The sequence below is a fragment of the Flavobacterium frigidimaris genome (assembly GCF_002217275.1).
In the GTDB taxonomy this organism is placed as follows: domain Bacteria; phylum Bacteroidota; class Bacteroidia; order Flavobacteriales; family Flavobacteriaceae; genus Flavobacterium; species Flavobacterium aquidurense.
The window spans coordinates 1-57,671 of record NZ_MUGV01000008.1 but is presented as its reverse complement, the minus strand read 5'-3'; the positions used below and the strand labels follow the sequence as shown (position 1 = coordinate 57,671).

The following is a 57,671-nucleotide window of genomic DNA, read 5'->3' as shown; positions in this document are numbered from 1 at the left end:
TGTTTCCCTTGAATTCATCAAAAGTGGATAACTGAACGAAGTAAAAAGGGAAATCGCCCTGATTGAATTTTGTTCTCCAATCTGTAATCATCAACGGAAATGCTTTTTTGTATTGATTGGCTCTCCAAACATTGGCTTCTCCCTGATACCATAATACGCCTTCGATTGCATACGGAACCAAGGGATTTACCATGGCATTGTACAATAATGACGGATAACTATTTGGTGATAATGATGTTTTTACGATGATAACTTTGAACTTCCATTTTCCGTCCAGCGGAATTGTTTTGCTTCCTACAGTCAGTTTTAAATCGGCTGCATCTCCATAGATTCCGCCGCCGCCGCTGTTATCTACAATTCTTACCGCAATAACATTTTTTCCTTCTTTCAGGACATTTGTCGGAACTTCGTAAACACGTTTAAAATCCCATTGGGTATTTTTACCCACTTCGATTCCGTTTACGTATGTAATATCTTCATCGTCGATTTTAGAAAGGTATAAAGTGGCTTTATTTTTAATGTCTTCTGCCGAAAGTGTAATGGTTTTTCGCATCCATACTATTCCGTCCAGATCGCCTAAAGGCTGGTTTTCCCATAAACCTGGCGTGTTTAATTCGCCCCAATTTGTATCATTGAAGGTTGGTTCTTTAAAAGTTTTTTCGTTTTCTGTACTTACCGGAGTTCCCTGAATTTTTTCGACTCTCTCTTTCATTTGTCTGGCGTACAATTTCGAAATAGAATCGATATTTAATGTTGGAACATCAGCAATCATGGCTTTGAAATCGTCACTTTTTTGAAAAGCTTCACGACTTGTCCAGGTTTCAACATTGGTTCCGCCCCAGGAAGTATTGATGATTCCGATTGGAATTTTTAATTCGGCATACAATTTTTTGGCAAAATAATAGCCAACTGCTGTAAAATTACCAACCGTTTCTTTGCTCGAAACTTCCCATTTTCCGGCTTTTAAATCGTCTTTTGGTTTTCCGCTTAAATCTTGTGCTACTCCAAAATGACGAATCATAGGATAATTGGAATCGGCTATTTCTTTTTCAGCGTTTATGGTTTTTGAAACCTGAAATTCCATATTTGATTGTCCTGAACAAATCCATACTTCACCAACTAAAACATCTTTTATGACAATTTTGTTTTTTCCTGTGATGAGTAATTCAAAAGGACCTCCGGCTTTTTCGGCAGATAGTTTTATCATCCATTTTCCGTTTTTATCGGCAACTATAGTTTTGGTTTGTTTGTTGAAAAGCACTTCAACTTTTTCATTGGGATCTGCCCAACCCCAAACCGGAATTTCTTTATTGCGCTGCAGTACCATCCCTTCCGAAAACAATAATGGCATTTTTACGTTGGCATTTGCTATTATGCTGCATAACAAAAAAAGAAAGATTATATTTTTTTTCATTTTTTTAGATTTAAAAATTAACCGCAAGGTTCGGTAAGAATTACGCAAAGTTCGCAAAGCTTTGCGGTTATTACGCTTGCTTTGCGAACTTTGCGGTTCAATCTGTAGTATCAAATATATGCTATTTATTGCAATCCTTCAATCATGGCGTTCAACGCCTGAGTGTCTGAAACAGTGTTGTCGGCTCTTTTGAAAAGACCAAAACCACCGTCACCAGTATTTCCTTCATCCCAATAGAATGGCAATAAACCATTTGCTTTAGCTTGTTTCACGACAGTTTTTAAATAATAGGCTCTTGATGCCAAATGTAAAGTCAAGGCATCACCCGTAAGCGTTGTACGTCTGATGGCACCAAATTCTCCTAACAAAACCGGAATTCCCTTATCAACAAATTGCGTTTTCATTAATTTGAAATTTTTCTCTAAATCCGCTTCTTCACCCCAATTTGCATTTCGTTCTGTATCTGTTGTTGAGTGGAAACCAGTTCCCCAATAATAGAACATTTTACCCCATGATTCGTCTTTTGTCATACCTGCAAAATTCCATGGTGTATAATAATGTACCTCAACCATCATTTTATTAGCGACTTTATCTGTAGGCAAAGTCAACATCAATTTGTTTGTTTTTTCAATATCTGTCGTTGGGCCCTGAACTACCAATACACGATTGGCATTTTTTCCGCCTGTAGAACGCACGGCATCAATAAAGGTTTGGTGATATGAGTTCAAAACCGCCATTTGCGCTGCATCTTCAACGGCAGGTTCATTGGCGCTGGCAAATAAGACATGCTCATCAAATCCTCTTAAACTTGTTGCAATTTGTTCCCAAAAAGCTTTCTGTTTGGCATTGTTTTCTTCCTTTTTGGCCTCGGTAATATTGTTTTCCAGCCAACCGCCGTCCCAGTGAATATTTACGACAACATACATATCATTGTCTACACAATACTGAACAACTTCTTTAACACGGTTTAGCCAATCTGCTTTTATTTTTGCAGTCGCCGTATTTTCCAGATATTGATTCCATGAACATGGAATTCGGATCGCATTAAAACCTTTTGCTTTCACGGCATCAATTAAAGCTTTGGTAACTTTTGGATTTCCCCAGGCCGTTTCACCGCCCGTTGCTTCCATTGTATTGCCAATATTCCAGCCTAATTTTATTTTGGCTGCCAACTGAACAGCAGTGCTGCTCATTCCGGTTGCGTCGGCAGCAATTGGATTTGTATTATAACTTGGATAAATTCCAGTTTTTCCTGCTTGAGAAACTGGGATTTGTACTGATGCTACTTCACTTGAACTCATGGTTATGACAGCCGTTCTTGCTACAGAAGTAGTATTTTCTGAAGCTGTAACTGTAATTGTAGTTCTGCCCGACACACCTGTAACCGGAGTAAATTTCAACCAGCTTGCCTCTGCTGTAGCAACCGACCAATTAGTGCTGGTTGTTGTCACGATAAATTCTGAAGTACTAGCCGGACTCTGAAAATCAATTTTAGTGACATCAGCAGTAAGTGTTTTTACAAGTGGTGCTGGATCATCTGGCGTAGCTTCTTTATCGGCACTACACGCTAAAATGCTGATCCAGGATAAACACAAAATCGTGTTTAACAGGTAATTCTTTATTAGTCTGCTCATGGTTATTTGGTTTTATAGTTAGTTAAAGTGGTTTTTAGTTGTATTGTAAGCTGAATTAATTGATCGTAATTGCAATCTCTTTTTTGATATCTCTTGAAGAGTTACCCACTTTCAAAGTGTATTTTCCAGCTTCTACAACCCATTTTTTTGAAGCCACGTCATAATACGCTAATTCTTTAACCGGAAGCTGAAGGATTACTGTTTCTGAATTTCCAGCTTTTACCAACACTTTTTTGAAACCTTTTAATTCTTTTGAAGCACGGCTCACTTTTGAATCTGATTTAGACGCATACAATTGCACAACTTCTTTTCCATCTACTTTACCTGTGTTTTTCACATCAATAGCAACAGTGATCATTTCATTTTCAGCATACGAAGTTTTATCAGCTTTAGCATTTTCAAAAGCAAAAGTGGTATACGATAATCCGTATCCAAAAGGATATAACGGCGCTATATTTTTAGTATCAAACCAACGGTAGCCTATTAAAATACCTTCGGCATAATTAACGGTTTTTCCGCCTGGGAAACTTTTTGTTGCATGCGCAGGAGAATCCATAATATTTTTTGGCATTGTCCAGGGTAATTTTCCTGACGGATTTACTTTTCCTAATAGTACATCAGCCAAAGCATTTCCTCCTTCAGAACCATTGAACCAACTCCAAACTAAGGCCGAAGTATTTTTGCTTACTTCATTAATATCAAAAGGTGCTCCGGCAATCATGACAACTATAGTTCTCGGATTTACAGCTTGTACTTTTTTGATTAATTCTTCTTGTCCAAAGGGCAATTTTAAAGTTCGACGATCAGAAGCTTCTGTCTCGTAATCGCGGTTTGAACCTGCAAAAATGATCGCAACATCCGATTTTTTAGCAGCCTCAACAGCTTCGTTAACTTTTGCCGGATCTAATTCGTCTATTGTTACTGGTCCGTTTAATGTAATATCGCCTAGTTTTCCTTTATTTTTTTCATCATAACGCTCTAAATAACCTTCGGCATAATTGATTTTTATTGAAGATGGCAATCTGTTTTTCAAACCTTCAAGAGGTGTAATTTCTCTTTTTGTTTTAACTCCTGCACCAAATCCGCCTAAGGCATTTTTCTTAGTTGCATTGTTTCCAATAACAGCAATCGATTTTACTCCGTCTAATTTTAAAGGCAAAGCATTATTGTCATTTTTCAACAAAACGATTGCTTCTGCTGCAATTTTGTAAGCGTCCTGATAATGCGCTTCGGTTGAAATACTTCCTTTTACACGATTTTTACTATCAGGCCCCATAGCTTTTACCTGAAACAAGGTGCGCAAAATTCTTTTTACGTGAATATCAATTTCTGCTTCAGACACTTCACCTTCTTTTGCCGCAGCAACTAACTTATCAGCAAGGAAAAATTCATTGAAAGGTTTTGGTGTTCCCATCTCAATATCTAAACCGCTTTTTAAAGATTTAGCTGTTGAATGTACCGCTGCCCAATCTGAAACTACAATCCCTTTAAAACCCCACTCATCACGAAGAATTTTATTCAGCATATAATCATTTTCACATAAATATTCTCCTCTGAATTTATTATACGCTCCCATAATTCCGTAAGCATGTCCTTCTTTTACTGCTGCTTCAAAAGCTGGTAAATAAATTTCACGTAGTGTACGTTCGTCAATTTGAACGTCAACAAAATCACGATTTGTTTCCTGATTGTTTGCTGCAAAGTGTTTTACACACGCCATTACATCATTGTCTTGTAAACCAACTACTAAAGGCACTGCAATTTTTTTATTCAAAAACGGATCTTCACTCATATATTCATACGTTCTTCCGCCAAGTGGTGTTCTCACCATATTAATTGCCGGCGAAAGCAACATGTCTTTATCACGTGCACGCATTTCCTGTCCAAGACTATTCCCGAAGGTATACGCCATTTCCGCATCCCAGGTTGCAGCCAATGCACCTCCTGCCGGATAGTAAGTTGCAAAATCGTTTGTTAAGCCAGCCGGAGCCCAATTGTCACGTGAAATTTCTTCACGAACTCCTAAGGGTCCATCGGCCATTTTTAGTTCAGGAATTCCTAAACGTTCTACGGCACCAGTACTAAACATACTGTTTCCATGTAACATTCCGATTTTTTCCTCCAATGTCATTTGAGAAACCAATTTTTCAATCTCTCCATCAAATTCTGAACTTATTTCTTTTCCCTGGTGCTCTTCTGTCTGAACAACATCTGAGTTTACATTTTGCGCGTCTTTTTTACAAGAAGTAAGCAATGCAAAAGCCATAAATACGGGTAGATATATCATTTTGTTTTTCATACTTTGTTAGTTTTTTTGAGGTTTTTTAATCGTTATTGTTTGACGAAATTGAATAAAACAACATCATTTTCGTTCATCTTAAAATCTTTACTGTAGGTTCCTTTTGAATCAATTACAACTTTTTCGATTACAATTGGAGCACCATTATTATGTTCTTTTATTTTATTAACCTGATCAATTGTAAGCTGGGTTGGTTTATTCATTGCGAAATAATCTGCGTAAGCGTCATTCACTTTATAACCCACTTTATAAATCTCTAAATTGTATTTTCCTTTTTGAAGTCCGTTTACTTCAATTTTCACCGTTCCTTTTGGCTGAGACGGTAAATCCTGAACATAATACGTCTGATTCCAAACCTTATCGCCGGGATGTGTATTGGTAAAATCCCAAAACAATAACTGAACATCTCCTTTTGAGTTTTTAGCCGCCCATGAAGAGGTATCCTTATTCTGAAGTTCTGTTTCTCCCAATTTATTCATCAGATAGTACGAGAAATAAGCTGGTTTTTTAATTCCTTGTGTATTCAGCAATCCGAAACCGCCGTGAAAAGGCGTAAATCTTGGTCCGGCTTCTTCAAAAATATCGGTAAAAACCCAATACGACATTGAGTTTGCCGCATTCCCCACTTGTTTTAGTTTTTGAAGAATATAAGCTGCCGAATGATAACTGTCGTGAATAGGATCTGAAGGTGTGTACGAAGAACTCCATTCTGTATAATGCAATTCTAATTTTGGCTTAGCCGAATTCAAAATTTGATTACGGGAATTAATTACATCACCGCTTATACTTGAATCTTCTTTATTTAAAACAGTTCCCGACGTTCCAAATTCATCCAAATAACCTTGCTTTACGCCATAAGTATGTGTTGAAATGAAATCTAAGGGAATATTATTTTTAGCACAAAAATCAATTGTTTCCGGAACCCAGCCTGCACCGGCTGTTGCGGGACCTCCCACTTTATAAGCTGGATTTACGGTTTTGATGCCTCGTGCTGCATATTCATATAATTTGAAATATTCTGCCTGTGTTCCTGTCCAGAAACCTGGTGTTAAATTAGGCTCATTCCAAACTTCAAAATACCATGTTTTTACTTCCTCGGCTCCGTACCTTTCGGTAAAGTGTTGTGTCAGATTGCGGATTAGGTCTTCCCATTTTTTATAGTCTTTTGGCGGCGTTACGTTTCCTTTCCACCAAAAAATTGTCTCTTTTCCACTGGCCAAAGCCGATGGCATAAAACCCAATTCAACAAAAGGTTTCATTTTGATGCTTAAAATAAAATCATACAATGCATCTATATATTGGTAATTGTATTCCGGATTTCCTTTTGCATCTTCTCTGTAAACTGCCATATCATCAGACAATAAACCATGCATTCTGATGTATTTAAAGTCGCATTCTTTTTTGGTCATCGTCAATTGCTGTTGCCAATCGGCGCGCAATCCTTCATTTGCCCGACCCGCACCAATGCATTCTTTGAACATGGTGTTTAATTTTCCGGCCGATTTAGCATAATCAATTTTAATGATTCGATTTTCTGCATTGCTATTTTGTCCAAACAAAACGATATTGTTTAGCAGTAATGAAATAAATAATATTGCTGATTTTATTTTCATCTTATTTTTCTATCCCAACAGGTTTCCAAATCCTGTGAGTTATTTTTATTTTATTCGGTCCAAAATTAATTTTACCTATATGATGATACCTAACAGGTTTTGAAAACCTGTTAGGATATTTATCTATAATTTTTTGAATCGTATTGCTGTTCCGCCAGCACCGCCTAAATGTAATTTCAATACATCCGAAGCTTTTACGGTTTTCTTAGAAATCGCAATTGCAGCCGGATTGTGTGTTTCATCCGTTCCTTCGGCGTCAGCATAAATCTGAGCTTCGTAAGTTGCTTTTGGATCTAAGAATGATAAGGCAACATTTACATCTCTTGCCTTTTCATTTGTGATCGTTCCTAAAAACCAATCCGCACTATTTCTGTCTTTACGGGCTGTTGTAATATATTCTCCAATTTTTCCTTCTAATACTTTGGTATCTTCCCAGTCTGTTGGAACATCTTTTAAGAATTGCAATGCTGGTTTTCCTTCATAATTTTCAGGAAGATCGGCCATCATCTGAATTGGTGCATAAATTGTTACATACAATGCTAATTGTTGCGCTGCTGTTCCGTGTACTCTTTTTCCCGGATAACCTTGTTTTACCTCAACATCAAAGATTCCCGGTGTATAATCCATTGGTCCTGAAAGCAATCTTGTAAACGGAATAATCGTCAAGTGGTTTGGCGGATTTCCTTCGCTCCAGGCGTTGTATTCCTGTCCTCTTGCTGCTTCTCTTGAAACCATGTTTGGAAAAGTTCTGCGTTCTCCGGTATCTTTTATTGATTCGTGATATAAAACGGCTAAATCATATTGCGCTGCTTTCTCCAAAATGTATCTGAAATAGTTCACTCCAAATTGTCCGAAATGATTTTCTTTCATGTTCAATTTAGAACCTACGTGACCAATTTTAACCGAATGCATTCCTAATTTCTTGTACAATGCAAAACCTTCGTCTACTTCTTTTAAGTAATTAATCAGGTTTGAACCCGTTTCATGATACCCCATTAATTCGACATCTTTTGCCTTTCCGTAGGCTACCACTTTTTCTAAGTCGAAGTTGTCAGCACTTTTGGTAAAACTAAACATGTGCATTTTATTCTCATACCAGGCAGGTGTCCATCCTTTATTCCAACCTTCGATTAATAAATGGTGAAATCCTTCTTTGGCTGTAAAATCAATATATTCTTCAGCATGTTTGGTTGTTGCACCCTGAATATCACTTTCCCAGAAAGAATACTTTCCAATGTGCATTCCCCACCAGATTCCGAAGTATTTGTATGGTTTAAAGTAGCTTGTGTTCTTTAATTTGTTTGGATCATTCAGATTTAAAATCAAATAAGAAGTAATCAAATCTCCCGGGTTTTCACCAATTTGAAGCGTTCTCCACGAAGAAGTAAAGCTATCTTTTACACGAACTTTGACACCGTCAGACCAAGGCACTAAATCCGATTTCAATTGTGTTCCGGTTGTGTTGACCAAAGTCATACTGGCAAAATCTACCAAATTGGCTTCATGAAAACTCAATGCCAATCCGCTTTTGCTTTCGATTGTAAGCGGCGTCAAAACAGTATCTAAAGTACTTACCGGTGCATCTTTAAAAAGATATTCATCGCGGTTTTCTCTGTTTGCCGGAATCCACCACGCTTTTCCATCTTCCTTCAAATTGAAAGTCGTTTTTTCATCCATAATGAAAATACTGTCTTTTACATTTTGTTTTGGATACACATATCGAAACGCAATTCCGTCATCGAACGCACGAAACTGAATTTCTAATTTGCGTTTGTTGCCACTCTTTTGCTGTAATTGAACTGAAAGCTGATTGTAATGGTTTCTAATGTTTTTCTTTTCTCCCCAAACCTGTTCCCATGTTTCATCAAAAGAAGTATTTTTCACATTTTTGATTTCGAAGTCAGAACTTAAATTCTCATTTCCTTTCAATAAAAATCCCATATCTGATGGTGTAATCACTTCGGTTTTTCCGTGTGAAACAGCATATTTTGGAGCGTTTTTTACCAGCTCGAATTTTATTTTATTCTGCCCGTTTGGCGAAGCCAATTCGTAAGCATTTTTATTTTTCTGACTGTATCCAATCGTGATAGATAACAATACGGCGGAAAGAATTAGATTTTTTTTCATGATTTTTTCTTAATTCGTCTTTCATAAATCGGATGCCGATGTAACTGCATCCGATTTAAAAAGACTCAACTTAAACTAACTTATTTTTATCCTGTTTGGGATGTATTTTTTTTGCCACTCCCGATAGCTATCGGGATAAAAGATTCGAAATGATTTTTTAATTTTTTTCTCACGCAGATTTAGCAGATCTGGCAGATTTCTAATTTTTAATTCTCAACCTTTAATCATTTTATACTTTTTTATCCCGTAGGGATTTAATGTTGGTAGAAAAACAGAAATCCGGTTTTAATGTCCCGTCAGGGACTACATGTTCTTATTTTGTGTATTCCCTAACGGGAAAAATTACGACACTAATTGATATTGCTACCGACATTAAATCCCTACGGGATAAAAACAACTGATTTATTTAACCCACTCTGTTTTAAAAGTGGTTTTACCTGTTAGTGCATTTGGTGCCACTTCAAAATTGTTTCCTTTTTTAGTCACTGTGATTTCCTGAACGGCATCTCCATCCGGTAAAAATACTTTGGCTTTCGCCGAAGTTGTAGCATCACTTGCATACACTTTCAAAGTCAATTTGCTCCAGTCCATATCTTTAGTAGATTGTGCTAAAGCGATATGAGGTAATGCTGTTCCGTCTTTTACCAAAACTACAATTGGCACTTCGCCCGCTTTGATTTTATGCCATCCTGATTGGTATACTTTTTTCGTTTGATAGTCAATCCAGGTTCCTTCCGGAAGATAAACATCTCTTTCTGTCACTTCTTCAAAAAGTGGAGCAACTAATAAACTTGAACCAAATAAATATTCATTATCTACTAACCAGGCTCCCGGATCGTTTGGATATTCTACAAATAAAGCACGCATCATTGGTAATCCTTTTTGAGAACTCTCTTTTGCCTGAGCGTAGATGTATGGCATTAATTCGTAACGCATATTATCTGCTTTTCTAAATCCTTCTAAGAAATCTTTGCTGTATAACCAAGGCTCGCGCGGAGGTTCGCCATGGCTTCTTACGTGTGAAGTAAACATTCCGAACGGTGCCCATCTTCTGTATAAATTCTCAGGCGATTTTGTTGCAAATCCACCTACATCATGACTCCAGAAACTGAATCCGCTTAATCCTAGTGAAAGTCCGCCTCTTAATTCAGCCGACATGGCACCGTTTGAAGTTTCAGCATCTCCACCCCAATGCAATGGATAACGTTGAGATCCTGCCCAGGTGCTTCTGGCCCAGATTAAAGTATACCCTTTTTCTTTCTGTGTAATTTCGGCGACAGCCTTATTATAACGTAACGGATATAAATTGTGTTCGTAGAAACCGGTTCTTCCCGAATGGTAAATTCCCTCTGGCGGTGCAGCTTCTCCAAAATCAACTTTGAAAACAGAAACGCCCTGATCAAATAAATGTTTCAATTTTGCCTGATACCAGGTAACGGTTTCCGGATTTGAAAAATCTAAAACAGCATCTTCATAAGGAAGATTTCCTTTGCGATCTCTTACTGCTAAATTCTTGTCCATTATTTCTTTGAATAATGTGTTTTTTGGAGAAAAATAAGGCAGTTGCCATAAACACACATGGAAACCATCGTCTTTTAAATCAGACATCATTTTTTGAGCATCTGGAAAACGCTCTTTAGAAAACTCATAATTGTTTCTCCAATCTACATCAAACCAACCTGTATCAAAGTGAATAACATCCGTCGGAATTTTATATTTACGTAAATCTTTGGCAACTTCTCTTCCTTCTTTTTCAGTAAAATAAGTGATTCTGCTCATCCAGAAACCAAACGACCAAAGTGGTGGCATGGCAGCTTTTCCGGTCAAATCTGTATATTGATCTAAAATGTCTTTTGGCTCTCCGATAAAGAAAAATAAATCGGCTTCGTCATCTCCAATGTACATTTCGTTGGCGCTTCCAAAATACCTGCCAAAGTCAACCGTAATTGGTGTCGAATGGTGCATAAAAACTCCGTAACCACGGCTACTCATATAAAACGGAACCGGTTTGTACATCGTTTCATTCTGAATTCCGTTAGCATCATCCGTCCATAAAACTACTTTTTGACCGCGTTTGTTGAATTGCGTGAACGATTCTCCACAACCAAATATTTTCTCATCTGGTTCTAAACTGAAAGCCGCGCCCATACTTCTTGAGTAATCGCTATTTCTGCGTACATAAGAAAACGGAAGTGTTGGTGTATAGGTGTTTTTGAAATCAGAATCATGAAGCGTACTGGTCAGTAATTTTCCAGTTTCATCATAGATTTTTACGTGCCACGGTTTTGTCAGAATTTCAACTCTTCCGTGTTTACTTGTATAACTGTGACCACCTTCAATTTTAGAATATTTCCATAATTCAGGATGATTTGGCGCAACACCGTTAATCAACATCAGAGATTCTTTTTCAGGATGAAATTGTGGTCCGGAAGTCGTTTTGATGCGGATTGTTCTGTCTGAAACAAACTGAATCTGGAAAGGCAATTCAGGCGAAACTTCATATTCCGTTGTTGGAAATTCGTTTGGTTTTTCCACATCAGGTTTCATCATCATGTTGTTGAAAGCCTGACGTGTTTTGTAATTGTATCTTAAATATTTTATAGTTCCCTTTCCGGTTGCAGGATCGAAAGAAGCCAATTCATCTGCAAAATAAAAAGTGTTCAGGTAATTCTGAAAATCTTTGCTGATATCTATTGGTGCATTAAGCACATCTGCATTTTGAATTTGTGCTGATGCTTTTGGCGTCCATAACAATCCCAGGAATAGAGATAAAGAAGCTATTTGTATTTTTTTCATCGGGTATCTTTTACTATTATTTTATTCTGCTGTAATTACAATTGTTGCGGGTTTTAATCCATTCGCTTTAGCGGTCAATTCTAATCTTCCTGTTTTATTAGAAGACTGAACAATTACTAAACATTTTCCGTTTAGAGCGGTATGTTTAGAACCTTTGTACGATTCGTGGCTAACCGGGTCTCCACTACAAACTCCCACTATTTTCCCCTCTCCTTTTAAAGAGAAATTGATTTCGTTATTTGCGTTTGGCGCTAAAATTCCTTTTGCATCCAGAATATCAACCGTTACAAATGATAAATCATTTCCGTCTGCCTTTATATTACTTCTGTCTGCGGTCAATTTTAAATTGGATGGATTTTCTGCGGTTTTGATTTCCGTTTCTAAAACAGTTTTTCCGTTTTTACGGGAAACAGCTTTTAAGGTTCCGGCCTGAAAAGGAACTTTCCACATTACATGCAAATCATCTCCTTTTTTGCTTCTGATTCCAACTGATTTTCCATTTAAGAAAAGCTCAACCTCATCGGCTTTATTATAATAGGCCCAAACATCAACGGTTTGTCCCGCTTTCCAGTTCCAATGTGGAAAAATGTGCAATACGGTTTTATCAGTCCATTCGCTTTGGTACATATAATAAACGTCTTTCGGAAAACCGGCTAAATCTACAATTCCGAAATACGAACTGATTGACGGCCATTCGTAAGGAGTTGGTTCGCCGATATAATCAAAACCGGTCCAAATGTACATTCCGGAAAGGTAATCGTGTTTTTTAATGACTTTCCAGGTCGCTTCGTGTGTAGAGCCCCAAGGCGCCTGCACCTGATCATAAGCCGAAACGGTGTTTCCCGGATTTCCATCTGTAAATTTAAGATCCCATCGTACTGGCCATTTTTTAATCGAATCAGAGTTGGCATCATAATAACCACGCGTTTCTAAAGCTGATGTAGTTTCAGTCGCAATAAAAGGTGTGTTTGGAAAATTCTTTTTATGATATTCATAAGTTTGATGCGCATAATTGTAACCGATAAGATCTAAAACTCCGGCTGCGGCAAGTGGATTTATTTGAACATTATTCTTTTCGAATTGTAACGTTACAGCATCAATATTCATGTTTACCGGCGGATTCATTGCCGCGGTTAAGGGACGTGTTTTATCGTATTGACGTGTAATTGCTGCTAATTCTTTTGCGATTGTAACACCGTTTTCGCTCCATTGTTCCGGAATTTCATTTCCGATACTCCAAACAAAAATACTTGGGTGATTACGGTCACGAAGCAATTGATCGATTAAATCTTTCTTGTGCCATTTGTCCCAGTCGTTTGCATAATCGTATTTGGTTTTATTCTGTTTCCACATGTCGAATGCTTCATCCATGACAATGAAACCCATTTTGTCACAAAGGTCTAAAAGCTCGGGAGCAGGTGGATTATGTGAAGTTCTGATTCCGTTTACACCCATTCCTTTTAAAATTTCCAGCTGGCGTTCGATGGCGCGCGTGTTGATTGCCGAACCAAGTGGCCCTAAATCATGGTGCATGCAAACTCCTTTGATTTTAACCTGTTTTCCGTTTAACAGGAAACCTTTATCCAAATCAAATTTAAAATCTCTGATTCCGAAATTGGTTTTGTACTGATCAACGATTTTATCCTCAACAGCAATTTCAGTAACTGCAGTGTATAATTCCGGTTTGTCAACTGACCATAAAGTTGGAGTTTCAACCTCTGTCACTTGTTTGATGGTTTGTTTGGCGTTTGCCCCGATCGTTATATTTTGGGTAACAGTTGTTACTTTAGTATCATCTTTAAAAATAGTAGTGGTTACTGTTGCTTTTTTTGAAACTGAATTCTGATTCTGAATCGTAGTTTCAAAATTTACGGAAGCTTTTTCGGCAGTAACTTTTGGAGTAGTAACATAGGTCCCCCATTGCCCAACATGAAGTTTATCAGTAGTTTCGATCCAGACATTTCTAAAAATTCCTGATCCTGAATACCAACGTGAATTGGGTTGTTTTGAATTGTCAACCTTAACAATAATTTCATTGTTTTTGTCTCCATAATTTAAGTAAGGAGAAATTTGATATTGAAAACCAATATATCCGTTTGGGCGTTTTCCTAAATAATATCCGTTTACCCAAACTTCACTGTTTCTGTAAACTCCGTCAAAAATGACTGAAGTTACTTTGCTGCTGTCTTCAGCTGCAACTTTGAATGTTTTTTTATACCAGCCTAAACCGCCGTTTAATGCTCCTCCGCCATAACCAGCCGGACTTTTTTCATCAAATTTTCCTTCTACACCCCAATCGTGAGGAACACTTAATGTTCTCCACTTAGTTGAAGTCCCAATAGTATCTTTATCGATGATGCTATCATTTAAATGAAAACTCCAATCGGAATTAAAAGAAATTTTTCGGTTGCTAAATTTTTGATCATCTGTTTTTTTGCATCCTGTCATTACAACAAAACACACCAATAATAATCCTAATTTTTTGTACGAAGCTAGCTGAAACATAGTATTATAAATTTTAAAATAACCTGAAAATAGCGAAACTACTTTCAGGTTATTATGAATTAAAAAATCTTATAATTTTAAGGAATTATATAATGGAAAACAAACCATTCATCCTTTCCTGCATCATATGATGTTCCCAACCAGATACCTTTTTGAAGATAACCTGTATTATACGCTTTCACTACTTTAATCACGTTGACTGTTGGATTCATCCAGCTGGTAGAATTTTGAATTAATGTATTTGTGCCTAAATTGATTTCATTGGTTTCACTGTTGATAGTAAATAAACCGGTAGTTACAACGCCATTTTGACTTCTTGTATAGTTTAATTTACCTCCCCATTGATCAAAACGAATCCATGAATTACCAGCCAATGCTGCCCAATCGTCATTCCATCCCCAGTTATAAGAACTTGTCGAATCAACAGTCCAGCCTTTTCCTTTTCCAATCCAGTCTACAGGATTCCCTTTTCCATCTAAATTCCAAACTCTACCTGCACCAACTCCACCAGTAAGCATCGTTAACAATTCTCCCGGAGCAAATTTGGGATTAAAACCTTCATCAACAACAGGAACAGTAACCGGAGGAACATAGCTGTCAGCATAATCTTTAGCGACATAATTCCAGATGTACCACCAAGTACCTTCACTATTGGTTCTAAGTACAGCAATTCTTAACTGATTATCAGTAAGTTTTAATACTTTAATATTGTTATTCCAGTTACTTGCGTTTGCAATATAGTTGTCTGGTCTTAGGATAGTTGCTCCTGTAGATGTTAAAGTATGCGCGTTGATGTCTAAGAAATAAGTTCCGCTTTCTTTTACAGTTCCGTCTTTTTCCTGAACCGTCATAAAAGGTCCGCCATCAAGGCTGAAAGTCATGTATCGTCCCCAATGCATGTCTGCATCTGTACTTGAATTAGCATTTCCTTCAGGTTCCCAGTTTGGTGTAAAGTTACCCCACTCTACCACTCCACTAGGATCAGCATAAGACATAGCACCCATTGCCAAGCCATATTTACCATTATCAGCTACCCATGATTTTTTCTTACCAACTCCACCGGATAAAGCCGTCCAAAGTGGGTCATTCACATAGTTCAAATTGTCTTTAGTTACCGTAACCGTTACAGGATCCAGCTGTACAATTCCGGCATCAGTAACAGCAGAAATTTTTATAGTATAATTACCTTTAAAAGCATATTTAACTGTTTCTGTTGCTTTGTTTGATTTCCCTGTTACATAATCCCAGGTCAAAATAACACCCGGGGTCGTATTCTTTAAAACTACCGTATTTCCACCCGGATCTACAGCAAAATCCTGAGTAATTTCAAATTTAATATCTGATTTATTTGTAATAGGATCCAAGGAGTAAGACTCTGGCGAACAAGAGGATAACAGCATTGCTGCCACCATCAAAAAGGATGAGATTACTATTTTAATATTTTTCATTGTGTTTCATTTTTTAATTAAAATTACCAACCGGCATTTTGTTTTAATACTCCATTAGACAATGTAATCTGAGTATTCGGAATTTGTTGCAATCCTTTTGTTGCCTGAATTTTAGCTGCCGAGATTGTTTTTGTTCCGGCAACTCCACCACTTAACAAGGTAGTAGTTTCAGCAATTGTAGAAGAGGCTTTTCCAATACCCTGACGTAGTAAATCCCAATATCTAACACCCTCAAGAGCAAATTCTAAATGTCTTTCTTTCAAAATATTATCAGCGTTTACTGGTAAAGCGGTAAAGTTGTCTTTGTAAGCTCTTTTTCTTACCTCATCAAAATAAGCCTGAGCATTTCCACTTCCAAGCTCTGCTGCCATTAATAAAACATCGGCATATCTCACTACCACATAATCCTGAAATTGGCTAATATCCCAAAATTGGCTACCCATAGTTAACGGAAGATCTTTCCCGTCTTTATCCACCATTGGCGAATATTTTTTGTTGTAATAACCTGTATACTCTCTTTGGCTGTTCTTTTTATCAAAAGGAATTTTCTCTTCATCAATTCCAATTACCGTTGCGACACGTCTGGTATCTTTTGCATCGTACACATTCCATAATTTAGAGTTTACAGTAATTCCCCATCCGCGTCCATAAGGGTAAGAAGAGAACTCTCTCATTCCAAACATTACCAACCAGCCATTACCATCCGTATTTCCGTTATAATCACTTGTGTAAGTATATTTTATAGAAAACACAATTTCTTTATTGCTTTCACCTGCATATTTATCAAGTGAAGCCGCTGGCCATAAAGTAGAGAAATCTGCCACCAAACCATGTCCGCTATTGGCAATAACATTTTCTAAATGACCCAGAGCCTGAGCTTTAGTAACTACTCCAACTAAATCACTTTTTCCATAATAACCAGTATAGTACAGGTAAACACGTCCTAGTAAAGATTTGGCTGCCCATTTTGTAATACGTCCACCAGTTGTTGTGTTGTATGCTGTTGCTGGCAAATTGTCTGCAGCAAAAACCAAATCCTGCGCTATTACTTTATAAACTTCATCAGGATTTGCCTGTGGAACATTTTCAGAAGAAGGCGCTGTTAACAATGGAATATTTCCCCATAAACGCACCATTTCAAAATAAAGATACGCTCTGATAAATTTAGTTTCAGATTCGTAAGTGTTTTTTAAAGTTGTATTTCCTTTCCAGTCAATCTGATCCATTTTAGACAAGAAAATATTACAACGGTAAAGTGCTTTATAGTAAGCAATCCAGTTACCATTCAGCATATCAACATCTGATGGAGAACGTGTAATATCAAATTCATCGATAGCTGCATAATTGAAACCATCAGAATTACCGGTTCCTCCAAAACAATCATCAGACATTACTTCGCTTATTACCGGAACACCCAGGCCCGATGCTCCGGTAGCAACTTGCAAACCATCATAACAACCCACAAGTGCTGTGTAAGCATCATCTGTGGTTTTGTAAAAATTTGTATCTGTTAGTTGTGTCAACGGTTCTGTTTCTAAACTGCAAGAACCCAGAGACAATAAGCTAAAACAGAAAATATATAAATATGTATTTTTCATCTTTTTATTTATTAAAGTTTAACATTTAATCCCATCATGAATGTTCTTGGTCTTGGATAGTATCCAACATCAACACCTGATGAAAATTTCTGGTCATCGTTTGAAGAACCAAATCCAATTTCAGGATCCATACCATTGTATTTTGTAAAAGTGTATAGATTTAATACTGAGAAATAAAGTCTGAACTGACTTGCAAAAAATGGTTTTGATTGTTTCATTTTAGCGAAATCAAATCCTAGTGAAACTGTGCTGATTCTTAAGAAATCACCATCCTGAATGTATAAGTCAGAAAACTGTGTAAAGTTTCTGTTGTCTTCAGTTACTCTCGGAACCGTGTTTGACGAACCTTCACCATGCCAACGATCTAAAATTGCAGATGTATAATTTCCGTAAGCGCCGGCCTGATTTCTATAAGATTGTACGATTTGGTTTCCTGCAACACCATTTGCCATCAATGAAAAGTCAAACGCTTTATAACTAGCTGACAAAGAGAAACCAAATGTAAAGTCAGGATTTGGTTTTCCGATCTCTGTTTTATCAGAAGCATCTATTTTGTCATCTCCGTTTACATTTTGATAAATCAGATCTCCAGGAGCTGCATTAGGCTGTAATACTACACCACTAGCTGATTTATAATTATTAATTTGCTCCTGATTTTGGAAAACACCACCTGTTTTATATCCCCAGAAATAACCTAATGGGAAACCGTTTTGTGCTCTGTAGAATTCACCTGCATTATCATAAAGCTCATTGCTTAACCCGTGAATAATACCATCAGAATTAGGAATCTGTCCAACTGTGTTTTTATTATAAGCACCATTTGCACTAATGTTATAATTAAAATCTCCAATTTTATTTTGGTAATTCAAGCTTAACTCAACCCCTTTATTTACTACATCTCCACCATTAATAAATGGAGCATCAGCACCGGCAGTTGCCAATATTGGAGCCAAAATTAACCAGTCTTTACTTTTCTTATTGTAAACATCAAAAGTTACACTTAAAGCATTATTTAAAAATCTGGCATCTAAACCAAAGTCAACCTGCTCTGAAGTTTCCCATTTTAAATCCAGATTTGAAAGCCTGTCCGGATAAGCTCCTGGTGTAAGAACACCTTCCGTATCTCCAAAAATGTAATTCGTATTGTTTGATTTGATAGTAGATAGATATTGGAAAGCTCTTGCATTTTGATTTCCTACTTGTCCCCAGCTTCCTCTCAATTTAAGAAAGTTGATTACTTTTGAATCTTTCAAAAACGCTTCATTTGATACAATCCATCCTGCAGAAACAGATGGGAAATAACCCCACTCATTTTCTTTAGAAAAAACAGAAGATCCATCCATTCTAAAAGTGGCATTTAACAAATAAGTTTCTTTATAGTTATAGTTTAACCTTCCAAAGTAAGACATTCTTTTAGTCTCTTGTTTCAGACCAGTCATTGTCATTTTTGCACCATCTTTATTAGTGGTATTGTTTAACCAGGCATGTTCTAAATCATCAAAAATCACATCTGCGTTAGTTGCCGATACATTCGTTCCGTCATAATTAATAGAAGAGGTACCTACCATAGTTTCAAAGTGATGATTTTCGGCAGCATTAAATTTATAGGTTAACAAGTTATCCCAAGTAATAGTTTTGCCTTTGTTCATGTTTTGATTCACTTTGTCAAAAGCACTATTTGCATAAATTGACAATTGGTAAATAGGAGAATAAGAATGACCTTCTCCTGCATAATAATCAAGACCTAAGGTAGTTTTTAACGTTAAGTTTTTTATTGGCTCAATTTGCAAATAAACATTACCTAATAATTTCTGGTTGTTACTTTCATTTTGATTGTTGTAAACCATTAAAGCATACGGGTTTGCGGCACCTGCCAACCATGGTTCAGTATCTTTTGTAGTGTCATAATAATTACCATCAGCATCGTACATTGGCATTAATGGAGTTGCCTGAAAAGCATTTCTTAATGAATTATTATATTGATTTCCAACACCAATTCCGTTTTTATCAATATAAGCGAAGCTTAAGTTTTCACCTAAAGTCACAACATCTTTGTACAATTTATGTTCAGAATTAAATCTGAAATTGTAACGTTCGTAGTTGGACAAATCTTTTCCTCCTACAACCCCTTCCTGACCTAAATAAGACAATGAAGTAGAATAAACAGAAGTATCAGAACCACCTGAAGCTCCAAATGAAAAGTTTTTAGTGGCGGCATTATCAGTAAGCATATGGTCCATCCAGTTTGTTCCTGATCCTAATGCTGCAATTTGATCATTCGTGAAATAGGGATTTTTACCAGAATTCACAGCGGCTTCATTTAGCATAACACCATATTCTGTTGCGTTTAGCAAATCAACTTTTCTGGCTACAGATTGAATTCCATAGTATTGATCGAATGTGATTTGCCCGCCTGCGCCACGTTTTCCTTTTTTGGTCGTTACCAAAATAACCCCGTTTGAAGCCTGAGAACCATAAATAGCAGCTGAAGCAGCATCTTTTAAAACCGAAATAGATTCGATATCTGAATTGTTCAAATAAGAAATATCACTTGTCAATATTCCATCTACAACATAAAGCGGACTAGTTCCTGCAGTCGAACCAGCACCTCTGATCACAACATTCAAACCTTCTCCCGGTTGTCCTGAAGTAGACGTAACCTGAAGTCCCGCCGCTTGTCCCTGAAGTGCCTGAAGTGCATTTGTAGTATTGGTTTTCGCAAGATTCTCTCCACTTACCTGAGTAACAGCATTGGTAACTAATGTTTTCTTTTGCGAACCGTATCCAATAACAACTACTTCTTTAAGTTCTGAAGTTTCTTCCTCCAATTTGACGTTAATCGTTTGTTGCGTTCCTACGGTTATTTTCTGGCTTTTGAATCCAATAAAAGTAAATATCAGAACATCGCCTGACTTTGCTTCTATTTTATAATTTCCGTCAAAATCGGTTGTAGCACCGGTTTTAGTTCCCTGTACAGCGACACTTGCCCCCGGAATTCCCATTCCGTCAACGGTCGATATTACAGTTCCACTTACAGATCGGGATTGTGCCTGTGCAAAACCCGACTGTATCATAAATAAGCTAAACAACAGTGCCGTGCAAAACGAGGACATTGTTGTTTTCATACAATAGTTGCTTTTCATAATAAAAAAAGTTGGTTAAATTAAGTTAGTTGATTGTATATAAGAGTGTAAGTTTCATTGCGCGTATACCAATAACGACAATTATACAGACTGTTTTCAGCTGTTTTAATTGCTTCCAAAATTGTTCTTTTAAAACTTATAGTCATTTTGAACTTATCTTATGGTAAATTTGACTACAAGTGTAAAACTTTTTTTCTATTTTAGCAAAATATTAAGGTTATTTTTTTCTAATTCTGATTTATGGAGATTCAATTTTATTGATCTGATAAGTTTACGGTCGAAAATGAAATAAATAATATCAAAAAAATACCGAAGTAGAATTTTGATAATCAATCATTTAAAGAATTCTGATTTTTAAATTGATTTTTTTAAGAATTTCAAATAGCTGATTATCAAATTTTTACTTTGTTAAAAAAATATTAAGTAATCAATAAAGACACTTATGCATTTTATTTGTTTAATTTGTCAAAATTTCTCTCATGCATGGATAAAAAAATAGATTCCGATTCAGTCCTGAAAAATGAACAAAATGCAATGAATGCGATCACGATTGACTGCGTTATATTTGGTTTTGATGAAGGAAGTTTAGAAGTCCTTCTGGTGCAACATGGCGAAGGAATCAGTAAAGGGAAATGGGGACTTCCCGGAGGATGGATTTATAAAAAGGAAAGCACAGACAACGCAGCACATCGTTTATTGAATGAGCTAACCGGTCTTGATAATATTTATCTGGAACAGCTAAAAGCCTTTGGAGATCCGGATCGTTTTCCGCTTCGACGGGTTATCACTATCGGATATTATGCTTTGGTGAAAAGAGAAGATTATAATATTAAAGCAGGTTTTACGGCAGCAGATGCCAAATGGTATAAAATTGATGCTATTCCGAATTTAATTTATGATCACAATGAAATTCTGGCTTATAGTCTGAAACATCTTCAAAACAGAGTGCGTCAGGCGCCAATTGGTTTCAATCTTTTGCCTGAAAAATTCACTTTATTGCAATTAATGCATTTGTATGAAGAGATTTTAGGAATCGAAATGGACAAATCTAATTTCAGACGAAAAATTCTGCATATGAAATTATTGGTTGCTTTAGATGAAAAACAACAAGACGTTTCGCATCGAGCGGCAAAATTATATAAATTTGATCCGGAGATTTATACTAAACTCACTGAAAGAGGTTTCAATTTTGAATTTTAATAACACGCTTATACAAGCAAAGAATGGCAGCATTATCCCCTAAAGAAATTTCTAAAATCGACACTATTTTAAATAGCCCGACACCAGCAGTTGATGGTATTTCAATTGACTGCGTAATTTTTGGTTTTAAAAAAGGAAGTCTGGAAGTGCTCTTGGTACAACATGCCGGAGGAGAAAGTGAAGGAAACTGGGGATTGCTTGGCGGCTGGATGAAAAGAGAAGAAAGCGCTGATGATGCCGCACATAGAATTCTTTATGAACTTACCAGTCTTGACAATATTTATCTGGAACAGCTAAAGGCATTTACAAATCCAAAAAGGGTTTTAGATCGACGTATTGTTACTATCGGATATTACACTCTTGTCAATCAGGAAGATTATGATGTTAAAGCCAGTTTAGCAGTAAAGGAGGCAAAGTGGTGTAGAATCAATGAAATTCCGAATCTAATATTTGACCACAACGAGATTTTAAATTTCAGTTTATTGCAGCTTCAAAACCGCGTTCGCCAGGCGCCAATTGGATTCAATCTTTTGCCTGAAAAATTCACTTTATTGCAGTTAATGCATTTATATGAAGAGATTTTGGGAGTTGAACTGGAAAAATCGAACTTTAGAAGAAAAATTTTGCACATGAAATTGTTGGTTGCCTTAGATGAAAAACAACAAGATGTTTCGCACAGAGCAGCAAAATTATACAAATTTGATCCTGACATTTACAGTAAACTAACCGAAAAAGGATTTAATTTTGAATTTTAAGGTCTAATTTAAATTCCAGATTCTAACTATCGAAGAACTACATTCCAGAATCCAAAACTTTGCGCTATCTTTGCGCCTTAATAACATGCTCTAACGCAATCGCTACAGGGCAAATTTACATCCGGAAATTACTAAAACTCGCATAAGAGAATTGAAATAATAAAATGAAGAAGATACGTAACTTTTGCATTATTGCACACATTGACCACGGTAAAAGTACACTGGCAGACCGCTTATTGGGCGCTACACAAACCGTTACAGCTCGTGAAGAAAAAGCACAATTGCTTGACAACATGGACCTGGAGCGCGAGCGTGGAATCACCATTAAGAGTCACGCCATACAAATGGAATATACTTATAAAGGAGAAGAATATATTTTAAATTTAATTGACACTCCTGGTCACGTTGACTTTTCATACGAAGTTTCGCGATCTATTGCCGCCTGCGAAGGGGCGCTTTTGATCGTTGATGCTGCACAAAGCATTCAGGCACAAACAATTTCAAACTTATATTTAGCTTTAGAAAATGACCTGGAAATTATTCCGGTTTTGAATAAGGTGGATTTACCAAGCGCTAATCCGGAAGAAGTTAGTGACGATATCATCGATTTATTAGGATGTAAATTGGAAGATATTATTCATGCTTCTGGAAAAACAGGGTTTGGTGTTGAGAATATCTTAGCAGCTATTATCGAAAAAATCCCTCCACCAAAAGGAAATGTTGATGAACCCTTACAGGCATTGATTTTTGATTCACATTACAATCCATTCCGTGGAATTGAGGTAATTTTTAGAGTTGTAAATGGAGAAATCAGAAAAGGGCAAAAAATTAAATTCATGGCTACCGGCAATGAATATTTTGCTGATGAAGTAGGAACTTTAAAGTTGAATCAGGTTCCAAAAAATGTTATTTCTACCGGAGATGTTGGATATTTGATTTCTGGAATTAAAGAAGCAAAAGAAGTAAAAGTTGGTGATACATTGACAGATGCAAAAACACCAACCACAAATATGATTACTGGTTTTGAGGATGTAAAACCAATGGTATTTGCCGGAATTTATCCTGTTGATACTGAAGATTATGAAGATTTGCGTTCTTCTATGGAGAAATTGCAATTGAATGATGCTTCGTTAGTTTTTACACCTGAAAGTTCTGCAGCGTTAGGATTTGGTTTCCGTTGCGGATTCTTAGGAATGCTTCACATGGAAATTATCCAGGAACGTTTAGAGCGTGAGTTCGATATGACTGTAATTACTACAGTTCCTAACGTTTCGTATCTGGCTTACACCAAAAAAGATCCGGAAACTCCATTCGTAGTAAACAATCCTTCTGACTTACCTGAACCATCTCGTTTAGACAGAGTTGAAGAACCTTTTATTAAAGCGACCATCATTACAAAATCTGATTTCGTTGGAAACGTAATGAGTTTATGTATTGAAAAACGTGGTCAAATTACGAATCAAACGTATTTGACTACAGAACGTGTTGAATTAAATTTTGATATGCCGTTGGCCGAAATTGTATTCGATTTTTACGATCGTTTAAAAACAGTTTCTAAAGGTTATGCTTCTTTTGATTACTCTCCTATTGGAATGAGAACTTCTAAATTAGTAAAACTGGACGTTCTTTTGAATGCACAAACGGTTGATGCACTTTCAGCTTTGATTCACGAAGACAACGCTTATAACATCGGTAAAAAAATGACCGAGAAATTACGTGAATTGATTCCAAGACAACAATTTGATATTCCGATTCAGGCGGCAATTGGAGCTAAAATCATCGCTCGTGAGACGATTAAAGCACTTCGTAAAGACGTTACCGCAAAATGTTATGGTGGAGATATTTCGCGTAAGCGTAAACTTCTTGAAAAACAGAAAAAAGGTAAAAAACGTATGAGACAAGTTGGAAACGTTGAGATTCCGCAAGAAGCTTTTATGGCTGTTTTGAAACTTAACGACTAGTTTTTTTAGAAAAAAGAGGCAAGAGTAAAGAATATAGAATAGAAACCCCCGATAACTTCGTTATCGGGGGTTTTGTTTTTATGCAATTGATATGTTAAATGTCCATCCGGATATAATGAGATCACGAACGACTTCGTTTGTTTCGGCACCGTATTTTACCGTATAGATACCTTTATTGGTAACGTATCTTTCTGATAATTTTACTGATCCATAGATACCACCGAAGATGACGGTAAAAAGTCCCAGCATAAATACGAATGTGTTTAAATTTGCAAAATTATAAAGCAAAAGCCCTAATAATAATATAACGGAAACCATCGACAGGCTAATGGCCTTATTCCTTGCATCGTAATGAATGGCTTTGCAAGACTCGCACCTGGGTATTCCAATTAAAATTTTCGAATATTCTACAGATTTGTAAATAACGATATTGGTTTTATCGTCTTCTACAGTAAGCGGTAAAAAATAACAATCATTTATATTTTGCATTTTAGCCTGTCTGCAGTAGGCGCATCTGTGATCGTGAGGCTCAAATCTCTTATAAGCCTCGTCAAAGGTGTAATTTCTAATCATTTTATTTGGGGTTTAAAATTTAAAAATTAATCTTCTCCGGTAAAGATCATTTGGACAGAACGTATTTAGTAAAAAAGCTTGCGTCCAAAAGAAAGTGCAACATGAATTATTAGCTCCAGATTTAAGTAGGTAGCACTGTTTCTAAAAATAAATTGCAAAGCAACTCATTATTCATTTGCTCTATTTTATATGGATTTAAAAATAGCAAATAAAACAAATTAACAATCTAAATTGTATGAATATTTTTCTATTTATTTCACTACTTCATAAATCCTTGTATTTACACGCTTTTTACAATTTTAGCTTAATAAACCATAAGTAAATACTTATAAAAACAAAAAAAATAATTTAATCGTCTAGTTTTTAGTGCATTTCATCGAGATTAGAATAAATTTTAACACAAAAAATATAACTTTAATCTTACAACTAAAAAAAAATTATATTATGAAAACGAAATTTTTAATTATCGCAACATTGTTTACTTTTTCATTTGTCAATGCGCAACAACAAGAAGCAGAGGAAGAAATGCACTCAGCAAAAGGTGTTAAATTCTCAAAGGGAGATATGTTTATTGAAGGAGGTATCTCGGTTAGTACAAGTGACGACTCGAACGCTTATTCTATCAATCCAAAATTTGGATATTTAATCGCCGATAACTTTGCGGTTGGAGGAGATTTAGATTTTGGAGGAGGTAAAACGGATGCCAATGATGGTAAAACCAGTTTTTTTGGCATCGGTGCTTTTGCCAGATATTACTTTTTTGAAGCTGACTCGAGACGTTTCAAAGCATTTGCAGATGCAGGTCTTGGTTATAGCCACGCAAAAGCCGAATACAATATTGTAGGCGATCCCGTGCGATATGATAATACTACAAACGGAATAAAAGCTAACATTACCGTAGGATTAAATTATTTCTTTACTAAGAAATTTGCCGCAACTTTTGTTTTAGCCGACATTTTAACCTACAATAATGCCAATCCGGAAAACGGGTCATCATCAAACAGTTTTGAATTAAATATTAATTTATTCAACAACATCTTTGCACAACCTAAATTTGGACTGTTATACAAGTTTTAAAATTTAACTTGTCAGCCTTACTTTGACGGTTTAACCGCAAAGTTCGCAAAGGGTTTACGCAAAGTTCGCAAAGCAATTTTAACCCGATAACTTTTGTTATCGGGTTTATTGTTTCTATCAACCTTTGTATCTTTGAATCTTAGAACCTCAGCAACTCAGAACCTCAGAACCTCAGAACCTCAAAAAAATGCTTGACGAATCTCCAAAACGTTTTGACCGTATTGTCGCGATCCTGATTCAGTTACAATCAAAAAAAATTGTAAAAGCCCAGGAATTGGCCAATCGCTTTGAAGTCAGTTTACGAACTATCTACAGAGATATTCGAACATTGGAAGCATCCGGAGTTCCAATTTACAGTGAAGCCGGTGTGGGTTACGCCTTGATGGATGGCTACAGATTACCGCCCGTTATGTTTACGCGCGAGGAAGTAAGTAGTTTTATTGCGGCAGAAAAACTGATGCAGAAATTTACAGATCCTTCTTTAGGAAATCATTATGCCTCGGCAATGTTTAAATTAAAATCGGTTTTGCGAAGTTCTGATAAAGATTGGCTTTCGAATATTGAATCGAAAGTGGTTATGCAAACTGCTGAGCCCATGTTTAATGATAATTCGCCTAATACTTTGGCTGTTCTATTTGAAAGTATAGCGGAGAAAAAACAAATATTACTTTCTTATAAAACCGTTGAAAAAGACGAAAAAACACAAAGAAACATTGAACCTGTTGGTGTTTTTCATGATCACAATAGCTGGTATTTTTTAGGATATTGCCATTTGAGAAAAGATTACCGACAATTTAGAACAGACAGAATTCAGAGCATTCAAAAAACCGAATATGATTTTACAATCGAACACGATTCTTTAGAAACCTATTTAAGTAAAACAGAAACCATTCCGACCACAAAAGTTAGAATTTTGATCGAAAAGAAAATCGCGAGATATTTAGAAACAGAGCGAAAATACCACGGTTATATTTCGGAAAAGGAAGTTGACGGTCAAATAGAAATGACTTTTATGTGCCGCGATATCGAAAGTGGTTTTGCACGTTGGTTTTTAATGTTTGGCGATTATGCCAAAATTTTGGAACCGGAACGACTTAAAGTCCGGGCTTTAGAATTATTAGAAATCAATAGAAAAAGACTTTTATAAAAAAACTCCTGAAAGTAATTCTTCTTCAGGAGTTTTTTTATTTACAAACTACAGGTTTTTTATCTTTCCCAGAAAAAAGGAGGTTCGATATTTAAAGCTCTTAAATAGACATAACCTTGTCCACGGTGATGTATCTCGTTGTCAATTAAATACAAAACATTTTGAATTACAGGGAAATTATATTGTCCAAACAAATTGAAAGTTTCATTAAAATCTTCAATCGTTAATTGTTGCCAATATTTAGTAATTTCTGCTGTCGCCTCATCCCATTTTTCAAGATATTGCGCTTTAAAAATCAAATTTTCAGATGCTTCTGCAAAAGGTGCTGTATCCTTTGTCACAATTCCTTTCATTGCCGGAGCTCCCATTGCCAAAAACTCATCTACCAATTTCGCAAATGGTCGCATTCCCCCAATTGAGAATTCGAAGAAATCTTTGTCAGGAAAAACTTCAATTATACGTCTTGTTAAAGCACGGTGACCTTGCCAGTGGTTCAATAAATCTTCAGGAGTAATTACTTGGGCTGCTAGTGTTTTCATAATTTTAAAGTTTTAATTTGTTTAATACTTCAAAAGTATTGAGGGTTGGTGACAACAGTTTGTCAGCAGGAAAAAAATATTTTATTTTTCTGTTGACAAACGTAGAGGTGCTCCGGTAGAGGGGCACAGCAGTGCGTCTCTACATCACATAAATAAGTTTTACTTATTCTTCAACCATTCAAATAAACGATTCGCATCTTCCAATTTAAACAATTGTGTTCCTTCATTCATGGTTGCGGCAGATCCGCAGGCCACTCCCCAACGAATAACTTCTTTCAGGCTTTTGTTTTGAGACAATGCCCAAACCATTCCGCCAACCATACTATCTCCGGCTCCCACAGTACTTTTTTTAGCAACATTTGGCGCAGGAACATATTCATAATCGTCTTTTGTAACTAAAACAGCTCCCTGAGGACCAAGTGAAACGACAACAATTTCAGCACCGCCTTTGGCAATGATTTTTTTGGCAGCTTCATTTACTTCTTCCATTTCCAGACATTCTACTCCTATTAGTTTTGCCAGTTCACCAACATTTGGTTTAATTAGATATGCTCCTGTTTCCAAAACTTTTTTTAAAGCTTCTCCGGATGTATCAACAATTAATTTTGAATGGGATGTTTTGGCAATTTCTGCTACTTTCTGATAAAAGTTGGAAGACAAACCTTCATTCAGACTGCCACTTGCGACTAAAAACTTTGGTTTTGAGTTACTCAGCGTTTCCAGAACTGCTTTTTCTTCGTCGGCTGTAATTTCTCCTCCGGTAAAACCAAAACGATATTGTGAATTAGTATTTTCATCTACAGCTACAAAACTTTCTCTTGTCCAGGTTTGAATAGGAATCGCCTGAAATTCTATGGCTTCTTTTGCTACCAATTCTTCCAGCATTTTTCCCAATGGTCCGCCAGAAGTAAATACAGCCAACGATTTGCCACCCAATCTGGATATTGCTTTAGAAACATTGATTCCGCCCCCTCCGGCATCGAATCTGGGCTCGGAGCAACGTATTTTTTGTTCTGCAACCAAGCCTTTAAAATGGGTGCTTTTATCTAAGGCCGGGTTTACCGTCAGGGTGATAATATCAAATGCTTTCATGTTTTTACTTTTATAAAAATGGTTTTCTGCTAACACTATATGCAATTTACTAAAATTAGAATCGATAACTGCTCTTCCAAAACAATTAATAGCAAGTATTTTAATAATCTAAAATACTGGAATTCATTGTGTTAAAAATAAAATCATTCGTATCTTTAAACACCCAAATTAATAAAATCAGAATTATGAGAGCACCTCTACTTCTATTTTTATTATTTTATTCGACCATAGCTTCGTCACAAGGAATTATAGTCGACACTACAAGCTTGAGTATACCGCAGCTAATTCGCGAAGAATTAATGCAAAATGCCTGTGCAAACGAGAGCAACTTTAAATTCTCATCGCATCAGGGAATCGGCAAATTCACCAACACCAATCCAAATTTTCCTATCTCAAACGGAATTATTATTCGGAATGGAGTTGCAAAATATACCGAAGGAGCCTACACAGGAGCCAATGAAAGCAGTGAATTGAATACAACCAATGATACTGATTTGCAAACTATAAGTGACGAAAATGGACAAACTGTTCCCATTACCGATATTAGTTTTATTCAGTTTGACTTTACTCCCTTATCGAGCAATTTTAGTTTTGATTTTCTTTTTGCCTCTAATGAATATGGGGAGTTCCAATGTGGTTTTAGTGATGTTTTTGCTTTTATTTTAACTGATTTAACCACAGGAACAGCAACAAATCTTGCCGTGCTGCCTGGAACAACAACACCCGTTTCGGTCAAAAATATTCGGGATGAGCAATATAATTCTTCTTGTTTATCTGCCAATGCCAATTTATTTGATCATTATAATGTAACTAATCCGGGAGACTCTTCTATAAATATGAGAGGCGAAACTAAAGTATTAACGGCTTCGTCTACTGTTATTCCCAATAGAACATATAGTATTAAACTGGCAATTGGTGATTATCATGATAGTGGTTATGATTCTGCAGTTTTTATAAAAGGCGGCAGTTTTATAACTGCTATGGATTTAGGTCCGGACAGAACCATTTGCCAAGGCGAAACAATTACACTGCAGTCCGGACTTACGGGCAACTATACATATGTCTGGACGCTGGATGGCGCTGTAATATCTGGCGAATCAGGTAATTCTTTAACACTTAATAAAGCGGGAACTTACGGCGTTACGGCCTCGCTTTCTGGCTGTGTTATCAAAGATGAAGTAGTTATTTCAGACTTAGCCATTACATCTCCTCAGAATTTAACTGCTTGTTACAATGGAAATGCAAATTATCAATTTGATCTGACACAGAATAATCAAGCCACATTAAACCTCAATCCGGCCGAATATACTCTTCAATATTTTAATTCTTTGGCTGCTGCCAATTCAAACGGACCAGCAATCCCCAACAATCAATTAACTACTTATACAAGCACAGGAAACCAAACTATCTACATAAAACTACTACATGTTTCTAACGGAAATACCTTTTGCAATACCCTACTTTCTTTTGATTTATTGGTAACTAACCCCATTAATGCTGTAAAACCTCCAGACCTTACTTTATGCGATACTAATTCCGGAAGAGTGCTTGTTAATTTAACTTTACAGGAAACTACTATTCTAAATGGATTAAATCCTTCCGATTATAAAATTAGCTATTACAGAAGTCAAATTGATGCAACAAGCGCTACTAATAGAATTCCAAATCCTGCAGTTTTCATTACAAGTTTATCTCAATCTCCACAAAACATCTGGGTACGAATAGAACCTATATCAAGTTCGATTTGTTATACAACCGTCAATTTCATTCTAACTATTAATTCACTCCCTACAGTTGATGATATTCCCGATGTAATTGAATGCAACAGTTATACATTACCACCTATAATAGCCGGCAATTATTACACAGGCCCGGGAGGAACAGGAACTAAATTGAATGCCGGAGATGTACTTACCAAAGGTGGGGTGTATTATATTTATAGTGGCCCAAATGCGACAAACAAATGTACCAACGAAAATTACTTTAATCTAATCCTGATTTACGAAGCGACTTTTCCTAAAGAAGCCTGTGGAAAATATATAATTCCGAAAGTATTGGTTGGAGGCTTTTTTACTGCTGCCGGAGGAGGTGGAAATGAAATTCCGGCAGGAACTTCTTTTACAACTGACCAAACTATTTATTATTATGCCGTAATCAACGGTATAGTATGTCGTGACGAAGCCATATCGTTTGTCGTTTTTCCGCTGCCTTTAGTAGATACGCCAAGCAATGTCGTGACTTGCGATTCTTATATTCTGCCGTCTTTGACAAATGGAAATTATTATACGTTAGCAGGAGGTTTGGGCAACCGTTTAAATGCCGGAGATAACATTACGTCTAGTCAGACCCTTTTTGTTTTTGCCAATGATGGAAGATGTACCAATGAGCATTCTTTCAAAATCGATATTGTAGATTCGCAGGTGTTTGTTCCTATTACGAAATGCGGGAGCTATGCCTTACCTGCAGTTGAAGTAGGCGGTTATTTTGATAGTCCAAAAGGTCAGGGAAAAAGCATTCCGGCAGGAACAGTCCTTACCACTTCGCAAACTGTCTATTACTACGCTACCACGACAACAGCTCCCAATTGCACTGATAATATAAAATACGACATTACCATAAAACCTTTACCCTTGGTAGACACTCCCGCTAATCGATTAGAATGCCAAAGATACCTATTGCCCCCTTTGGTAAACGGCAATTATTTCACCGAAACTAATGGCGGCGGACTCCCATTAAAAGCAGGAGATATTATTAATAAAACACAAACTATTTATATCTATTCCGTTGGAACAGATTGTACCAACGAACACCATTTTATTGTCGAAATCAGGCCGCTTCCTCTTGTCGATAGTTTTACAGATGTAGTAACCTGTACTGATTTTAAACTGCCAAAATTAAAAAACGGAAAATATTACACTGCCACCGGAGGCCCGCATGGCATAGGAACTCAAGTTTCCGAAGGCACATCGATAAGCAGCAGCCAAACTATTTATATTTATAATGAATGGCCAGACTTCGCAAATTGTCGAAATGAAACTTTTTTTAAAGTCAATTTCAACGGAATAGATTTGGGTACTTTTGCCAACATAAATGTTTGTGACAGCTACACGTTACCGCCATTGAAATTAGGTAACTATTATTCACAACCTCAGGGAAAAGGTACTGTAATTCCCGTTGGCACAATTTTAAAAACCTCTCAAACCATTTATGTTTACGCCATTGTCGGAAATCGGCAAACCTGCGCCAGCGAAAAAAGCTTTTTGGTTACCATTTCACCAACTCCTACATTGGTCAGCACTGCGGATGTTGCCATTTGTCAAAGCTATACATTACCACCTTTATCAATTGGTACTTATTACAGCGGACCAAATGCAACAGGAACACCTTACCTGGCCGGTCAACAAATAAATACAAGTCAAAAAATATACATTTATGCTGCAGCTCCGGCCAATTCCGCTTGTGCGTCGCAAGATGACTTTGATATTACCATTTATCCCCTGAAAGATTTGCAATTAAAAAACGGGATAATCTGTGTCGATTACCAAACAGGAACTTTACTCAGAGCGGCCCAATTAAATTCAGAACTTAATCCCAATATTTACACAATTGACTGGTTCCTAAACGGAAACAAAATAAGCACAGGAGCCACTTATGCCGCAAGTCAGGAAGGAACTTATACTGTTGTCACCACTAAAAAAACACCTAATATTGGTAACGATTGTGGATATAATCCTGCCACAGTTATTGTCGAAAAATCCAGCCCCGCCATTGCAACTGTTGCCGTAACAGATTCTTTTGAAGATACGATCGACATTATCGTAACGCTCACTAACGGTTTTGGAATCTACGAATATCAATTGGATGACGGTACTTTTCAGACCAACAATGTATTTTCAAATGTTGATTCCGGCGAACACGTTATAACTGTAAAAGATGTAAAAGGAAATTGCGACGATCAGATTTTAATTGCCAAAGTACTCAAATACCCAAAATTTTTCACTCCAAACGCAGATGGCTACAATGATACCTGGAATATTCCGGATCTTGCTTTTCAACCAGACGCCTATATAAACATTTTCGATCGCTACGGCAAATTCTTAAAGCGACTCAGTCCGGCAGGTCCGGGTTGGGATGGCAATTACAACGGAAATGCGCTTCCTTCTACTGATTATTGGTTTCAGGTTTTTTATACCCAGGATGGCATCAGTCAGGTATTCAAAGCACATTTTAGTATGAAAAGATGATCATTTGGGCGTGCCACCATCCTGATAAGAGGGCAAATTTACATTGCGGTTATTCGCCCTCTTATCGAGATGCTGTCAGGCTGTCCGCGTTACTTCGGTAACTTGCTCCCATCCTTCACGTACTAACAATGCCAATATTTGGTCAATTCTCACAAATCATCATCCGAAATTAAAACTTGAAGTAGCTAAATTAATCGAAGAAAACGTAGATAACTACTTGTAATATCCTATTTTTTCCTGCTTAAAAATTAATAATCAACTCTCTCTATAGTTATTAAATCATCAACTTCGTACCTTTGCAACCTTGGTAAAAAACCAAAAAAGTAATAAAGAGATAAAATGATTGAAGATAAAAACCCACAACGTACCAGTATAGCGCAATTAGGCGAGTTTGGTTTAATAGAACATTTAACCAAAAATTTTGATGTTACGCAGGAGTCCACTTTAAAAAGTATAGGCGATGATGCTGCTGTTCTTGATTTTAAGGATAAAAAAGTAGTCGTTTCTACCGATTTATTGATCGAAGGAGTACATTTTGACTTAGCCTACATGCCTTTAAAACATTTAGGATACAAAGCTGTAGTTGTAAATATATCTGATATTTGTGCTATGAATGCCAGAGCAACTCAAATTACGGTCTCTGTGGCAGTTTCTAACCGTTTTCCTCTGGAAGCCTTAGAAGAATTATTTGAAGGCATTACACACGCTGCAAAAGAATATAAAGTAGATGTTATAGGCGGAGATACAACCTCATCTCAAAAAGGATTAATTATTAGCATAACTGCAATTGGTGAAGCTAATGAGGAAGAGATCGTTTACAGAAACGGCGCTAAAAAAACCGATTTACTTGTTGTAACTGGCGATATTGGTGCAGCTTATATGGGATTGCAGGTTTTAGAACGCGAAAAACAAGTTTTTCAGGTCAACCCAAACAGTCAGCCAGATTTAGACATGTACAGTTATTTGATCGAACGCCAGTTAAAACCAGAAGCACGAAAAGATGTTCGCACTTTATTGCACGCTCTTGAAATAAAACCAACTTCGATGATTGATATCTCTGACGGATTATCATCAGAAATTATCCATTTGTGTAAACAATCAAAAGTGGGTTGTAATTTGTATGAGGATAAATTACCGTTAGATCCTCAGTTTATTTCAACTTGCGAGGAGTTTAATATCGACAGCACTACAGTTGCTATTAATGGCGGAGAAGATTATGAATTACTATTTACAATTGACATTAACGATTTCGACAAAATAAAAGGAAATCCAAACTTCTCTATAATTGGTCACATGGCCGATGAGAGTGAAGGAATAAATTTAGTGACACGTGCCAATACTCAAATTCCTTTGAAAGCAAGAGGTTGGGACGCATTGAGTGAATAATCTTTAAAATTCCAAATAAAAAATTCCAAATTCCAATAATACTGTCATTGGAATGTGGAATTTTTTATTTGGAATTTCATTTTAAAAAAGCCCTTTACTTTTGGCTTCTTTAATTAATTCTTCATCTGAACCAGACTTTATTTTAAGCAATTCTTTTAAATTGACTTTTCGTTTTTCAATAGCATTCAACGAAATCGGAATGTATTGTGGCATGTGGGCAACCGGAGTTTGTTTTGAAAGGTGAAATAAAATTTGTTTATCAAACTCATCAATTTCGATTGAATTATGCGCCGACTGATTCAGCATTTTTACCACAGACTGACTATAATATTTCTCGTTTTTCATTACTTTATCAAAAGCAAAAAGCAGCTCATCAAAAGTAAGGTCATTTTTAATTATCAAACCATTTGGGTTTATAGTTCTGATAATTGTTTTTATTTTCAGCAATTCGGTATACATTGTCAGCAAAATAATCTTGCAATGTGGCATTTTTTTCATGAGTAATTTCGCCAGATCTTCACCTGAAAAAATGTCTTTTTCCTCATAAGCCGGCATACTTATATCTAAAAAAGCTATTTCAAAATTTGGAGTCGTCTCAGCTTCAATTAAATCATAAGCCGACCTGCAATCATACGCCTGTGAAATAACAAAATCATATTCCTTGGGATTATAACGTGTTATCGCATTTTTATATCCCTCAATTATAAAAGGATGGTCATCAACAATTAAGATATTTCGGCTAATTAAAGGCGAAATCGGTGATGTTAGGTTAAATGTCATTCTTTTGCAGGTTTATTTTTTGATCTATTGGGACTTTAATAAAGAGAATTGTTCCTTCTCCTTTGGCAGATTTTATAGTGACTGTACCCTTACACTCTTTTGCTCTGTATTGAATATTATGTAATCCTATTCCGTTTTTTGTCCTTTTGGCATTAAAACCATTTCCATCATCTGAAATCGATAAAATCAAATAATCAATTTCACTTTTAAAGCCAACTGTAATCGTTTCTGCATCAGCATATTTATTGCAGTTTTGTAAGGCTTCCTGAATAATTCTGTATAAATTAATTTTGACAATATTACTGACCAATTCCCACTTAATATGGGGATCGAAAGACGTAATTAATTTAGAATTATACGTGTTTTGTTGATTTTCAAACAATTTGTTTAAAATCGCGATAAAATTATTAATTAATTCTGATTTTTCCCTATTTAAGTCATGCGAAATTTCACGAATATCTTCTTCGATATGTTTCAGCTCTGTTAAATATTTTTTTCTTTTCTGTGAGGCCTGCACCTCATCTATCTTATCCAGACTGTCTAAGCTAATTCGCACACCAAACATTCTTCCTAAAACACCATCGTGAAGTTCCTGGGCAACTCTTTTCTTTTCTTTAATTCGGGTCATCTCAATATCATTTTGCTGAGAAATCATCAAATTATAAATATCTTCATTGGCAATTTGCTGTTGCTGCTTAAAAAGTAACTCTCTGTTTTTCGCCTGTTGTGTTTTGTAAACATAAAAAAATAAACCTAACAAAGTACAAATACTAAAAACATACACTAAAGCCCTGTTTTTCTCCTGCAAATTCGAGTTTTGATCTTTTATTTCGTTAGTTTCATATTCAATACGAGAAAATTTCTCACCCATTCTCCTTTCTGCACGCAACATTCTATCGTTCATCGTAATGTATTCCTTAGAATAAATAGAAGCATTTTTAGGATCAACAATCCCTAACTGTTTAAGAGCTTGCAATGTATTGTTTGGTTTACTGGAAAGACGCGAAAGCATTAACGCCTGTTTTGAAAGTTGAATAGCTTTAAAAGTATCTTTTGTTAGTGCATAATATTCAGACAAATGAATTTGGTTTGATATCATGGCAGATTTTAAGCCCAAACTATCTCTAATTTTTAAAGATTTGTAAAATTCGTCAGCAAGGCCATCCATTTTCTTAAATTTGAATTTAGAGTAGGCTAAATTATCTAACAACATGGCATACAATATTGTTTTTTCCTTAAAAAGATTTTTTTGTTTTAATCCTTCCTCAAAATAAAGGATTGCTTTTGGATAGTTTTGCATACCCATGTAAATAAAGCCTATGTTATTTAATGAAGTAGCTTTCAATTGAAGATCCAATGGTATAGCAGGATCTTTAAGCATGTTTAAGGCTTTATTTTGAAATTCTAAAGACTTTCCATACTCTTCTCTTTCATTATGAATTATCCCAAGAAGATTATAACATTCATAAAGTTGGTCGCTTACATTTTTTTTCCCTTTTAATATGCTCAAAGCTTTAAAAACAGATATTTCACTTCCAAAAAAATCTCCTTCATCGTATTGCAAGGTTGCTTTACTTAATAATGTTTTAGATAAATTATATTCATCATTGATTTTCAGGTAAATTTTTTGAGCTTTAAAATAGTTTCTAAAGGCACTGTCTGAAATTGTCTGAGAACTGTAATAATCACCCAAATACGTATATGCTTTAGCTATGCTTACAGAATCTTTAGTAATTATTGCTCTGTCTAAAACAAGTTCTGATATTACACGATATGATTTTAAATCATTCATATTGTAATAACGGTTCGCAATCTTAAATAAATTAACCCTGTTAAGCGAATCATTTTTTTGATTGATAACTATTGAAAAAGCTTTCTGATTGTACTTTTGTTTAAAAGTATAATTTAAGTTGATATCATTGGCTAATGATAAATAGACAGGAAGACTGTCTTCTGAAGAAGTTGCGTTTTTTTCTAAATGGTCCTTCTTAGTACAACTAAGAAAAAGCAACACTAAAAACAATAGTATTTTACAATATCTTTTCAATATAAGTTTTTGAATTTTACCAAAAATACTAAAACTATACACACAAAAAAAGGCTGTCAAAAATTTGACAGCCTAAATATCTTTAAAATCAGTACGTTTTAAATTTAATCTACTTTTTTTCCTCCTATTGATTGATTAACATTCGCAAAATTAGATTGCGTTTTTGCAACTTCTTCCATACGATAATCTTGTTTTCTTCCGTGTCCTGCCATAGAACCATCAGTTGGAGGAACAATAGCTAATTGACCGTTTGAAGATGTAACTGGAGTTGATGGATTTGCAAAAGAAGTTGCTACCATTACTAAAGAAAATAATCCGATTGTTAACGTTGCTTTTTTCATAATCTTGAGGTATTTTATTTGATTGTTTGTTTTTGGGAAAACGATTGCTTTTTGCGAATCGAGTTTGTAAAACTAGTTACGGAATCAAAAAAAATAGATACAAAAAATGCGGTTTATGGTAGAACATGCCCAAATGATAGTCAATGAGCGTTAATTCAGTGTAAATGTCTAATATTTAGACCTCTATGTAGTTTCCTGCTGCAAAATTGGCGATAATTATATCGACATTTGATTTATAGGTTTTAGAAAATGGAATCTTTTTTGGAGAGTTTTTTATGTAACAAACTGAGTTTCCGTTATGAATTCTGGCAATATAATTTTGATTAATGATATAACTGTTGTGAATTCGGATAAAAGGATGCGACAAAATACTCTCAAAATGCTTCAATGTTTTAAAAGCAGTTATCATTTCGCCAGTATTAAGATAAATATCTGTCGAGTTATTATCGGCTTGAAAATAGGCAATGTCAGCTGCATTTAGATAACGATAATCGCCATAAGATTTGATACAAATAATTAAGGGCTTTTCAACAACTTGCGGAACTTCTGCCTGAGGGATGGCGACAGAAACCACTTCATTTACGATTTGTACAGTATTAGTCGCTAAAACTACCTTTTCTAGTTTCAAAGTCGTTTTAAGTAAATCAATATGTGTGAGGGGTTTTAGTAAATAATCAAAAACGCCATATTGAAGAGCATCAAAAGCCAATGCTTTTTTTGTGGTGGTAACTATTATTTTAGGTATTACAGCCAAATATCTATACAATTCGTTAATGAACGCAAGCGATAAATTACTGGATAAATCTTCCGGATCAATTTCTAAAAAAATAAAAGAAGGTTTATGTTCCAAAACCAGATGCAAACCATTTTGATAATTCGTCGCCGAAGCCACAAAAGTCAATTCCGAAAAACCTTCTGCAATTGTTTTGGTTTTCAAAATACTTTCGGCATCATCATCAACAATAATATACGAATATCTTTTCAATATTAAATTTCAGTTTTATGGCAATTAAATTTACGCAATTCAATTATCTAAACATTTCATTGTTAACACATTACATTAAAATGTTAATATATAAGGATGAAATGCAAAAAAGTTCGGTGAAATGCACTTTTCAAAAGTAAAAAAATCCCAAACTCCACCTAAGGAATTTGGGATTTATATAATGTTAATTAAAGAAAATTACATTTTCATTAACCAGTTTTTCATAGAAACCTCGTTTTCAATAATGTCTTTCAACTCAGAAATTTTTACACGATCTTGTTTCATTGTATCTCTATGACGAATAGTTACGGTTTCATCTTCGATCGTTTGATGATCTACTGTAATACAAAACGGAGTTCCCAGGGCATCTTGTCTTCTGTAACGGCGACCGACAGCATCTTTTTCATCATAAGCTACATTGAAATCCCATTTTAAATCTTCAATGATTTTTTTAGCGATATCTGGCAATCCGTCTTTCTTTACTAAAGGTAAAACGGCAGCTTTAGTTGGTGCTAAAACAGCTGGTAATTTTAGTACTGTTCTTGTAGAACCATCTTCTAAAACTTCTTCTTGCAACGATGTTGCAAAAACAGCTAAAAACATACGATCCAGACCCACAGACGTCTCTACAACGTACGGAACGTAATTTTCATTCAGTTCCGGATCAAAATATTGTAGTTTTCTACCCGAATATTGTTCGTGTGCTTTTAAGTCAAAATCAGTACGAGAGTGAATTCCTTCCAATTCTTTGAAACCAAATGGGAAGTTGAATTCAATATCAGCAGCAGCGTTTGCGTAATGTGCTAATTTTTCGTGATCGTGAAAACGGTAGTTCTCTTTTCCTAATCCTAAAGATAAGTGCCATTTCAAACGCGCTTCTTTCCAGTGGTGGTACCATTGCATTTCTTCACCCGGACGAACGAAAAATTGCATTTCCATTTGTTCGAATTCACGCATACGGAAAATGAATTGTCTTGCAACAATTTCATTTCTGAACGCTTTACCCGTTTGAGCAATTCCGAAAGGAACTTTCATACGACCTGATTTTTGTACATTTAGGAAATTAACAAAAATACCCTGCGCCGTTTCAGGACGTAAATACAAATCCATTGCAGAATCTGCAGAAGCCCCCAATTTTGTTCCAAACATTAAGTTGAATTGCTTTACATCTGTCCAGTTTTTAGAACCAGTTTCAGGATCGGCAATTTCTAACTCATCTATTAAAGCTTTTACATCCTGAAGATCATCCGTCATTCCTTTTGCAAGCCTTGATAAAATTTCTTTGTATTTTGAAAGATATTCTACCACGCGGGCATTTGTTGTAACAAATTCTTCTTCATTGAATGCATCACCAAAACGAGCTCTTGCTTTTTCAATTTCTTTTTGAGCTTTTTGATTGATTTTTTCTGCAAAATCTTCAACTAAAACATCAGCTCTATATCTTTTTTTCGAATCTTTATTATCAATTAACGGATCATTGAAAGCATCAACGTGGCCTGAAGCTTTCCAGGTTGTTGGATGCATCAAAATTGCAGCATCAAGACCTACAATATTGTCATTCATCTGAACCATTGATTTCCACCAATATTCACGGATATTCTTTTTTAACTCGACACCATTTTGTGCATAATCATACACTGCACTCAATCCATCGTATACTTCGCTTGACGGAAAAATAAATCCGTACTCTTTTGCGTGCGAAACCACATTCTTAAATATATCTTCTTGTTTTGCCATAGTGATGCAAAAATATAAAAAGTACATTTAAAAAAAAGAAAAAATATCAAGATTGAAGAATTGATTTCGTTATTTTTGTAACCAAATTCCTTCTATTTGTGATTAATTATCTTATTAACTTGTTTTTTCCTAAAGTTTGTGCCGGCTGTCATACTCTTTTAATGTCAAATGAAGCTGTAATTTGTACGCATTGCCGCCATGAAATGCCTCTTACTCAATATTATTTGGATACCAAAAATGAGGCTGTAAAAAAATTCTATGGCAAAATTGAAATTCAGCATGCTTCTGCATTTTTATACTTTAACAAAAAAGGAATGGTTCAGGAACTCATTCACAACCTAAAATACAAGGGGCATCAGGAAATTGGTTTTGTTTTAGGAAACTGGTATGTCGAAGATTTAAAAGAATTGAATTTAGCAATTCCTTTTGATGTGGTGATTCCGGTTCCGTTACATAAAAGAAAATTCAGGGAACGTGGTTATAATCAGGTAACGACTTTTGGTAAAGCTTTAGCCAAAGGTTTAAATATAACTTTTGATGATGTAGTTTTATATCGAAAGAAATACTCCAAAACGCAGTCTAAAAAGAATCTATTAGGAAGATCTGAAAACATCGAAAATATATTTGACACCCAGTTTTCTGAAGAAAATCACAACAAACACTTTTTATTAGTTGATGATGTACTTACAACTGGCGCAACACTTGAAGCCTGCTCGCGTGCTTTATTAAAAATCCCGGGAGCTAAAATTAGCATTGTTTGTATGGCGATGGCGAACTCCTGACAAGTTAAATTCCAATTTTTTAAAATTCCAATCTTTATCTAAAAATAATTTACTTTAAAAGTAAAAAGATAACAGATTGGAATTTGGAATTTTTTTATTGGAATTTTAAAAATGGAATTTTAATTCACTACAATTTTCTTAACCGTTCTTCTGTCTCCATCAATAACTGTTACTAAATACATTCCGGCAGAAACATTTTGTAATTGAATATTCTCATTAAAGTCTGATGTACTCTCAAAAGTCTTTTCATAAACTTGCTTACCTAAAATATCGTGTACAAAGATTTTAACTCCAGCACTCGATTTACTTTCAAATTGAATAGTAAAACTTCCTTTATTTGGATTTGGATACAATACAAAATCGATATTGTCAAAATCTGGCGTTCCTAAAGTGTAGGTCTGACCACAAATATTTATTGAAGCTGAATTTAATGTTCCAAAATTTCCAACAACAGCGTCGCGAATTCTTAAAGTCCAGGTTCCTTCCGTATTTTGTCCATTAAAAGCACTTAAGAGATCAACCGGAATAACAATTTGTTCTGTTGTAATTCCGCAATCAAGAGCAGCACCGGAATCATTAAATTGCATTGCCAAAGTTGAATTTGTAGATCCACAGTTTTTATTAAACAAGCGTACAATAGTTCCTTGCGGACTCACCATTTGAATTTCAAGATCAGAAAATTTTGCATGTGTTACGTTAACAGAAACATCTACATCTGAAACAGTTGCTCCGGATGCCGGAACTGTCACAGTTCGTGTAACAAAAGTTGTGGTATTTGGAATAGAAAAAGAATTTCCAAAACTATAAGAATTACAAGCTACTGTTGAAGTAAAACCTACTGAAAATGGTTTACTATTTATGGCATAATAAATATTTGCTGTTGGCTCAATAAGAATTCTGCAATTCTTAGAGGAAGGCACGCTCGTTGGAAGCGTGATAACTTCAGAACCATCATTTGGTGTATTAGCCGCCAAAATTATTGGAAAAGTTAAACCACCATCAGTAGATAATTTGATATTTACTGCAGTAGAACCTTGCAACGTATTTGTATTATTAACACTCCAGGTTACGGTTTCACTCAATCCTTGCCACCAGCTAACGCCATCATTTATGTGCGACGTTACTGCAAATGGTCCCGCAAAAGAAGCTACGTTTACAATCATAGCATCTGTATTGGTTTGCGCCGCTCCATCAGCAGCATTGTCCCTCCCGGTTAAAGTAAAATGCAATGTTCTTGCAATAGAAGAAACCGATTCCCACGTGGTAGTTAATTTATTTTGAAGAACATAATTGAGTTGTGGCATATACCGAATTGTACTCGAATTAGGAACTACTGATCGAAACAAAGGACCATCTGGTTTTGTTGAATAGGCAATGCTATTTCCTCCAGAAGTTGTTGTGGCATTATCATTCTCTTCCCAATTATAGGTTATTGTATCCCCTTCAGCATCAGAGCCTGTACCATTTAAAATAAAAGCAGTACTAATTGGAATCGTATAATCAGGGCCCGCATCAATAGTGGGTGGATTATTTGTTATAGCAGCGTTTACCGGACAGCTTTTACCAGCAAGCGTATTTTGAATTTGCAAAATACTAACGTAAGCAAAATAATCATCTGAAGTATTTTGAATGTCATAGTCACCCGTCACACCGGCATAAGCCATAATTGTAGAACCACTTCCCGGCTCAACATTTACATTGGTTCTTTCGGCAGCATCATAAGAAAAAGTATGGTTTGCTCCCAATTGATGCCCCATTTCATGCGCAACAAAATCAATATCAAAAGTATCTCCCTGAGGTTTGCCATCTGATGGGGATGTATAGGCACTTCCTTTTGCCAATGGATTATTTGTTGTTGGATTAGTACAAACGCAACCAATACAACCCGCATTTCCACCGCCGCCTGAAGCCCCAAATAAATGTCCTAAATCATAATTTCCATTTCCAATAACGTTTGTTATTGTTGTTTGCACTTCCTGATTCCAGGCTCCATCAGCTCCGGCTGAAGCATTAGAATAAGGATCTGTAGCAGCATCTGTATAGATCAGCGCATCATTATTTGCAATTAAAATCACTTTTACAGCTAAATCTTTATTAAACACACCATTTACTCTGGCCAAAGTGGCATTCATACCGGCCAACGCCCCTGCTTTTGTCCCTCCAAAATAAGTTGTATACTCTGCAGTACAAGACAAAGCCAAACGCATTGTTTTAAAAACTTTAGCATTTGATGTTTCTTTGGCCGTTTTTGCAGTATTGGTATTCGAAATTAAATCTGTTGTTTTACAAATTAGTCTTTCTGAATTGTTTGTATTATTAGAAGTAAACAAAACATATTCTGTTTTATTATCAGGATTTTCCTCTATGTATTCGGTCGCCTTATCTACACGAAGGATCATGGTTTGAACTCCTATTGGCGAAACACTAAAATGTATTTTTGCCGATTTATCATCTAAGCCCCTTCCTTCATAAGCCCTGATTTCTGGATATTTTGCTTGCAATACAGGGTCAAAATTAGATGATTCCCATACTTTAAAACGTTCTAAAACGCCAGTAGAATTTGGAACTGTAATTTCTGAAGTAATCTCTCTGGAAGCTTTTCCGGTTGTTTCGGCAAGTTTATTTTTTAAGAAATCTGAATTTAGTTTATAGTATAATCTTCCGGAATCAGATCCATTTAACCTCTTGTTTACAGAAGAATTTGAGGTTGATTTTTGCCATAAATCATCATTCTGAGCGTGAATTCTAACACAACAAAAAATAACAAATAAAAAAAGTAGTGGTTTTTTCATACTCAAAAGTAATTTGGGAATCAAAATTAAGAGAATTAAATGAAATTCTTACATATAAACGACATTTAATCCTTTTTAGTCGACGAGTTGGCCAATATTCACAAAAAGAAACGGGATCACGTCAAAAAATCAATTGTGGGTAGTATAAAATTTCAAATAGATAGTATAAATTTGCACCATCTTAAATTATTTGTTTTGAAGCTCTTTCATTCTATAAACGATTTCCATTCGACTAAGAAAACGATCTTAACTCTTGGCACCTTTGATGGCGTTCATATTGGTCATAAAAAAATTCTGGAACGAATTACTCAAAACACCGAAAACGGGAAATACGAAAGTTTAGTTCTTACATTTTTTCCGCATCCCAGAATGGTTTTGCAGGAGAAGTCAGAGATAAAACTCTTAAACACGATTTCTGAAAAAACAAAACTTTTAGAACAAACCGGAATTGAAAACCTTGTAATTCATCCATTTAACGAAAGTTTTTCCAGATTAACTGCTGAAGAGTTTGTACATTCTATTTTAGTCGATCAATTTCATATTCAAAAAATAATTATAGGTCATGATCACCGTTTTGGAAGAAACAGAACAGCTAACATTGACGATCTAATTGCTTTTGGTGCAGAATATGGTTTTGAAGTCGAACAAATTTCGGCGCAGGAAATTGAGGATGTCTCCGTAAGCTCTACCAAAATCAGAAAAGCCTTAAATGAAGGAAATATGAAATTGGCAAACGATTATTTAGGATACAACTACTTTTTAACCGGCGAGGTTGTAAAAGGAAAACAATTAGGACGAACTATTGGCTTCCCAACAGCTAACATTCACATTGAAGAAGATTATAAATTAATTCCAAAAAATGGGGTTTATGCTGTAAAAGCGTTAATCGCTCAAAAAGAAGTTTTTGGAATGATGAATATTGGTTTTAATCCAACAGTAAACGGAGAAAAGCAAACCATCGAAGTAAATCTTTTTGATTTTGACGCTGATATTTATGGTGAAAAAATTGAAGTTTCCTTATTACAGTATCTTCGCGAAGAACAAAAATTTGGTTCAGTTGATTTACTGAAAGCACAATTAAATCAGGATAAAATGGATGCTTTGGCTTTTATTTCTCAACTTTAAAAGAATAAACATTTTAAATTATTTGCCATTCAGATTTTTTATAAAACATAAATTAATTTTGCTACCAACAATTAATCTCTAAGGAGATATTCTTTCCAGTGAAAATTATTTATTAAAAAATACATCATACACTTTTCTCCATTTTTAAATCATCGTAGTTATTTTTTTAGTAAATTTGATATACAACACTGTTTGTCAACTATTTACTATTAACTTCTTTAAAAATAACCACTATGAATTTACCTAAAGAAATTACCAACGGTTTTTTAATTTTCCTCGGAATAGGCATTTATTTTTTATTGATGAATGTATTAGGCTTAGCAGATTTGTTTTATCTGCGTACACTAAATGTATTTTTTATATTTTATGGTGTAAACAGAACTATGCAAATGAATCTTCGTGAAGGAGAAACCAATTTTGTATCCAATGCAGTGTCGGCAATGACCACCTCTGTAGTTGGTGTATGTATGAGTGTTTTTGGATTACTAGTGTATAGCTATGCAAGAGGTGGAGACGCTTATGTACAAACTTTATCAGAAACATTTATGTTTGGAGGAAATCCTTCTGTACCAACTTATTGTATCTGTTTACTTTTTGAAGGAGTTGCATCTTCTGTAATTGTCACCTTAATGATGATGTTGTACTGGAATAATAAATATGCAGCCGATTAATTTTTTTAAATAAATCTACAATTTAAACACTCTAAAATCATGAAAAAGTATAATTCTATGATTTTAGAGTGTTTCTTTTTTGAAAATACCTGTCAAATATTCATTTACAGAAATACGCATTGGTTGATTAGAACAATTTAACTACTTTTGAAGCATCAAAAAATTGCATCGATGAGCATTACGAAACACAATTGGACAAAAGACGAAATAATCGCCATATATAACAAACCTATGATGGACCTGCTTTATGAGGCAGCAACAATTCATAGAGAGAAACATGATCCGAACGTAGTTCAGGTATCTACATTACTATCTATTAAAACCGGGGGCTGTCCTGAAGATTGTGGTTATTGCCCACAAGCAGCACGTTACAACACAGGTGTTGAAGGAAATGACCTAATGAGCGTTAGTCAGGTAAAAGCTCAGGCTTTGCGTGCTAAATCAAGTGGATCTTCTCGTGTTTGCATGGGAGCTGCCTGGAGAAACGTAAAAGATGGTGAAGAATTTGATCAGGTTTTAGAAATGGTTCGTACCATTAATAAACTTGACATGGAAGTTTGTTGTACATTGGGTATGATTACTGAAAACCAGGCACAACGTTTGGCAGAAGCAGGATTATATGCTTACAATCACAACTTAGATACTTCTGAAGAATATTATAAAGATGTAATTTCGACCCGTGGTTTCGAAGACCGTTTACAAACGATAGAAAATGTTCGTAAAACGAATGTTACGGTTTGTAGTGGAGGAATTATTGGAATGGGAGAAAGTATTGAAGACAGAGCCGGAATGCTTGTTGCTCTTTCTACTTTAAATCCACAACCGGAATCTGTGCCAATTAATGCATTGGTTGCTGTTGAAGGAACTCCGATGGAAGAAGAAAAACCTGTTGAAATCTGGGAAATGATTCGTATGGTGGCTACAACAAGAATTGTAATGCCGGATACACAAGTTCGTTTATCTGCAGGAAGAACTAATATGAGCCGTGAAGGACAGGCAATGTGTTTCTTTGCTGGGGCAAATTCTATTTTTGCAGGAGATAAATTACTTACAACTCCAAATCCGGATGTACACGAAGACATGAAAATGTTTGAGATGTTAGGATTGATTCCGCAAAAGCCGTTTGTTAAAGTTTCGCAGCCTCAAACAGTTGAAGCAGCAGATTCTCAGTTCGCACCATTAGGCGAAAAACCTAAATGGTCAAGACCAGGACACTCAATTGAAAGAAACCTGGAGGCTTCGATCAAATCAAAAATTTAATTAAAAGAGTTAATAAATCTCGAAAAATATTTTTAAATTGCTTATAACCTGCGTTATAAGCAATTTTTTTATTTAATAGAGATGAATTTAAAACAAATCGAAAGGGTAAAAAAGATCTCAAAAGCTGATTTTATTTCCCAATACGTCAAAAAACAAATTCCAGTTGTTGTTGAAGAGCTGACAGAAGATTGGCCAGCCTATCAAAAATGGAAATTATCTTACATCAATGAAATAGCGGGTGATACTGTCGTTCCCTTGTATGATAACAGACCTGTTAATCATGAAGATGGCTTTAATGAAGCGCATACTAAAATGAAAATGAGTGATTATATTACTCTTTTACAATCAAAGCCTACTAACTATCGCATTTTTCTTTATAATTTAATGAAGGAGGTCCCAACATTAAAAAATGACTTTTTGTGGCCTGATATTGGCCTCAAGCTTGTAAAGCAAATGCCGATGTTATTTTTTGGTGGAGAAAATTCAAGAGTATTCATGCATTTTGACATTGATTATTCGAATATTTTACATTTTCATTTTCATGGAGAAAAACAATGTATGATCTTTCCTCCTCATCAGTCAAAATATATGTATAAAGTTCCTCATGCACTGATTTCAAGAGAAGATATTGATTTTGATGATCCTGATTATGAAAAATTCCCTGCCCTAAAAAATGCAGAAGGTTATATCACCAATCTTAAACATGGCGAAATGTTATATATGCCTGAAGGATATTGGCATTATATGAAATATTTGACTCCTGGATTCTCTATGAGTTTACGTGCTTTTCCAAAAAACATTTCCCATTTATCAAAAGCCGCTTATAATGTTTTTGTAATGCGATATTTTGACATTATGATGCGAAAATTTAAAGGACAGAAATGGATTGATTATAAAAATGATAAAGCTATCACAAATACGCATGAGAATCTCCGTAAGAGTGCTTAAATAAGATTTATAAATAGAAAAGCAGTTTAAAGTTTAAATTCCTCAACTGCTTTTCTATTTATAAAGTTTATTAAAATACAATCTTTTTAGTTGTAGTATTTCCATTTTCCAAAGTCACTTTTACCAGTAAAACTTGATTTGCAGAGCGGAAATTTAATAATTGTAATTCTGTTGCGTTAATGTTTTTTTTCTCATAAAGACGTCTACCTGAAAGATCAAAAACTGCAACTTCCCGAATTGCTTCTCTGTTTGATATTATTTTCATGTCTGTGAATTTTATTGAAACCCAGACATTATTTTCTACATTCGAAACATCGTCAACACCCAGAGATTTATCAGAATATCGAAGTATGAATCGGTCAGAAAAAGTGCCAGCTTCTGTGTTAAATGTATAATTCCCTGTACGAAGGTCGTGTAATTTGTTTGTCAATTTATCTTCTAAATAAATAGGCATCAAAGTTAGTGCGCCATCAACATGATAAATTGAAATCGTAAAATCACCAGCAATTGTAGTACGATATCCTAACGGAACAGCATCTGTGTTTTTAAAGGGTAAAGCACGACCTTGTATTGCTAGTTTATGATCGTTATTGATACTGTAAAAATCCAGATATTTATTTGCGTCGAAACTATTGCCATCGTATTTTCTGTCGTATTCATTTGTTGCGCCTTCTATATAACCAACAAGCAATTGCTTATACGCGCCTCCAGTATTGGTCATATTCAGCCAAATCCTATTTCTTTCAAGAGCTACATTTTTAGATTTTTGATCTGTTTTAAAAAATTCTGTATTTGCATCTCCCCCTCTTCGCATAGAATTATTAAAAACGAGAGTTCCAGAGGCAGCTATTCCTGCAAAAAAAGATTGTCCAGCTCCAATATTGCCACTTGGAGGAATATTATTATTTCCCACAGCATCATCACCTGACCCAGCTGCGGTACCAACACCTCCTGTTAAATTATAAGTTGCATAATCATCAGATCCATATTGATAAGCACCTCCTAATACCACTGGCGTATTATGTGTCCAAAAATAAAGAGTACCCTCTAATATTGGGTCATTTATATTTATAAAATCGTCCGCATTTAAAGCAGATGGATATGGATTTCCTACTAAAAAAAACCTTTCTGCAATTACATTTTCGCCTGTAAAATTACCGTTATTGGGAACTCCAATAAACAAAGCTGTAAAATTACTTCTAATGGTATTCGAGAAATTTTCAGGGCCACGAATAATATATCCCTTTCCAACGACCATGATCTTAGACGGTGCTTCTGCTACCCAATTATAGCCGTTATGGCTATATAATTTATCTGTTTTCGTTAAAGGTGAAACATCTATAATCGCTTGTGGACTAACTGGTGTTGACCAATACACATAATCAGCTTGGCGAATGGGAAAAGTATTCCGTTTATAAATAATATTTCCTGTGTTTAAATTATTGTCCGGACTTGCCTGTAATAAACTTGCACCATCTTCAAAAATTAATTTACCCACATTAACATGAACTCCTTTGAGTAAACTCAAGGTTTTTCCATGTTGAATAGTCACAACTGCATCATTGCTTATCGTGCAGGAGCAAGCATTTATATCTTTATTTAAATCGTAATCTTCCTGAAAATCAATTACATCATCAAACGAAGGATCTGTAGTTCCGTATGACCATGAACTTCCATTCCAAGTATTTAATTGAATTGTGATTTCAGCTGAATACGTTACAGAACAACTGTTTTCTATCGCAAATTTATATTTCCCAAGAGGTAATCCCGAAATTGTTAACGAAGTTCCTGTATAAGCACGTGGTGTAATTACTGTTCCATCAGACTGTAAAATATTTCCTGAGCCAGATAATCCATTTAAAGTAATACTTCCCGTAGGTGTTGTGCAAGTTGGCTGCGTAAAACTAAAAATGTTTGGTGCTAAAGGAATGGGATCTACATCAATTCTTGTTTCGACTGCAAAATCTTCAGGACAACTTCCGTTTTTTACAATAGCTCTGTAACTTGTACTTTCGGTCAATATTCCAGGCTGATAAGTCACTCCAGTATGACTAATTGGTTGCCAAACATACGGTAGTGTAGTGGCATATTCCCATCTGACAATCGTACCAACATAATTGTTTAACGTCACCAACGGACTTGGATTTCCTTGACAAATATGGAGTCCGCCATTCACTACTCCTCGTTCCGTTTTTATTACCGATGTTGTAGTAGTAGCATCTGCAACCGCGGGGCATCCAGTAGAAGAGTATTTAACCGTAACTGTTTTATTACCTGTGGTCACCCATTGTAAAGTCACTGTACTACTGGCAGAAGAAATGCCGCCAGAAATAATATTATAATCTATTCCTTCTGTTCCAGGAACTGACCATATGTAATTTGTCTGTCCAGGCTGAGTTGTATAAGTAACATCGGTATTAACGCAAACTGAAGCCCCAGGCTGAACCGAAAAAGTGGGTATCGGAATTTGATTAACCGTGACGGTTGTCGCTATAGAACTTGTTGAAGAACAAGCACCGTTTTGCACCACAGCCCTAAACTGTGTTGTTTGCGTTAATGATCCAGAAGTATAAGTTGCTGCTGTATTTGCAATTGGAGTCCACACAGAAAATGGATTAACTGAAGATTCCCAACTTAAAACGGTACCTGTATTTCCGGTTAAAGTTAAAACACCACTTGTTAAACCACTGCAAATAGTTGTTCCTCCTCCAACTGTTCCCCCAACTGAAGGGGAAGAAACAACAATGCTTGCAGTATTATTAGAAGAGATATCAGCAAAACAAGCTCCAGATGTCAATTTAGTGATTGAGATATCTCTTGTACCAGCCGTGCTAAATCCAGATAACACAAAACTACCGGAGCCAGCCGTTAAAACGCTAAGTGTAATTGTCAATCCATTACTTGTAGGATTAGTTAAATTGTAAGTAACTGTATAAACCCCTATTGGCAAAGAAGCTGGAGATGAAGCAAGTGTTATAGTTGTATTTCCTGGCGAACTGCAGACAGGCGATGCCGAAACCGCAGTAATTCCATAAGATGGGCAAGTATAACTTACATTCACCTGTCCAGCTGCACCTGCTCCTCCCACCTGCAATGCTCCCAATACAGTATTCATTGCACCACTACCGCCACCACCCGGAGGTGCTCCAGGTTTTCCGGCGGCATTCACTAAAGCGACACTTGTAATACCAGCGCCACCGGCACCACCGCCAGTATCGCCACCTCTTCCCCCTGCACCAGAACCTTGCAACAATCCAATAATACCAGTACTGCCAGAACCGCCATCTACGCCAGAAGTTTTTTTAATGGATCCAAATGAATCAGCAGCCAATCCGCCTTTACCACCTGCAGGAGTTCCTCCCGAATTATTTGCTGTACCTGCTTTTCCTCCAGCGGCTAGAAAAATGCCTTCATATCCTAAAATAGTAGAGTTTCCTCCCGAAGCGCCAGTGGCAGGAATTCCAGCAACTCGTATACTTAATGTTGCTCCTGGTACAACCGTAATTTTCCCTTTTGCGTAAGCACCACCTCCACCACCTCCTGCACTTCTTCCATCCAAAATGGCACCACTTGCTGCTCCTCCCGAACCTCCAGCACCCCAGCCTTCAACATCCATAGAAGTAACTCCTGCTGGAACAAACAAAGTATTATCTGATGGATAAGTATGCGGTGGCTGTGCCCATAAAGAACTGTAAAAGAATAATAAAAGAAGACACAATTGCAACTTATTGGCTTCTGTAGATTTTTTTTGTGGTTTTAAATAATCTAAAAATGAAATCAAGATTTGAAAAAGTGATACTTTAAATAGAGATTTTTTCATACGACAGCATTTTAAAAATTAATAAAAGATTCCAGAGGATATGAGAATCATTTTCAATTTTAAATACCTAAAAGCTATAGAGAACTTCAAGAAAATGTTCTCTAACTTTTACCAAATTAAGATAGACGTGCAAAATTACATTTGCTTACATAGTGAGGTATCTAAAAATAATGATCGGTCTTTTGGCAAATAAAAAATTAAACTAGTTTTATTTAAAAGTCATTAAATCTGTAGTATGACGGGCTTTTATGTTGTTTATCGAATTAAAACAACAACAAGGTACGATTTTCTTTACAATACATAAAAAATTTTAACTTAAAAATAAAGACTTTAACATAATAAGCTGTTTATTCGAATTATTAAAAATAAGGAATGTTTCAAGCCTATATTTACAATTAATTCTAAAAACAAAAAATCCATTCCTTAAATGGAATGGATTTTTAAAAAACGAAAAGGTATATTTTTTTTAAAAGATAATTTTTGAAGTTGTTAAACTTCCGTTTTCTAGCGCGACTTTTATAAGCAGTACCTGATTAGATGATTGAAGATTTACGATCTGAAGTTCATTTTCTCCAATATTTGATTTCTCATAAATAAGTTTTCCTGCAACATCAAAAATATAAACTTTAGCAAGTGTTTCAATAGTAGAATTTACTTTGATTACTTTATTTTTTACAGCTATTAAAACCTTACTTTCTGTATTTTCAACATCATCAAATCCTAAAGATTTGTTAGTGTAACGCAATACAAAACGATCCGTAAAAGTTCCTGCAGCTGTCTTAAATGTATAATTACCTTCTCTTAGATCATGAATGATTCCAGTTAATTTATCTTCTAAATAAATAGGTTGCATATTCATACTCCCATCTGTTTTACTTATAGCTATTTTAAAATATCCATCAATAGTACTTTTATATCCCAGTTTTACAAAATCAATATCATTAAAAGGCAACGCACGTCCTTGAATTGTCAATTTATTATCATTAATAACGCTATAAAAGTCAATGTATTTGTTTCCATCAAAGGTTAAGCCATCAAATTTATTGTCGTATTCATTACTTGCACCTTCAATATAACCCACCAACAGTTGTTTAAAAGCTCCACCAGAATTAGTCATACTTAGCCAGATTCGATGCTTTTCAATAGCTTTTGTTTTTGATTCTTTACTTGGTTTATAAAATTGGCCATTCTCTGCACCTCTATTTCTCATAGTGTTATCAAAAACAATATTTCCAGAGGTTGCAATTTTAGCAAAGAAAGATTGTCCTGCTCCAATTTGACCACTTGGTTCGCTTGCATTGTTTCCCACAGCATCATCACCTGATCCAGCAGCTGTACCTACACCTCCTGTTAAATTATAAGTCGCATAATCATCAGATCCATATTGATACGCACCTCCTAATACTACTGGCGTATTATGCGTCCAGAAATAAAGAGTACCTTCTAAAACCGGTGAATTTGTATTTATAAAGTCATCCGCATCTAAAGCAGATGGATATGGATTCCCTATTAAAAAGAATCTTCCTCCAACTACAGCTTCACCTGAAATATTTCCATTATTAGGAACCCCAATAAATAGTGCTGTAAAATTACTTCTAATAGTATTCGAGAAATTTTCAGGGCCACGAATAATGTACCCCTTTCCAACAACCATGATTTTAGAAGGTGTTTCTGCTACCCAATTATAGCCATTATGGCTATATAATTTATCTGTTTTCGTTAAAGGTGAAACATCTATAATCGCTTGTGGACTTACTGGTGTAGACCAATACACATAATCGGCCTGACGAATAGGAAAAGTATTCCGTTTGTAAATAATATTTCCTGAGTTGATGACATTATTCACTTGAATCAAACTAGCCGCATTTTCAAACGTTAAAGTTGCATCATTTCCTGAATCGACAATAACTTGATTTTCGATGGTTAAAGTATGACCCGAATGAATAGTAACTTTTTTTCCGGCATTAACCTTACAAGAACAGCCACTCAAATCACCTGTCGAATCATAATCAGCTGCGAATTCAAGCATATCGGTAGCAACAGGGCTTCCATTAGACCAGCTTCCATTGCTATAGACATTTGTTAGTGGAGCTTTTATTTCAATAGTAAGTGTTGCCAAAGACGGACAATTTACACCTTCATGAATAGTAAAAGTATAATTTCCCGGAATTAAATCAGGAACTATAAAATCCGTATCAGAAGTATTATAAACACCTGAAGTCGGGCCTGACTGCGTGATTATCCAATTTACTCCCGTCAGCAAGCCATTTAATTCTATACTTCCTTTTGGATGAACGCACGTAGGATGAACAATTGTACCAATACTAGGCGTTACTGGCAGAGGTTTAATAATTACTGATACCGCTTGCGAACTTGTACAACTATTTCCGGCAGTTATTGTCATTGTGCCGGAATAAGTGTTGGCAGTAACGTTTACAGGAATTACAATTCCTGTTAAGTTACCACCACCAGCATTAAATGTAGTGGTAGTTGTACTTTGATCCTTTAAACCGGCAGAATTTGCAGTTGCATCCCAATCAATACTGTATGAGATAGGTGTATTTGCCGATGAAGCATAAGCCATAGTGGTTACTTGACTGACCAATGAACTAAAACACAATGGTTCAATTACACCTGAAGTATTAATAGTTGGACTCGAATTTATAGTTACATTAAAACTGACTCCAGAACTTGTACAACCATTTATATTTTTAACTGAGATTGTACCAGAGTAAACACCTCCTGCAGTTCCAGCCGGAACATTTATCGTAATCGGACTTGTAATAGGGGCGTCAACAACCGCCTGAAAAGTATTTACCGGAGAGGCATTCCATGTTATACTGTATGTTGTTGGAGTTCCTGTTGATGTATAAGCTAAAGTTGTTGTTGTTGCAGAAGGAGACGAGCAAATTGTAGCGGCAGAAGCCGCAGGTGTTATCGAAGGCAATGCGCCAACAGTTACCGTAGCCGTAATTTTACAGCCGTTGCTATTCGTATAGGTAATAACACTTGCTCCCAGTGCTACACCGGTTACAACCCCAGTACTACTAACTGTTGCGACAGTTGGTGTTGCCGACACCCATGGATTTGTCGCATTAGGAGTAGCCGAACCCGTAAGTGTACTTGTAAAACCAATACAAACATTTAAATTCCCCGTAATAACCGGATTTGCATTAATAACATAATTTGCCTGAGTTCTGCATCCCGTTGAAGGAAAGCCCACATAAAAGGGATATGTACCTGCAGGACTAGCAATTGTTAAACCTGATCCAGCCACTCCTACTGGATTAAATGAAGATCCTGTACCTAAAAGTGTTCCAGCTGTAGCAGCGGTGTACCAACCTGGTGCAACAAGAGTTCCGCCTGAAGTTGTGGTAATATTCCAAGTAAAGGAGGCATTTACGCTTGGATCATAATCAGAAGTTATTAATGTATAATTTACTCCTGCAACCAATGGCACATCAACCAGTGAAGGCTCATCTGTAATAACAATTCCCAAAAACCGTGTATCGTCATCTCCCCTAACAAAAGTACCTCCTCCTGTACAGTTACCTGGTATAAAATTACCGGTATAAATATATCCAGTACCGTCATAAGCATCATTATTAGCCATTCTAAAGGTATAGTTCCCGGATACGCTAACCTGAAAACTAGTAGCCACATAACTTCTGGGATTGCCAGCAACAAACAAACAGGTTGTGGTATCATCAAATGGGCCTCCCGTTTCACCGCCTACTCTATCAGCGACAGGATTAACAGCTGTATCCCATGAACCATTAATTTGCAAGCCGGTAGGGGAGATTGTAGTTCCCGAATTCAACGCTTTAGATGGGTCTCCTTCACATACAACAACCTCTGTAACGCGTAAAGTTGTATTACAGGAATTTGATCCAACATTTACCATTCCAGTAGTGGGTCTAAAATAGGTATTATTAAAAAAGTTTGCAGCTGTTGCTGTTGTACTTCCCCATAAACCTGGCGTAGTGCCTTCTCCACCAAGTGTCATCGTTCCCGCCGGATGTGTTAGGGCTAGAAGATTAGCCTGAACTCCTAATGCAATTGACAAATTACCTGCAATAGTGGTAGCAACTGATGAAAATGTTTTTATTCCGCTTCCTGACAAAATAAGATTATAATAAGGTCCACTTTTAAGTGTTTGTGCTGCTCCTGTATAATTTACAGTATTATTTACGGCAGTTGCAGCAAGGGCATTAATTGTCGATGTCCCACCGATATTTAATGTACCCGTATTGGTTAATGTATTTGTTCCTGTTAAAGCTGTTGAAACACTTAATGTACCCGCGTTTGTTGTTGCTCCATTTATGGCTACATTCGGAATTAAAAGAGTTCCATTTATTGTACCACCTGTACCTGAAATAGTATGAACCCCATTATTCGCTGTAAAAGTGCCGCTGTTTTGTAAACTACCTCCGTAATTCACCGCACTATTACCTGTTTCGTTCCAAACTCCAGAATTAATAGTGTTTCCCGTAAATGTTTTTGCTCCCGTCCCGGCAAGGGTAAGGGTTCCAGCAATCGTACTGGTACCCGTAACTCCAAATGTAAAAGTTCCACTGGTTGCTAAGGCGGACCCAGTCCCAACATTAAGGTTACCTCCTGCAAGCAGATTATTATTTACTGTCCCAGAAGCTGTACCTGATGTTGTTAAATTACCTGCTACAGCTAAGGTTGCCCCTAAAGTTTTTATACCACTGCCCGACAAAATAAGATTGGTATATGAGGTACTTCGCACTGTTTGCGCAGCTCCCGTATAATTTACAGTTGAACTTGTACCGTTTAACTTAATATCACTGGTTCCTGCCCCCGTTATAGAAAAGGGTAATGTATTATTCAAAAGAAGCGTTCCTGATTGAGGAGTAAGAGTCATATCATATACCGTATTATTCGAACCTTGATTTGCGGCAGAAATTGTCCCATCAATTTTTACAATGCCTCCCGAATGTATAAAATATGCTGTATTAAGAGATCCTCCAGCGCTCCTACCGTTTAAAACGAGATTACCTGAAATATTGAAATTAGCAATTGTCGACGTAATGGCAGTAGAGCGGGAAAATCCTGGAGTTAGTGTAGTTTGCCCAATCGTAACTGTAGCTGCATTCACAATCCCTGCTCCGGAAATAGCAGCATTATTACTAAAGTTAGCTCTTGAAGTAACAGATAAATTAGTAACGGTTAAATTAAATGTATTGTTAATAATTATTTCACTTAGAAGAGAATTTGCACCAGACAATCCCTGAAATGTAATCGATGCACAGGCTGCATTTGCCGTAACAGTAATTTTATGATCACCTGCAATATTAACAACATTTCCTGCTCCGGGAATACCAAAACCACTCCATGTGGCATCATCATTCCAGTTACCGGATTGTACTGACGTATAAGGAGATTGCGCATACAGAGTACTTAAATTCCCAAAAAAAACAATACAAAAAAAAGGCATTAGGTAACTTTTAAAGTTCTCTAATCTATTGAAAATCGAAAAAGTTATACTCTGAAAAAAAGAAAAATCGGTTAAAAGTATTTGTTTTCTCATTAAATATAGAATTTAAATTTAACAATCAATATCTTAAAACAGACTTGGGGATTCTCAAAAAAAGTATTTCGTAATGGCTTATTATCGAATGATTTTGAAGATGACTTAACTAATATTTACAGGCTTGAAATAGTATACAAATAAGATACAGCAATTTACAAAATTTTACACAAGCATCTAAAAAACAGATTGTTATATATTTAAAAGTCGTTATTTTTAAGTAATTTCGCATAAATATTTTTTTTTTATGCAGTTCATCATTCGAAAGAGGTTAGTGG

33 protein-coding genes (1 of these 33 running past the window's edge) are annotated in these 57,671 nt (G+C 35.8%); 12 read left to right on the top strand and 21 right to left on the bottom strand.

Annotation, left to right across the window (positions count from 1 at the left end; all coding sequences use genetic code 11):
- From B0A65_RS04520 to B0A65_RS04475, 10 genes are all read right to left on the bottom strand, one after another.
- Positions 1-1,414, bottom strand: the 5' portion of a protein-coding gene (locus tag B0A65_RS04520) for a sialate O-acetylesterase (protein WP_074660665.1). Its footprint begins 536 nt before the window's first position; the window shows 1,414 of its 1,950 coding nt (coding positions 1-1,414); it begins with the start codon at positions 1,412-1,414; its stop codon lies beyond the left edge, outside the window.
- A gap of 125 nt (positions 1,415-1,539) precedes the next feature.
- The gene (locus tag B0A65_RS04515) at positions 1,540-3,048 is read right to left on the bottom strand and encodes a cellulase family glycosylhydrolase (protein WP_074660663.1); all 1,509 of its coding nucleotides are present in this window, start codon (positions 3,046-3,048) and stop codon (positions 1,540-1,542) included.
- Between the two features lie 55 nt (positions 3,049-3,103).
- Positions 3,104-5,347, bottom strand: a complete 2,244-nt coding sequence (locus tag B0A65_RS04510; RefSeq protein WP_074660662.1) for a glycoside hydrolase family 3 C-terminal domain-containing protein — start codon at positions 5,345-5,347, stop codon at positions 3,104-3,106.
- A gap of 32 nt (positions 5,348-5,379) precedes the next feature.
- Complete coding sequence (locus tag B0A65_RS04505) at positions 5,380-6,960, bottom strand: GH39 family glycosyl hydrolase (protein WP_074660660.1); 1,581 nt, start codon at positions 6,958-6,960, stop codon at positions 5,380-5,382.
- Between the two features lie 123 nt (positions 6,961-7,083).
- Positions 7,084-9,087 (bottom strand): glycoside hydrolase family 97 protein, encoded by a 2,004-nt coding sequence (locus B0A65_RS04500; RefSeq protein WP_074660659.1) that lies wholly within the window; start codon positions 9,085-9,087, stop codon positions 7,084-7,086.
- A 402-nt stretch (positions 9,088-9,489) separates the two neighbouring features.
- Positions 9,490-11,883 carry a glycoside hydrolase family 31 protein gene (locus B0A65_RS04495; protein ID WP_074660657.1) on the bottom strand — a complete coding sequence of 798 codons (2,394 nt, stop codon included), beginning with the start codon at positions 11,881-11,883 and terminating at the stop codon, positions 9,490-9,492.
- A gap of 21 nt (positions 11,884-11,904) precedes the next feature.
- On the bottom strand, positions 11,905-14,388 hold the full coding sequence (locus tag B0A65_RS04490) for a glycoside hydrolase family 2 TIM barrel-domain containing protein (RefSeq protein WP_074660655.1): 2,484 nt from the start codon (positions 14,386-14,388) through the stop codon (positions 11,905-11,907).
- A 77-nt stretch (positions 14,389-14,465) separates the two neighbouring features.
- Entirely contained in the window at positions 14,466-15,836 is a 1,371-nt protein-coding gene (locus B0A65_RS04485) for a hypothetical protein (RefSeq protein ID WP_242670228.1), read from the bottom strand.
- Positions 15,837-15,859: 23 nt separating this feature from the next.
- Positions 15,860-17,434 carry a RagB/SusD family nutrient uptake outer membrane protein gene (locus tag B0A65_RS04480; protein WP_074660653.1) on the bottom strand — a complete coding sequence of 525 codons (1,575 nt, stop codon included), beginning with the start codon at positions 17,432-17,434 and terminating at the stop codon, positions 15,860-15,862.
- A gap of 11 nt (positions 17,435-17,445) precedes the next feature.
- Entirely contained in the window at positions 17,446-20,559 is a 3,114-nt protein-coding gene (locus B0A65_RS04475; RefSeq protein ID WP_242670226.1) for a SusC/RagA family TonB-linked outer membrane protein, read from the bottom strand.
- 501 nt (positions 20,560-21,060) lie between these two features.
- Here B0A65_RS04475 and B0A65_RS04470 point away from each other — a divergent pair.
- The 3 genes from B0A65_RS04470 (at position 21,061) to lepA (ending at position 24,493) form a co-directional block, all read left to right on the top strand.
- Positions 21,061-21,777 (top strand): NUDIX hydrolase, encoded by a 717-nt coding sequence (locus B0A65_RS04470; protein ID WP_074660651.1) that lies wholly within the window; start codon positions 21,061-21,063, stop codon positions 21,775-21,777.
- 23 nt (positions 21,778-21,800) lie between these two features.
- Entirely contained in the window at positions 21,801-22,532 is a 732-nt protein-coding gene (locus B0A65_RS04465; protein WP_074660649.1) for an NUDIX hydrolase, read from the top strand.
- A gap of 164 nt (positions 22,533-22,696) precedes the next feature.
- Entirely contained in the window at positions 22,697-24,493 is a 1,797-nt protein-coding gene (gene lepA, locus B0A65_RS04460; protein WP_074660648.1) for a translation elongation factor 4, read from the top strand.
- Positions 24,494-24,571: 78 nt separating this feature from the next.
- Here lepA and B0A65_RS04455 read toward each other — a convergent pair whose 3' ends face one another.
- On the bottom strand, positions 24,572-25,066 hold the full coding sequence (locus B0A65_RS04455) for a hypothetical protein (protein ID WP_074660646.1): 495 nt from the start codon (positions 25,064-25,066) through the stop codon (positions 24,572-24,574).
- A 444-nt stretch (positions 25,067-25,510) separates the two neighbouring features.
- Between B0A65_RS04455 and B0A65_RS04450 the strand changes: the two genes are divergently transcribed.
- Together B0A65_RS04450 and B0A65_RS04445 are read left to right on the top strand one after the other, a co-directional pair.
- Entirely contained in the window at positions 25,511-26,143 is a 633-nt protein-coding gene (locus tag B0A65_RS04450) for an outer membrane beta-barrel protein (protein ID WP_074660645.1), read from the top strand.
- A 187-nt stretch (positions 26,144-26,330) separates the two neighbouring features.
- The gene (locus tag B0A65_RS04445) at positions 26,331-27,290 is read left to right on the top strand and encodes a helix-turn-helix transcriptional regulator (protein ID WP_074660643.1); all 960 of its coding nucleotides are present in this window, start codon (positions 26,331-26,333) and stop codon (positions 27,288-27,290) included.
- Between the two features lie 59 nt (positions 27,291-27,349).
- Here B0A65_RS04445 and B0A65_RS04440 read toward each other — a convergent pair whose 3' ends face one another.
- Both B0A65_RS04440 and B0A65_RS04435 read right to left on the bottom strand, forming a co-directional pair.
- Entirely contained in the window at positions 27,350-27,829 is a 480-nt protein-coding gene (locus tag B0A65_RS04440; RefSeq protein ID WP_074660641.1) for a DinB family protein, read from the bottom strand.
- A gap of 159 nt (positions 27,830-27,988) precedes the next feature.
- Positions 27,989-28,921 (bottom strand): 1-phosphofructokinase family hexose kinase, encoded by a 933-nt coding sequence (locus B0A65_RS04435; RefSeq protein WP_074660640.1) that lies wholly within the window; start codon positions 28,919-28,921, stop codon positions 27,989-27,991.
- A gap of 185 nt (positions 28,922-29,106) precedes the next feature.
- Between B0A65_RS04435 and B0A65_RS04430 the strand changes: the two genes are divergently transcribed.
- Together B0A65_RS04430 and thiL are read left to right on the top strand one after the other, a co-directional pair.
- Positions 29,107-33,165, top strand: coding sequence for a T9SS type B sorting domain-containing protein (locus B0A65_RS04430; protein ID WP_083370466.1), 4,059 nt, complete (start codon positions 29,107-29,109; stop codon positions 33,163-33,165).
- 339 nt (positions 33,166-33,504) lie between these two features.
- Positions 33,505-34,551, top strand: a complete 1,047-nt coding sequence (thiL, locus tag B0A65_RS04425) for a thiamine-phosphate kinase (protein ID WP_074660637.1) — start codon at positions 33,505-33,507, stop codon at positions 34,549-34,551.
- A gap of 81 nt (positions 34,552-34,632) precedes the next feature.
- Here the strand turns inward: thiL and B0A65_RS04420 are convergent, their stop codons facing one another.
- From B0A65_RS04420 to B0A65_RS04400, 5 genes are all read right to left on the bottom strand, one after another.
- Positions 34,633-35,331: a response regulator gene (locus tag B0A65_RS04420; protein WP_074660635.1), complete on the bottom strand. Its 699-nt coding sequence runs from the start codon at positions 35,329-35,331 to the stop codon at positions 34,633-34,635.
- The gene (locus tag B0A65_RS04415; protein ID WP_074661012.1) at positions 35,321-37,378 is read right to left on the bottom strand and encodes a tetratricopeptide repeat-containing sensor histidine kinase; all 2,058 of its coding nucleotides are present in this window, start codon (positions 37,376-37,378) and stop codon (positions 35,321-35,323) included. The genes B0A65_RS04420 and B0A65_RS04415 overlap by 11 nt, the downstream gene beginning before the upstream one ends.
- 104 nt (positions 37,379-37,482) lie before the next feature.
- The gene (locus B0A65_RS04410; RefSeq protein WP_074660633.1) at positions 37,483-37,719 is read right to left on the bottom strand and encodes a hypothetical protein; all 237 of its coding nucleotides are present in this window, start codon (positions 37,717-37,719) and stop codon (positions 37,483-37,485) included.
- 175 nt (positions 37,720-37,894) lie between these two features.
- A complete protein-coding gene (locus B0A65_RS04405; RefSeq protein ID WP_074660632.1) occupies positions 37,895-38,704 on the bottom strand; it encodes a LytR/AlgR family response regulator transcription factor in 810 nt (269 codons plus the stop codon).
- A 198-nt stretch (positions 38,705-38,902) separates the two neighbouring features.
- The gene (locus tag B0A65_RS04400; protein ID WP_074660630.1) at positions 38,903-40,441 is read right to left on the bottom strand and encodes a glycine--tRNA ligase; all 1,539 of its coding nucleotides are present in this window, start codon (positions 40,439-40,441) and stop codon (positions 38,903-38,905) included.
- A 98-nt stretch (positions 40,442-40,539) separates the two neighbouring features.
- Between B0A65_RS04400 and B0A65_RS04395 the strand changes: the two genes are divergently transcribed.
- On the top strand, positions 40,540-41,223 hold the full coding sequence (locus B0A65_RS04395; RefSeq protein ID WP_242670224.1) for a ComF family protein: 684 nt from the start codon (positions 40,540-40,542) through the stop codon (positions 41,221-41,223).
- Between the two features lie 119 nt (positions 41,224-41,342).
- Here the strand turns inward: B0A65_RS04395 and B0A65_RS04390 are convergent, their stop codons facing one another.
- Complete coding sequence (locus tag B0A65_RS04390) at positions 41,343-44,015, bottom strand: zinc-dependent metalloprotease (protein ID WP_074660627.1); 2,673 nt, start codon at positions 44,013-44,015, stop codon at positions 41,343-41,345.
- Positions 44,016-44,210: 195 nt separating this feature from the next.
- Between B0A65_RS04390 and B0A65_RS04385 the strand changes: the two genes are divergently transcribed.
- The 4 genes from B0A65_RS04385 (at position 44,211) to B0A65_RS04370 (ending at position 48,019) form a co-directional block, all read left to right on the top strand.
- Positions 44,211-45,140, top strand: a complete 930-nt coding sequence (locus B0A65_RS04385) for a bifunctional riboflavin kinase/FAD synthetase (protein WP_074660625.1) — start codon at positions 44,211-44,213, stop codon at positions 45,138-45,140.
- Positions 45,141-45,373: 233 nt separating this feature from the next.
- Positions 45,374-45,811, top strand: a complete 438-nt coding sequence (locus tag B0A65_RS04380; RefSeq protein ID WP_074660624.1) for a hypothetical protein — start codon at positions 45,374-45,376, stop codon at positions 45,809-45,811.
- Positions 45,812-45,982: 171 nt separating this feature from the next.
- A complete protein-coding gene (gene bioB / locus B0A65_RS04375; protein WP_074660622.1) occupies positions 45,983-47,071 on the top strand; it encodes a biotin synthase BioB in 1,089 nt (362 codons plus the stop codon).
- Positions 47,072-47,152: 81 nt separating this feature from the next.
- Entirely contained in the window at positions 47,153-48,019 is an 867-nt protein-coding gene (locus tag B0A65_RS04370; protein ID WP_074660620.1) for a cupin-like domain-containing protein, read from the top strand.
- Positions 48,020-48,089: 70 nt separating this feature from the next.
- Here the strand turns inward: B0A65_RS04370 and B0A65_RS23600 are convergent, their stop codons facing one another.
- Entirely contained in the window at positions 48,090-51,839 is a 3,750-nt protein-coding gene (locus B0A65_RS23600; protein ID WP_074660618.1) for a T9SS sorting signal type C domain-containing protein, read from the bottom strand.
- A 466-nt stretch (positions 51,840-52,305) separates the two neighbouring features.
- Entirely contained in the window at positions 52,306-57,300 is a 4,995-nt protein-coding gene (locus B0A65_RS04360) for a T9SS sorting signal type C domain-containing protein (RefSeq protein ID WP_207556408.1), read from the bottom strand.
- Positions 57,301-57,671 lie beyond the last annotated feature (371 nt).

Bases quoted from the DNA above. Each gene is read 5' to 3' on its own strand.
- B0A65_RS04515 (WP_074660663.1), bottom strand. From the start codon at position 3,048: ATGAGCAGACTAATAAAGAATTACCTGTTAAACACGATTTTGTGTTTA.
- B0A65_RS04510 (WP_074660662.1), bottom strand. From the start codon at position 5,347: ATGAAAAACAAAATGATATATCTACCCGTATTTATGGCTTTTGCATTG.
- B0A65_RS04505 (WP_074660660.1), bottom strand. From the start codon at position 6,960: ATGAAAATAAAATCAGCAATATTATTTATTTCATTACTGCTAAACAAT.
- B0A65_RS04500 (WP_074660659.1), bottom strand. From the start codon at position 9,087: ATGAAAAAAAATCTAATTCTTTCCGCCGTATTGTTATCTATCACGATT.
- B0A65_RS04495 (WP_074660657.1), bottom strand. From the start codon at position 11,883: ATGAAAAAAATACAAATAGCTTCTTTATCTCTATTCCTGGGATTGTTA.
- B0A65_RS04490 (WP_074660655.1), bottom strand. From the start codon at position 14,388: ATGTTTCAGCTAGCTTCGTACAAAAAATTAGGATTATTATTGGTGTGT.
- B0A65_RS04485 (WP_242670228.1), bottom strand. From the start codon at position 15,836: ATGAAAAATATTAAAATAGTAATCTCATCCTTTTTGATGGTGGCAGCA.
- B0A65_RS04480 (WP_074660653.1), bottom strand. From the start codon at position 17,434: ATGAAAAATACATATTTATATATTTTCTGTTTTAGCTTATTGTCTCTG.
- B0A65_RS04475 (WP_242670226.1), bottom strand. From the start codon at position 20,559: ATGAAAACAACAATGTCCTCGTTTTGCACGGCACTGTTGTTTAGCTTA.
- B0A65_RS04470 (WP_074660651.1), top strand. From the start codon at position 21,061: ATGGATAAAAAAATAGATTCCGATTCAGTCCTGAAAAATGAACAAAAT.
- B0A65_RS04465 (WP_074660649.1), top strand. From the start codon at position 21,801: ATGGCAGCATTATCCCCTAAAGAAATTTCTAAAATCGACACTATTTTA.
- lepA (WP_074660648.1), top strand. From the start codon at position 22,697: ATGAAGAAGATACGTAACTTTTGCATTATTGCACACATTGACCACGGT.
- B0A65_RS04455 (WP_074660646.1), bottom strand. From the start codon at position 25,066: ATGATTAGAAATTACACCTTTGACGAGGCTTATAAGAGATTTGAGCCT.
- B0A65_RS04450 (WP_074660645.1), top strand. From the start codon at position 25,511: ATGAAAACGAAATTTTTAATTATCGCAACATTGTTTACTTTTTCATTT.
- B0A65_RS04445 (WP_074660643.1), top strand. From the start codon at position 26,331: ATGCTTGACGAATCTCCAAAACGTTTTGACCGTATTGTCGCGATCCTG.
- B0A65_RS04440 (WP_074660641.1), bottom strand. From the start codon at position 27,829: ATGAAAACACTAGCAGCCCAAGTAATTACTCCTGAAGATTTATTGAAC.
- B0A65_RS04435 (WP_074660640.1), bottom strand. From the start codon at position 28,921: ATGAAAGCATTTGATATTATCACCCTGACGGTAAACCCGGCCTTAGAT.
- B0A65_RS04430 (WP_083370466.1), top strand. From the start codon at position 29,107: ATGAGAGCACCTCTACTTCTATTTTTATTATTTTATTCGACCATAGCT.
- thiL (WP_074660637.1), top strand. From the start codon at position 33,505: ATGATTGAAGATAAAAACCCACAACGTACCAGTATAGCGCAATTAGGC.
- B0A65_RS04420 (WP_074660635.1), bottom strand. From the start codon at position 35,331: ATGACATTTAACCTAACATCACCGATTTCGCCTTTAATTAGCCGAAAT.
- B0A65_RS04410 (WP_074660633.1), bottom strand. From the start codon at position 37,719: ATGAAAAAAGCAACGTTAACAATCGGATTATTTTCTTTAGTAATGGTA.
- B0A65_RS04400 (WP_074660630.1), bottom strand. From the start codon at position 40,441: ATGGCAAAACAAGAAGATATATTTAAGAATGTGGTTTCGCACGCAAAA.
- B0A65_RS04390 (WP_074660627.1), bottom strand. From the start codon at position 44,015: ATGAAAAAACCACTACTTTTTTTATTTGTTATTTTTTGTTGTGTTAGA.
- B0A65_RS04380 (WP_074660624.1), top strand. From the start codon at position 45,374: ATGAATTTACCTAAAGAAATTACCAACGGTTTTTTAATTTTCCTCGGA.
- bioB (WP_074660622.1), top strand. From the start codon at position 45,983: ATGAGCATTACGAAACACAATTGGACAAAAGACGAAATAATCGCCATA.
- B0A65_RS04370 (WP_074660620.1), top strand. From the start codon at position 47,153: ATGAATTTAAAACAAATCGAAAGGGTAAAAAAGATCTCAAAAGCTGAT.
- B0A65_RS23600 (WP_074660618.1), bottom strand. From the start codon at position 51,839: ATGAAAAAATCTCTATTTAAAGTATCACTTTTTCAAATCTTGATTTCA.
- B0A65_RS04360 (WP_207556408.1), bottom strand. From the start codon at position 57,300: ATGCCTTTTTTTTGTATTGTTTTTTTTGGGAATTTAAGTACTCTGTAT.